This is a genomic window from Emcibacter sp. SYSU 3D8 (assembly GCF_039655875.1).
In the GTDB taxonomy this organism is placed as follows: Bacteria; Pseudomonadota; Alphaproteobacteria; order SMXS01; family SMXS01; genus RI-34.
In genome coordinates this window covers 115,106-172,006 of record NZ_JBBYXK010000004.1, presented here as the reverse complement: position 1 = coordinate 172,006, position 56,901 = coordinate 115,106, and the positions used below count along the sequence as shown (strand labels likewise).

Annotated in this window: 51 protein-coding genes and 1 other RNA gene (2 of these 52 only partly in view); 19 read left to right on the top strand and 33 right to left on the bottom strand. The window is 65.0% G+C overall.

What is annotated here, in order from left to right; genetic code table 11:
• From WJU21_RS14760 to WJU21_RS14735, 6 genes are all read right to left on the bottom strand, one after another.
• Positions 1 to 1,280, bottom strand: partial view of a nickel-dependent hydrogenase large subunit gene (locus tag WJU21_RS14760; RefSeq protein ID WP_346324216.1) — the 5' portion only. Its footprint begins 229 nt before the window's first position; only the first 1,280 of its 1,509 coding nucleotides appear in the window; it begins with the start codon at positions 1,278 to 1,280; its stop codon lies beyond the left edge, outside the window.
• A 14-nt stretch (positions 1,281 to 1,294) separates the two neighbouring features.
• Entirely contained in the window at positions 1,295 to 2,743 is a 1,449-nt protein-coding gene (locus WJU21_RS14755) for a hydrogenase 4 subunit F (protein ID WP_346324215.1), read from the bottom strand.
• A complete protein-coding gene (locus WJU21_RS14750; protein ID WP_346324214.1) occupies positions 2,740 to 3,402 on the bottom strand; it encodes a hydrogenase-4 component E in 663 nt (220 codons plus the stop codon). The genes WJU21_RS14755 and WJU21_RS14750 overlap by 4 nt, the downstream gene beginning before the upstream one ends.
• A complete protein-coding gene (locus tag WJU21_RS14745) occupies positions 3,403 to 4,356 on the bottom strand; it encodes an NADH-quinone oxidoreductase subunit H (RefSeq protein ID WP_346324213.1) in 954 nt (317 codons plus the stop codon).
• The gene (gene hyfB, locus WJU21_RS14740; protein ID WP_346324212.1) at positions 4,350 to 6,356 is read right to left on the bottom strand and encodes a hydrogenase 4 subunit B; all 2,007 of its coding nucleotides are present in this window, start codon (positions 6,354 to 6,356) and stop codon (positions 4,350 to 4,352) included. Before hyfB ends, WJU21_RS14745 begins: the two co-directional genes overlap by 7 nt.
• A gap of 78 nt (positions 6,357 to 6,434) precedes the next feature.
• Positions 6,435 to 6,686, bottom strand: coding sequence for a helix-turn-helix transcriptional regulator (locus tag WJU21_RS14735; RefSeq protein ID WP_346324211.1), 252 nt, complete (start codon positions 6,684 to 6,686; stop codon positions 6,435 to 6,437).
• 207 nt (positions 6,687 to 6,893) lie between these two features.
• On the opposite strand from WJU21_RS14735, the gene WJU21_RS14730 reads away from it, so the two are divergent.
• Together WJU21_RS14730 and WJU21_RS14725 are read left to right on the top strand one after the other, a co-directional pair.
• Positions 6,894 to 8,708, top strand: a complete 1,815-nt coding sequence (locus WJU21_RS14730; protein ID WP_346324210.1) for a monovalent cation:proton antiporter-2 (CPA2) family protein — start codon at positions 6,894 to 6,896, stop codon at positions 8,706 to 8,708.
• A gap of 89 nt (positions 8,709 to 8,797) precedes the next feature.
• On the top strand, positions 8,798 to 9,505 hold the full coding sequence (locus tag WJU21_RS14725) for a hypothetical protein (protein ID WP_346324209.1): 708 nt from the start codon (positions 8,798 to 8,800) through the stop codon (positions 9,503 to 9,505).
• A 16-nt stretch (positions 9,506 to 9,521) separates the two neighbouring features.
• On the opposite strand, the gene WJU21_RS14720 is transcribed toward WJU21_RS14725, so the two are convergent.
• The 3 genes from WJU21_RS14720 to WJU21_RS14710 all read right to left on the bottom strand — a co-directional run bounded on the left by WJU21_RS14720 (position 9,522) and on the right by WJU21_RS14710 (position 12,155).
• The gene (locus tag WJU21_RS14720; RefSeq protein WP_346324208.1) at positions 9,522 to 10,412 is read right to left on the bottom strand and encodes an alpha/beta fold hydrolase; all 891 of its coding nucleotides are present in this window, start codon (positions 10,410 to 10,412) and stop codon (positions 9,522 to 9,524) included.
• Between the two features lie 104 nt (positions 10,413 to 10,516).
• Positions 10,517 to 11,047 carry a calcium sensor EFh gene (locus tag WJU21_RS14715; RefSeq protein ID WP_346324207.1) on the bottom strand — a complete coding sequence of 177 codons (531 nt, stop codon included), beginning with the start codon at positions 11,045 to 11,047 and terminating at the stop codon, positions 10,517 to 10,519.
• Positions 11,048 to 11,120: 73 nt separating this feature from the next.
• Positions 11,121 to 12,155, bottom strand: coding sequence for an NADP-dependent oxidoreductase (locus tag WJU21_RS14710; RefSeq protein WP_346324206.1), 1,035 nt, complete (start codon positions 12,153 to 12,155; stop codon positions 11,121 to 11,123).
• 421 nt (positions 12,156 to 12,576) lie between these two features.
• Between WJU21_RS14710 and WJU21_RS14705 the strand changes: the two genes are divergently transcribed.
• Together WJU21_RS14705 and WJU21_RS14700 are read left to right on the top strand one after the other, a co-directional pair.
• Positions 12,577 to 13,647 carry a histidine kinase dimerization/phosphoacceptor domain -containing protein gene (locus tag WJU21_RS14705; protein ID WP_346324205.1) on the top strand — a complete coding sequence of 357 codons (1,071 nt, stop codon included), beginning with the start codon at positions 12,577 to 12,579 and terminating at the stop codon, positions 13,645 to 13,647.
• 9 nt (positions 13,648 to 13,656) lie between these two features.
• Positions 13,657 to 15,204: a response regulator gene (locus tag WJU21_RS14700; protein WP_346324204.1), complete on the top strand. Its 1,548-nt coding sequence runs from the start codon at positions 13,657 to 13,659 to the stop codon at positions 15,202 to 15,204.
• Between the two features lie 8 nt (positions 15,205 to 15,212).
• On the opposite strand, the gene WJU21_RS14695 is transcribed toward WJU21_RS14700, so the two are convergent.
• Together WJU21_RS14695 and WJU21_RS14690 are read right to left on the bottom strand one after the other, a co-directional pair.
• The gene (locus WJU21_RS14695) at positions 15,213 to 16,250 is read right to left on the bottom strand and encodes an NADP-dependent oxidoreductase (RefSeq protein ID WP_346324203.1); all 1,038 of its coding nucleotides are present in this window, start codon (positions 16,248 to 16,250) and stop codon (positions 15,213 to 15,215) included.
• Complete coding sequence (locus tag WJU21_RS14690) at positions 16,247 to 17,401, bottom strand: acyl-CoA dehydrogenase family protein (RefSeq protein WP_346324202.1); 1,155 nt, start codon at positions 17,399 to 17,401, stop codon at positions 16,247 to 16,249. Before WJU21_RS14690 ends, WJU21_RS14695 begins: the two co-directional genes overlap by 4 nt.
• A gap of 145 nt (positions 17,402 to 17,546) precedes the next feature.
• On the opposite strand from WJU21_RS14690, the gene WJU21_RS14685 reads away from it, so the two are divergent.
• Positions 17,547 to 18,812, top strand: a complete 1,266-nt coding sequence (locus WJU21_RS14685; protein WP_346324201.1) for an MgtC/SapB family protein — start codon at positions 17,547 to 17,549, stop codon at positions 18,810 to 18,812.
• Between the two features lie 3 nt (positions 18,813 to 18,815).
• Here WJU21_RS14685 and WJU21_RS14680 read toward each other — a convergent pair whose 3' ends face one another.
• Complete coding sequence (locus WJU21_RS14680) at positions 18,816 to 20,315, bottom strand: CYTH and CHAD domain-containing protein (RefSeq protein ID WP_346324200.1); 1,500 nt, start codon at positions 20,313 to 20,315, stop codon at positions 18,816 to 18,818.
• Positions 20,316 to 20,317: 2 nt separating this feature from the next.
• A complete protein-coding gene (gene ppk2 / locus WJU21_RS14675; protein ID WP_346324199.1) occupies positions 20,318 to 21,109 on the bottom strand; it encodes a polyphosphate kinase 2 in 792 nt (263 codons plus the stop codon).
• 97 nt (positions 21,110 to 21,206) lie between these two features.
• Here ppk2 and WJU21_RS14670 point away from each other — a divergent pair, with 97 nt between their 5' ends.
• Complete coding sequence (locus tag WJU21_RS14670; RefSeq protein ID WP_346324198.1) at positions 21,207 to 22,217, top strand: NADP-dependent oxidoreductase; 1,011 nt, start codon at positions 21,207 to 21,209, stop codon at positions 22,215 to 22,217.
• 52 nt (positions 22,218 to 22,269) lie between these two features.
• Positions 22,270 to 24,849, top strand: a complete 2,580-nt coding sequence (locus WJU21_RS14665; protein WP_346324197.1) for a tetratricopeptide repeat protein — start codon at positions 22,270 to 22,272, stop codon at positions 24,847 to 24,849.
• A 507-nt stretch (positions 24,850 to 25,356) separates the two neighbouring features.
• Here WJU21_RS14665 and WJU21_RS14660 read toward each other — a convergent pair.
• The 4 genes from WJU21_RS14660 to WJU21_RS14645 are packed head-to-tail and all read right to left on the bottom strand — an operon-like array spanning position 25,357 to position 28,219.
• A complete protein-coding gene (locus WJU21_RS14660; protein ID WP_346324196.1) occupies positions 25,357 to 25,677 on the bottom strand; it encodes a helix-turn-helix transcriptional regulator in 321 nt (106 codons plus the stop codon).
• Complete coding sequence (locus tag WJU21_RS14655) at positions 25,674 to 26,015, bottom strand: type II toxin-antitoxin system RelE/ParE family toxin (protein WP_346324195.1); 342 nt, start codon at positions 26,013 to 26,015, stop codon at positions 25,674 to 25,676. Before WJU21_RS14655 ends, WJU21_RS14660 begins: the two co-directional genes overlap by 4 nt.
• A gap of 51 nt (positions 26,016 to 26,066) precedes the next feature.
• Entirely contained in the window at positions 26,067 to 26,876 is an 810-nt protein-coding gene (locus WJU21_RS14650; protein WP_346324194.1) for an enoyl-CoA hydratase/isomerase family protein, read from the bottom strand.
• A complete protein-coding gene (locus WJU21_RS14645) occupies positions 26,876 to 28,219 on the bottom strand; it encodes an aromatic ring-hydroxylating dioxygenase subunit alpha (protein WP_346324193.1) in 1,344 nt (447 codons plus the stop codon). The genes WJU21_RS14650 and WJU21_RS14645 overlap by 1 nt, the downstream gene beginning before the upstream one ends.
• A 54-nt stretch (positions 28,220 to 28,273) precedes the next feature.
• Between WJU21_RS14645 and WJU21_RS14640 the strand changes: the two genes are divergently transcribed.
• Together WJU21_RS14640 and WJU21_RS14635 are read left to right on the top strand one after the other, a co-directional pair.
• The gene (locus WJU21_RS14640) at positions 28,274 to 28,669 is read left to right on the top strand and encodes an EthD domain-containing protein (RefSeq protein ID WP_346324192.1); all 396 of its coding nucleotides are present in this window, start codon (positions 28,274 to 28,276) and stop codon (positions 28,667 to 28,669) included.
• Entirely contained in the window at positions 28,659 to 29,507 is an 849-nt protein-coding gene (locus tag WJU21_RS14635; protein ID WP_346324191.1) for a phytanoyl-CoA dioxygenase family protein, read from the top strand. The genes WJU21_RS14640 and WJU21_RS14635 overlap by 11 nt, the downstream gene beginning before the upstream one ends.
• A gap of 50 nt (positions 29,508 to 29,557) precedes the next feature.
• Here WJU21_RS14635 and WJU21_RS14630 read toward each other — a convergent pair whose 3' ends face one another.
• Together WJU21_RS14630 and WJU21_RS14625 are read right to left on the bottom strand one after the other, a co-directional pair.
• Complete coding sequence (locus tag WJU21_RS14630) at positions 29,558 to 30,172, bottom strand: LysE family translocator (RefSeq protein ID WP_346324190.1); 615 nt, start codon at positions 30,170 to 30,172, stop codon at positions 29,558 to 29,560.
• A gap of 4 nt (positions 30,173 to 30,176) precedes the next feature.
• A complete protein-coding gene (locus tag WJU21_RS14625) occupies positions 30,177 to 30,635 on the bottom strand; it encodes a heme-binding protein (RefSeq protein WP_346324189.1) in 459 nt (152 codons plus the stop codon).
• 115 nt (positions 30,636 to 30,750) lie between these two features.
• On the opposite strand from WJU21_RS14625, the gene WJU21_RS14620 reads away from it, so the two are divergent.
• A complete protein-coding gene (locus WJU21_RS14620) occupies positions 30,751 to 33,111 on the top strand; it encodes a S8 family peptidase (protein ID WP_346324188.1) in 2,361 nt (786 codons plus the stop codon).
• Between the two features lie 78 nt (positions 33,112 to 33,189).
• On the opposite strand, the gene WJU21_RS14615 is transcribed toward WJU21_RS14620, so the two are convergent.
• From WJU21_RS14615 to hflK, 4 genes are all read right to left on the bottom strand, one after another.
• Complete coding sequence (locus WJU21_RS14615) at positions 33,190 to 34,644, bottom strand: DegQ family serine endoprotease (protein ID WP_346324187.1); 1,455 nt, start codon at positions 34,642 to 34,644, stop codon at positions 33,190 to 33,192.
• Positions 34,645 to 34,852: 208 nt separating this feature from the next.
• A complete protein-coding gene (locus WJU21_RS14610) occupies positions 34,853 to 35,041 on the bottom strand; it encodes a DUF2065 domain-containing protein (protein ID WP_346324186.1) in 189 nt (62 codons plus the stop codon).
• Positions 35,042 to 35,050: 9 nt separating this feature from the next.
• Positions 35,051 to 35,920: a protease modulator HflC gene (gene hflC, locus WJU21_RS14605; RefSeq protein ID WP_346324185.1), complete on the bottom strand. Its 870-nt coding sequence runs from the start codon at positions 35,918 to 35,920 to the stop codon at positions 35,051 to 35,053.
• Positions 35,917 to 37,026, bottom strand: a complete 1,110-nt coding sequence (hflK, locus tag WJU21_RS14600) for an FtsH protease activity modulator HflK (protein WP_346324184.1) — start codon at positions 37,024 to 37,026, stop codon at positions 35,917 to 35,919. The genes hflC and hflK overlap by 4 nt, the downstream gene beginning before the upstream one ends.
• A gap of 153 nt (positions 37,027 to 37,179) precedes the next feature.
• Here hflK and WJU21_RS14595 point away from each other — a divergent pair, with 153 nt between their 5' ends.
• A complete protein-coding gene (locus WJU21_RS14595) occupies positions 37,180 to 38,271 on the top strand; it encodes an Mrp/NBP35 family ATP-binding protein (RefSeq protein WP_346324183.1) in 1,092 nt (363 codons plus the stop codon).
• Here the strand turns inward: WJU21_RS14595 and WJU21_RS14590 are convergent, their stop codons facing one another.
• Positions 38,272 to 38,769: a dihydrofolate reductase gene (locus tag WJU21_RS14590; RefSeq protein WP_346324182.1), complete on the bottom strand. Its 498-nt coding sequence runs from the start codon at positions 38,767 to 38,769 to the stop codon at positions 38,272 to 38,274. It abuts the gene before it with no gap.
• Complete coding sequence (locus WJU21_RS14585) at positions 38,766 to 39,560, bottom strand: thymidylate synthase (RefSeq protein ID WP_346324181.1); 795 nt, start codon at positions 39,558 to 39,560, stop codon at positions 38,766 to 38,768. The genes WJU21_RS14590 and WJU21_RS14585 overlap by 4 nt, the downstream gene beginning before the upstream one ends.
• Before the next feature lie 72 nt (positions 39,561 to 39,632).
• Between WJU21_RS14585 and ssrA the strand changes: the two genes are divergently transcribed.
• Positions 39,633 to 39,958, top strand: a transfer-messenger RNA (tmRNA) gene (gene ssrA, locus WJU21_RS14580).
• A gap of 10 nt (positions 39,959 to 39,968) precedes the next feature.
• On the opposite strand, the gene WJU21_RS14575 is transcribed toward ssrA, so the two are convergent.
• From WJU21_RS14575 to WJU21_RS14560, 4 genes are all read right to left on the bottom strand, one after another.
• Positions 39,969 to 40,481, bottom strand: coding sequence for a hypothetical protein (locus WJU21_RS14575; protein ID WP_346324180.1), 513 nt, complete (start codon positions 40,479 to 40,481; stop codon positions 39,969 to 39,971).
• Positions 40,481 to 40,954: a hypothetical protein gene (locus WJU21_RS14570; RefSeq protein WP_346324179.1), complete on the bottom strand. Its 474-nt coding sequence runs from the start codon at positions 40,952 to 40,954 to the stop codon at positions 40,481 to 40,483. Before WJU21_RS14570 ends, WJU21_RS14575 begins: the two co-directional genes overlap by 1 nt.
• Positions 40,955 to 41,032: 78 nt before the next feature.
• Positions 41,033 to 41,683: a cation transporter gene (locus tag WJU21_RS14565; protein ID WP_346324178.1), complete on the bottom strand. Its 651-nt coding sequence runs from the start codon at positions 41,681 to 41,683 to the stop codon at positions 41,033 to 41,035.
• A complete protein-coding gene (locus WJU21_RS14560) occupies positions 41,680 to 41,994 on the bottom strand; it encodes a metalloregulator ArsR/SmtB family transcription factor (protein WP_346324177.1) in 315 nt (104 codons plus the stop codon). The genes WJU21_RS14565 and WJU21_RS14560 overlap by 4 nt, the downstream gene beginning before the upstream one ends.
• Positions 41,995 to 42,132: 138 nt before the next feature.
• Here WJU21_RS14560 and WJU21_RS14555 point away from each other — a divergent pair, with 138 nt between their 5' ends.
• From WJU21_RS14555 to WJU21_RS14540, 4 genes are all read left to right on the top strand, one after another.
• Positions 42,133 to 42,633 (top strand): ClpXP protease specificity-enhancing factor SspB, encoded by a 501-nt coding sequence (locus WJU21_RS14555; RefSeq protein ID WP_346324176.1) that lies wholly within the window; start codon positions 42,133 to 42,135, stop codon positions 42,631 to 42,633.
• 127 nt (positions 42,634 to 42,760) lie between these two features.
• Complete coding sequence (locus WJU21_RS14550; protein WP_346324175.1) at positions 42,761 to 44,371, top strand: fumarate hydratase; 1,611 nt, start codon at positions 42,761 to 42,763, stop codon at positions 44,369 to 44,371.
• Positions 44,372 to 44,404: 33 nt separating this feature from the next.
• A complete protein-coding gene (gene fumC, locus WJU21_RS14545; RefSeq protein WP_346324174.1) occupies positions 44,405 to 45,805 on the top strand; it encodes a class II fumarate hydratase in 1,401 nt (466 codons plus the stop codon).
• Positions 45,802 to 46,026, top strand: coding sequence for a ribbon-helix-helix domain-containing protein (locus tag WJU21_RS14540; RefSeq protein WP_346324173.1), 225 nt, complete (start codon positions 45,802 to 45,804; stop codon positions 46,024 to 46,026). The genes fumC and WJU21_RS14540 overlap by 4 nt, the downstream gene beginning before the upstream one ends.
• A gap of 34 nt (positions 46,027 to 46,060) precedes the next feature.
• Here the strand turns inward: WJU21_RS14540 and WJU21_RS14535 are convergent, their stop codons facing one another.
• Positions 46,061 to 47,860: an AsmA family protein gene (locus tag WJU21_RS14535; protein WP_346324172.1), complete on the bottom strand. Its 1,800-nt coding sequence runs from the start codon at positions 47,858 to 47,860 to the stop codon at positions 46,061 to 46,063.
• 116 nt (positions 47,861 to 47,976) lie between these two features.
• Here WJU21_RS14535 and WJU21_RS14530 point away from each other — a divergent pair, with 116 nt between their 5' ends.
• Together WJU21_RS14530 and WJU21_RS14525 are read left to right on the top strand one after the other, a co-directional pair.
• Positions 47,977 to 50,328 (top strand): UvrD-helicase domain-containing protein, encoded by a 2,352-nt coding sequence (locus WJU21_RS14530; protein WP_346324171.1) that lies wholly within the window; start codon positions 47,977 to 47,979, stop codon positions 50,326 to 50,328.
• Positions 50,325 to 51,215 carry a 50S ribosomal protein L11 methyltransferase gene (locus WJU21_RS14525; protein WP_346324170.1) on the top strand — a complete coding sequence of 297 codons (891 nt, stop codon included), beginning with the start codon at positions 50,325 to 50,327 and terminating at the stop codon, positions 51,213 to 51,215. Before WJU21_RS14530 ends, WJU21_RS14525 begins: the two co-directional genes overlap by 4 nt.
• Positions 51,216 to 51,368: 153 nt before the next feature.
• Here WJU21_RS14525 and WJU21_RS14520 read toward each other — a convergent pair whose 3' ends face one another.
• Positions 51,369 to 53,327: an FAD-dependent oxidoreductase gene (locus WJU21_RS14520; RefSeq protein WP_346324169.1), complete on the bottom strand. Its 1,959-nt coding sequence runs from the start codon at positions 53,325 to 53,327 to the stop codon at positions 51,369 to 51,371.
• Positions 53,328 to 53,771: 444 nt separating this feature from the next.
• Between WJU21_RS14520 and WJU21_RS14515 the strand changes: the two genes are divergently transcribed.
• A complete protein-coding gene (locus WJU21_RS14515) occupies positions 53,772 to 54,146 on the top strand; it encodes a hypothetical protein (RefSeq protein WP_346324168.1) in 375 nt (124 codons plus the stop codon).
• 33 nt (positions 54,147 to 54,179) lie between these two features.
• On the opposite strand, the gene ligA is transcribed toward WJU21_RS14515, so the two are convergent.
• Positions 54,180 to 56,240 (bottom strand): NAD-dependent DNA ligase LigA, encoded by a 2,061-nt coding sequence (gene ligA, locus WJU21_RS14510; RefSeq protein ID WP_346324455.1) that lies wholly within the window; start codon positions 56,238 to 56,240, stop codon positions 54,180 to 54,182.
• A 21-nt stretch (positions 56,241 to 56,261) separates the two neighbouring features.
• On the bottom strand, positions 56,262 to 56,901 hold the 3' end of the coding sequence (recN, locus tag WJU21_RS14505; RefSeq protein WP_346324167.1) for a DNA repair protein RecN. The gene runs 1,034 nt beyond the window's last position; the window shows 640 of its 1,674 coding nt (coding positions 1,035–1,674); the start codon falls outside the window, past its right edge; its stop codon occupies positions 56,262 to 56,264.

Sequence of the window (56,901 nt, the reverse complement as noted above, 5' to 3'; positions counted from 1 at the left end):
CCGGTGCAGATGTCGCCCGCCGGCATCGCCGCCAGTATCTGGTCGATCAGCGCGAGGCTCTGCTCCACTTCCCGGATGCGGATCCAGACGCGGGCATTGACGTCGCCTTCAACCAGCAGCGGCACCTCGAACCGCAGCTGGCCGTACGGCGCGTATGGGATCATGCGCCTGGCGTCGAACAGCCGGCCGGACGCCCGGCCCACGAAGCCCCCCGCCGCGAAGCGTTGCGCCAGCGCGGGATCCAGCGTGCCGGCGCCCACGGTGCGATCCTGCAGCGAGGCCGTATTGTCGTAGATTTTCACCAGCGCCGGAAAACGCCGCCGGATCTCGGCCATCAATGCGTCAATCACGGCCACGCCCGGATCGTCCAGATCGACCGCCATGCCGCCCGGCACGATGCAATCCCGCATGAGCCGGTGGCCGAAACAGGTATCGGCGGCGCGCAGGACGCGCTCGCGCAACACCCCGCAATGGGCGTGCATGAAGGCGAATGCAGCGTCGTTGCAGATGGCGCCGATGTCGCCCAGATGGTTGGCCAGCCGCTCCATCTCGGCCATCAGCGCCCGCAGCCAGTGGGCACGGGCAGGAACGTCGACGTCCACCGCCACCTCGGCGGCGCGCGCGAAGGCCAGGGCATAGCAAACCGTGCTGTCGCCGGAAACCCGGCCGGCCAATCTGGCCGCCCGGCCGATATCCGCGCCGCGCATCAACCCTTCGATGCCCCGATGCACATAGCCAAGCCGTTCTTCCAGTCGCACCACCGTCTCGCCATTGGCGGTAAACCGGAAATGACCCGGCTCGATGATGCCCGCATGGACCGGTCCCACGGGAATCCGGTGCAGGCTTTCGCCTTCCGCGGCCAGGAACGCGTAACCGGCGCTTTCTCCGGCAGGCTCGGTCACCTCGCCAAGCGGATGGCGCACTCCCCAGACGCCGTGATCCATCCATGGCCGGGTATCCACCGCACCGTCGGCGATCAACCCGAACAGATCCTGGATGGTCCGCTCCAGCCGGATCGCGGGCGCGTGGACGCTGCCTACCGAGGGAAAGCGCCCCTTGGGACAATCCAGGCTGATCACGGCGACACTGGTTGTCCGTTCCTCGAACAGGGTCATGTGAACCGCGGCGGCCTCGGCGGAAAGATCGAGCAGGCTCCAATGCCCGTCGGCCAGGCCCTGCGCCGCCAGCTTCCAGAGACGGGCCGAGACCATGACGCGGGGCCAGGGTCGGTGGGCCGGGACCGGCACGCCCTGGGAAAGAATATCGCTCAACACCGCCACGGCCCGACTCCCCCCTAACCCAGCTGAAGCGCGACATGCTGGAACCACGCAACCAGCGGCGGCGGCAGATAGATGCCGGCAACGCAAACCAATGCGAGGTGACCGAACATGGGCACATAGGAGGCTTCCACCGGCGCCCTGCTGCCTGTCGGCTCGCCGAACGCAAAGCCCTGCACCCGCAGCAGCAGAGCCCCGAACGCAACCAGCAGCCCTAAAACCAGCAACAGGGCAAGCATCGGCTCGCGCGCGAAGGTCGACGTCACCAGCAGGAACTCGCTGAGAAAGATGCCCAGCGGCGGCATCCCCGCGATGGCGACGACGCCCAGCACCAGGCCCCATCCGAGCAGCGGATGGGTTTCCGTCAGCCCGCGGATTTCCGCGATCCGCTGTGTCCCCTTCACCTGGGAAATGTGTCCGACCGCGAAAAAGATCGCCGACTTGGTCAGGCTGTGCATGGTCATGTGGAGCAGCCCGGCGAAATTGGCGAGCGGGCCGCCCATGCCGAACGCAAACACGATGATGCCCATATGCTCGATGGACGAATAGGCGAACAGCCGCTTGATGTCGCGTCGCCGGTACAGCATGAAGCCCGCGAACAGCAGCGACGTCAGGCCCATGATCGCCATCAGCGGTCCCGGTGCGATCGCTGAATCATTGGCGGCAAGCAGCATCTTGAACCGCAGCACCGCATAGAGCGCCACGTTCAGCAGCAGGCCCGAAAGCACGGCCGAAATCGGCGTGGGGCCTTCGGAATGCGCATCGGGCAGCCAGGCGTGCAGCGGCGCAAGCCCAACCTTCGTGCCGTAGCCCAGCAACAGGAACACGAACGCCACGTTCAGCAGCGCCGGATCGAAGTCGGCGACCCGCTGGATCAGCACTGTCCACACCATGCCCTGCAGCCCCTCGCCCACCACCGGCTGGGCCGCGACGTAAACCAGGATGGTGCCGAACAGGGCGAAGGCGATGCCGACGCTGCCGAGGATGAAATACTTCCAGGCAGCCTCAAGCGCCTCATGGGTGCGGTAGATGCCGACCATCAGCACGGTTGTCAGGGTCGCCAGTTCGATCGCCACCCACATCAGGCCGAGATTGTTGGCGACCAGCGCCATGTTCATGCCGAACATCATCGCCTGATACATGGCGTGGTAGAATCGCAGATAGGCTGGCGTCAGCCGGCCAATCTCCAGTTCATGGGCGATGTAGCTGGCGCTGAACACACTGGTGGTGAAGGCGACAAAGCAGTTGAGCAGGATGAAGACGATATTCAGATCGTCGACCAGGAAATAGCTGCCCGTCTCCGGCTTATGGATCAGCATGGACAACGCGGCCAGCAGGGTCACGAACGAGGCCAGCACGTTGAGCCGGGCCGAAATCCTGTAATTCGGCAGCAATGCCAGCACCCCGGCAGACACTGCCGGCACCAGCAACACCAGGGCGACGGCGTCGATGTGGAGTCCGGTCATCGCTGCTCGCCCCGGACATTGTCCAGGGCCTCCAGGTCCACCGTGTCGAAACGCTCGCGGATGCGAAACAGGAAGATGCCGATCACGATGAACGCGATCAGTACCGAAAACGCCACGCTGATCTCGACCACAAGCGGCATGCCCCGGGCGCCCGTTGCGGCCAGGATCAGTCCGTTCTCCAACGACATGAAGCCGATCACCTGGCCGATGGCATTGCGCCGCGTCACCATGATGAGCAGCCCGAGCAGCAGCACGGACAGGGCAAAGGCAAGATCCTCGCGGGCCAGCGGGTCCACCATCGACGTGACCCGCAACATGACCACCAGCGACAACGCCACCAGAGCCATGCCGACCAGCATGGTCAGGCCGACCCCGACCACGTTTTCGATCTCGCGGTTCAGGCCGAGTCGATAGATGATCCGTCGCAGGGCTACGGGTATGGCAATGGCCTTGAAGGCCAGCGCGATCGCGGCGGTGACATAAAGGTGCGGCGCGTCCTGCGCATGGGCCTGCCAGCTTACCGACAGCGACAGCAGGATGGCATGCAGGGCATAGGTATTGACCAGTGCCAGCAGCCGGTCCTGATACAGCAGCATGAAGCTGACCAGCACCAGGCCGCCAGCCAGCAGATGAGCGATATCGAACGTTATCCCGTGCATTCAGATGCTCCGCGACACGAACAGCAGCAGGGTGCCGAGCAGCCCGAGCATCAGCGCGGCGCCGAGGAAGCCGGAGACCCGGAATACGCGCATCTTGGCGAAGGATGTCTCGAAGACTGCGAGGACGAAGCCGGCGACAACCAGCTTGGCCGCATAGGTTGCGCCGCCGAGAAGGTAGGCCGCAGCCCCCTCGCCTGACGATGCAAGCCCCCACGGCACGAACACGCAGGCAATCAGCGAAATGTAGAGCAGCAGCTTCAGCGACGACGCCAGTTCGATCACCGCCAGATGCCGGCCCGAATATTCCAGCACCATGGCCTCGTGAACCATGGTGAGTTCCAGGTGGGTGGCAGGATTGTCGATCGGAATGCGGGCGTTTTCCGCGATCGTCACCATCATCAGGGCGATCATCGCCAGGCCGAGCGAGACGCGCAGGCCCACATGGGTATTGAGGACGAAATCGGCGACGCTCGACAATTGGGTCGATCCCGCCACCAGTGCCAGAACGAACACGATCATGATCATGGCCGGTTCGGCGAGCATGGCGATCATGCTCTCGCGGCTGGCGCCGATGCCGCCGAACGCGGTGCCCACGTCCATGCCCGCGAGCGCCAGGAAGAAGCGGGCACTGCCCAGCAGCGCCACGATGGCGATCAGGTCCGCGGTCCAGGAGAACATCAGCCCCGTGGCGAAGGTGGGCACGAGCGATGCGGCCACCCAGGTCGCGGACAGGACGATATAGGGGATGACCCGGAACAGCCACGAGGCGTTCTCGGCCATCACCACCTCCTTGCGGCACAGCCGGAGCAGGTCGCGGTAAGGCTGGAAAATCGAGGGCCCGCGCCGAAGCTGGAGCCGGGCCTTCACCTTGCGGATGAAACCAGTCAACAGGGGAGCCAGCACCAGCACCAGCAGCATCTGGGCGCCCTGCACGATGAAATCGGCGATCACCATATGGCCAGAACCAGCAAAAGGATGACAAGGGACAGGAACACCAGGGTGAGGTATCGCCGGATGGTCAGGAATTGCAGTTGATTGAGACGGCCTGCGACCGCGCCCACGATCGCGGCGATGGGCAGGAAAAGCCACTCCCAGATCAGGTCGCGGGACTCCAGGGTGAAGCGCGCCGGCGTCATGTCGCCGGGCTGCGGCATGACGACGATTTCACGCGCATCGAACACCAGCGTCCCCATGACCCGCCTGATCGGCTGGGCGAAGCTGCCGGCGGTGTACTGGGCGGCGGGACTGGGATCGGGCCTGCCGCAATCCCAGGCCGGTGCGCGCCGCGTGGCGCGCGAGGCAAGCCGATGAATGGCGAACGCCGCCAGCCAGCCTGACACCAAGACGAAACAGAAGACCAGCAGGCCATTGTAGGATCCCTTGCCGGCCGCTACCGGAACAAGGGATAGCCAGGGCTCCTGCGACTGGCTCGGCATGCGGGCGCCGACCAACCCGCTGACAACCGGCGCCAGGCCATCGATGACGAATCCGGGCAGGATCCCGACCAGCAGGCACAGCAGCGCCAGCACCGCCATCGCCGCCAGCGACCAGCGGTCCACTTCATGCGCCTGCGCGGCCGCCTCGCTGCGCGGCCGGCCGAGAAACCCGATCCCGAAGGCGCGCACGAAGCAGGCGGCGGCGAGCGCCGCCGCGAGCGCCAGCAAGGCCGCAATGGCGGGCACCATGATCTTCAATCCCCATTGCGGCAATTGCGGGCTTTCAAGGACCGCCTGCAAGGTGAGCCACTCGGACACGAAGCCGTTCAGTGGCGGCAGCGCCGATATCGCCGCGCATCCCACCAGGAACAATCCGGCGGTTACCGGCATGCGGTGTATCAACCCGCCGAGACGATCAAGGTCGCGCTCGCCGGTCGCCGCCAGCACCGAGCCGGCGCCCATGAACAGCAGGCTTTTGAACAGGGTATGATTGAGCGCGTGGAACAGCGCGGCTGTGAATGCCAGCGCCGCTGCGGCGTGCAGGCCGTTCGACTGGAACGCAAGCGCGAGACCCAATCCGACGAAGATGAAGCCGATATTCTCGATGGTGCTGTAGGCCAGCACGCGCTTCAGGTCGCGTTCCATCAGGGCATAAAGCAGGCCGAGCGCCGTGGTGATGCCGCCTGCCGCAAGGACCAGCATGCCCCACCACCAGACCGGCTGCCCAAGCAGATCGAAGGTGATCCGCACAAAGGCATAGACGGCCACCTTGGTCATCACGCCACTCATCAGGGCCGAAACGTGGCTGGGCGCGGCGGGATGGGCGAGCGGCAGCCACACATGCAGCGGCACCAGGCCGGCCTTCGAGCCCGCGCCGACCAGGGCGAGCACCAGCACCAGCGAGGCGGACAGGAACTGGGCATGGCCGGCGCGCATGACGTCGAACGCATAGCCGCCGGCGGGACCCGCCAGCAGGCCGAAGGCGAGCAGCAGGGCCATGGTCCCGAAGCTGGCCATCAGGATGTAGACGTAGCCGGCGCGCGCATTGCCGGCGACCCGGTGCTGCGCCATCACCAACGCCCAGGACGTCAGCGACATGAATTCCCAGGAGACCAGAAACGTGAAGGCGTCGTCGGCGATGACGACGAGGTTCATGGCGCCAAGGAAGGCGGGATAGAACGGCAACGTCCGGTGCGGCGCGTGATCGTGGCGGCCATAGCCAAGACCATAGAGGCTGGCCGCGGCGCCGCCGAGATTGATCAGGCCCATGAACAGCGCCGACAGGCCATCGCTGCGGAAATGCGCCCCGATCCATGGCAGTCCGATCTGCAGCGTCACGTCGAGCGCTGGTCCCGCGCCCAAAAGTTGCATGATGGCCAAGGCAAGCAGCCCGAGGGTCAGAACCAGGCACGCGCCGTAAATGGTGACTCCAGCAGATTTCCAGTGCACCAGCGCCACTGCGGCGGGAGCCAGCGACAGCAACCCCGCGACACACCAGAGAATGATGTTGCCGGACACTCGTCTACCCCGCGGCCATACCGGACCGGCAACAAGCCCGATCCGCGGCGCCAGATGGACGAAGGCCGCCAAACATGGCTATCCCCCACTCTTGAAGCGGATACCCCGCCCGCCGCCGGCGCTGACCGCGCCCTCGTCGATGAGTTCGAGACCGGCGACGCCCAGCGCGCCGACCAGTTTCATCAGGGAATCGACATTGCCGCGGATGACGCCGTCGCTCGATTCCATACGCTGGATGGTCGGCACCGACAGACTCGCCAGATCGGCGAGTTGCTGCTGGCTCAACCCGAGCAGGGCGCGGGCCGCCCGCAATTGCGGGGCAGTTATCATGTTCTATACATCATTAAGCATACTCTGGATGTGACATATGGAATTTATATCCCCCTTCGCCATGCATCAACCATCATGCGCTGCGGGCCTGACATGCGCCGGCCGATGCACCAGAAGACGGGCCGCCTCGCAAAACCTTGCGCGGCAAATCCATTCGGTTCGTGTCACCATGTCGCCGCCTGAAATTTCCGAGGCGATGAGAATCTGATGACTGACAGCGTGCTTGTTGAAATCGCCCTGTTCCTGGCCGCCTCGGTGTTCGCCGCACCTATCGCGCGCAAACTGGGCATTGGATCGGTGCTCGGTTACCTGTTTGCCGGCATCGTCATCGGTCCATTCGGGCTGGGCCTGATCTATTCGGTCTATCAGGTCGAGACCATCCTGCATTTCGCCGAGTTCGGTGTGGTGCTGCTGCTGTTCATCATCGGCCTGGAGTTGCGGCCCAAGAGGCTGTGGACCATGCGGATCCCGGTCTTCGGCCTGGGATCGGCGCAGGTGGCGCTGACCGGCGCCGCGCTGGCGGGGCTTGGCGTCCTTGCCGGCCTGCCGTTTCTGACGGCATTGCTGATCGGCCTGACCCTGGCGCTGTCCTCGACGGCCTTCGCCCTGCAGGTGCTGGAGGAGCAGAAGGAACTGAGCGCCCGCCACGGCCGCACCGCCTTCTCGATCCTGCTGTTCCAGGACCTGGCCGCGATCCCGTTGATCGCGTTGCTGCCGCTGTTTGCGCTCGGCGGCGCAGACACGGTCGGCATGTCGACGCTGGATGCGCTCAAGGCCATCGGTTTCATCGCCGTGGTGGTGGTCGGCGGCAGGCTGCTGCTGAACCGGGTATTTCCCCTGATCGCGCGATCCGGCGTGCGCGAGGCCATGACCGCGGCAGCGCTGCTAACCGTGGTGACAGCGGCCCTGCTGATGGAGTTGGGCGGCCTGACCGCGGGCCTGGGCGCGTTCATCGCCGGCGCGCTGCTGGCCGAATCCGATTACCGCCATGAATTGCAAGCCGACATCGCGCCGTTCGAGGGCCTGCTGCTGGGCCTGTTCTTCACCGCCATCGGCATGTCGCTGAACCTGGCGCTTTTCCTGCAGAAGCCGCTGCTGATCCTCGGCCTCGTGCTGCTGCTGCTCGCCGTCAAGGCGCTGGTCCTTTATGGTCTTGGACGCTTCAGCGGCCTGGGTGACCGGCCCTCGCGGCGGCTCGCGCTGGCCATCTCGCAGGGCGGCGAATTTGCTTTCGTCATCCTGACGGCAGCGACCGCCGGGCAGATCATGCCCGCTGAAACCGCGAGCCTGCTGAGCGTGGTTGTCACCCTGTCGATGATGGCGACGCCGCTGCTTCTCAAGCTCGACTCGCTGCTTTCGTCGGCGCAGGAGGCGGCAAGGACGGATTTCGACGACATGCCCGAGCGCGAGCCCGGCTTCGTGGTGATCGCGGGCCTGGGCCGGTTCGGCCAGATCGTTGCCCGTGTGTTGCGGGCGCGCGGCATTCCGTTCACGGCGCTCGATGTCAGTTCGGAGCAGGTCGATTTCGTGCGACGGTTCGGCAACGAGATCTATTATGGCGATGCCTCGCGTCCCGACATCCTGCATGCCGCGCGCGTCGGCGATGCGAAGGCCTTCGTGCTGGCCATCGACGACACCGAGGCCGCGCTCCGAACCGCCCAGATCGTCCGCAGCAGCTTTCCGCATGTGCCGGTATTCGCCCGCGCCCGCGATCGCAACCATGCCCATGCGCTGATGGAACTGGGCGTAACCAGCCTGCGCCGCGAGACCTTCCACTCGGCGCTCAAGCTGACCGAAGACATCCTGCTTGGCCTCGGCCTGTCCCGCGACCGCGCGGAGCGGACGATCGACACCTTCCGCCGCCACGACGAGGAGCGCCTGGCCAACGATTTCGCCCTGGCCGGCGACGAGGAGCGCCTGCGCCAGCGCGCCCGTCTGGCCGCCGTGGAACTGGAACGCCTGTTCACCCAGGACGCCGCCGAACTGGACAAGGGCGAGGCCGAGAAGAAGGCCGCCGAATAGGCGCCGACGCCGCGCGGAACACCCTGCTGCAGGCGGCGTTAGCGCAGCGACAGCCGGCGGATTGCCGGCGCTGATCCCGGGAGACATTGATGTTGCGCAAGCTCGCTGCCCTGATCGTACTGGGTTTCGTCGCCGCGCCAGCGGCCCATGCCGAGGCACCGCGCCTCTACATGGCGCCCGTCGAGGGTATTTTTTCGTTCACGCCCGGACAGCTTGATCTGGCCGGACCATCGGATGTGGGGCCGGTGCTGCGCGCAGGGCCGGCGGACGCGGGCCGGCTGGAGACCTTTCTCGATGCCAACGACGTCACAACCCTGCTGATCGTGCGCGGCAACCGTGTGCTGCGCGAAGTATCGCAGGACGAGGACCTCTATGACGCCAACGGCGTCATCCGGCTGGTCGAGAGCGGCGTGCCCATGGACGAGATCGACGCGCTGCAGGCGCCGGACCGCATCGATATATGGGCGGTCGGCACCTCCATCGACCTCACGGACAGGATCGAGGCCGTTGCAGAAGGCGAGAACATGCGGGGGGCCGGCGCGATCATGCTGAAGCTGACACCCGAAGGCCGCGCCATGGTAACGGCGCTGACCGCCGACAATTCGGGCCGCCAGATCGCCACCCTGCTGGAGCGAAACATCCTGGCCTCGCCAGTGGTGCAGGGGCCGATCGCCAGCGATTCTCTGGCTGTCTCCTTCGCCTCGCCCGAGGACCCTGCGCGCGAGCAATGGGTGATGGAGACACTGCGCGCCCTGGCGCAGGGTCAGGGCCAGGCGTTGCCCGCACCGGGGCAGTAAGCAGCGGCCGCCTGGTTCAGGCCTCAGCCGCCTTTGCATGCCGCCCGATCAGGGTCGCCAAGCGCATGTTGAGTTGCGGCGGCAGGTTGTGCCCCATGCCTTCGATCACCTCGAGAGCGGCGCCGGGAATGAGCCGGGCCGTGTCGTGGCCATGCTCGACCGGAAGCAGCGGATCCTCGCTGCCGTGCAACACCAGGGTCGGTGCCGTGACCCCCGGCAACAGGGCCTCGCGGCCACCCGAGGACAGGATGGCCGCGTAATGCCGGGGCATGCCTTCTGGATAGAATGACCGATCGTAGGTTCTCTCGGAGAAGGCGCGCAGATGTTCTTCGGGAACCGGATAGGCCGGGCTGCCGATGACGCCCGCAAGCATGACCGAATGATCGACGACCGACTTCCTGTCCGTCCCAGCCGGGCGCGTCAGCAGCTTTTCCATGGCCTCGGGCTTGCCCGGCGGCAGGCCGTAGCGGCCACTGGTCGACATGATCGAGGTGAGAGACGCCACCCTTGAGGCATGATGGATAGCGACGAGTTGGGCGATCATGCCGCCCATGCTGGCGCCTACCACATGCGCCCTGCCGATGCCCAGCGCATCGAGCATGCCGACGGCATCGGCCGCCATGTCGCCAAGTAGGTACGGCACCGGCAACGGCTTGCCCGCCATCAGGCCGGCGATGATCTCCTGCACGCCGGGAACCGCCGCGCCGTCGAACTTCTGCGACAGGCCGATATCGCGGTTATCGAACCGGATGACGCGAAAGCCCTGGTCCGCCAGCATGTCGCAGAACATGTCGGGCCACAGCACCATCTGGGCGCCCAGGCCCATGATCAGCAGGATGGCGGGATCGTCCTTCCTGCCCCGTTCGTCATATTCGAGGGAAAGGCCGTTGGCGGTGATCCGGGGCATGGGCTGATACTCCATTAGCTCGCCGCGAGCATGACATGCGCGGCCGGCAAAAGGAAAGGGCGCCCGGCCATGCCGGACGCCCTTCGGTATCCCGGTGCCGCCCGTTATTCGGAAGGCGCCGTGTCGGAATCGTCATCATCATCCGGACCGCCGGGGCCGCCATAACCACCGTGCGGGCCCTTGCCGCGACGGTGCATCTCGTCGGCCGTGATCTTGCCGTCGTTGTTCTTGTCCATCCGGTCGAACTTCCCGGCGCTGGCGAATTCGTCCTTCGTCACCTTGCCGTCATTGTTGGCGTCCAGATGATCGTACATGCGCTTTTCGCGGTTGGCTTTGCGCTCGGCCATCTTCTTCTCGTGGAAAGCCTTCAACTCGTCCTGGGTGACGTTGCCGTCCTTGTTGGCGTCGGCCACCGTAAAGTCAGCGGCGCGCTTGGCTTCGTATTCCGCCTTGCTGACCGACCCGTCCTTGTCCGTATCCAGCTTCTCGAGCATGCGGCCGTGACCGCCACCGTGGCCGCCACCGTGGCCGCGGCCTTCATGGGAACCCGCAAAGGCCGTGCCGACACCGGCGATAGCACCCGTCGTCAGGGCCATGCCGGCCACCAGCGCGGTAATCAGGGCTTTGTTAGCCATCTGTATCTCTCCGTATTGCCTGAACTTGACAGGGGCTTTAACGCACGCACGCGGAAAACCCTTCGCTGGCCTGTCACTGGCCCGGATCGTCGGCGACCTTCACCAGCTGCTTGCCGATGTTGCGGCCCAGGAACTGGCCAAGCGCCGCGTCCGGGTAGGCATCGAATCCCTCGGCAACATCAAGGACTTCCTTGATTTTCCCTGCCTTCAGCAAGGCACCCAGGCGTTTCACGCCTTCGTCAAAGCGGGCGATATAGTCGAAAAAGAAAAAGCCGGCCATGGTGACGCCGCGCATGGCCAGCGCCATGTGGTTCTGCAGGCCGGGGCCCGGCGCGTTGTAGGTTGCAATACCGCCGCAGATCACGATGCGTCCGCCATGGGCCATGTTGGCCAGCGCCGCGTCGAGGATCGCGCCGCCCACATTGTCGAAGAACACATCGATGCCCTCGGGGCACAGCGCCGCCATGCGGGTCATGACGTCCTCGGACTTGTAGTCGATGGCGGCGTCGAAGCCGAGATCATCGGTCAGCATCGTGCATTTCTTCGCGCCGCCCGCAATGCCGATCACCTGGGCGCCGGACAGTTTCGCGAGTTGCCCCGCCACGCTGCCGATAGCGCCCGCCGCGCCGGACACCACCACCGTGTCGCCCGGCAACACATGACCGATGTCGCTCATGCCGAAATAGGCGCAAAGGCCATTCATCCCCAGGGTCGCGAGGCCCGAGGCCAGCGGAAAGCCTTCCGGAATCCGCTGCAGCGCCGTGCCGGTGCGGTCCATGGGTCCAGTGGCCACATAGTCGGCGAACTCCATGAAGCCGGTCACCGCGTCGCCCGGCTTGAAGTCGGGGTGACGCGACTGCACCACCCGACCGGCGACGCCGCCGCACATGGGCGCGCCGACGGGTATCGCCTTGAAACGTTCCTCCATGCCCTTGACCCAGGCATGATTCATGGGATCGCAGGAGAAATAGACACTGCGCACCAGCATCTCGCCGTCGCCGATCTCGGGCACGGTGGTCTCGCAATATTCGAACTGGTCCCGCGTCAGGCCCAGCCCGTTGCCGCCCGCCGCATCCGCGACGACCCATTGCCGGTTCACGTTCGTCATCTTCGTCTCCCCTGTCTGGAAGAGGACCGTACTACATTGTACGCGCGTCTAAAAACCCTCACGTGGCTGGCTTTTGCATCAACGGATCGTCGCTGGTCCCGACGATCCGGTTGATTGCCTGGACAGTGATTTCAAGGCCGCCAAATATATTCCGGCTCCAGACAGGAGCGCGACCGGGCCTTGCACCCTCATTTTTATTTGCGTTTTCATCGTTACTTATACTTTCACTTGCACTTGCACTTGCACTTGCACTTGCAAATACGTCATCAAGACACAATCATCTTTCATGGATTTAATCATTTTCGGATGGTTGCCGCCGATATTCGGGTGTACGCTATTAAACAAAGAGATCTACGATTTCGATCGCATATATCCTTGGGATAATGGGGAGTTACCAGCGCATTGCGGGTAAGGTTTTGTGATGAACGAGGACGTTTTCCAACCTGACACTGGCAAGCATGCACGGACAGAGGCCGCACTTCGGCTGAGCGAGAAATGGTTGCGTCGGGTCATAGACGCTTCTCCCACGGCCATGGTCATGATCAATCCCGCCGGCCTCATGGAACTCGTCAACGCCCAGGCCGAGATCGTCTTCGGGTACAGCCGTGACGAGATGCTGGGCCAGCCGGTCGAGATGCTGGTTCCGGAACGCTTCGGCACCGCGCATCCGGCGCTGCGCAACATGTTCTTCGAGAATCCCCTGTCCCGCCCCATGGGCGCCGACCGCGACCTCTACGCCGTCCGCAAGGACCGCAGCGAGTTTCCCGTCGAGATCGGCCTGAACCCGATCGAAACCGATAGCGGCACCCTGGTCCTGTCGGCGATCGTCGATATCACCGACCGCAAGCAACGCCAGGGCCGCATCGAGGCGGCGCTGCGGGAAAAGGACGTGCTGCTCCGGGAAATTCACCACAGGGTGAAGAACAACCTTCAGGTGATCGACAGCCTGCTGGGCCTGCAATCGGCGATGATCAGCGATCCGATAGTCCAGGAAATCCTTCGGGAAGGCCAGAACCGGGTACGGTCGATGGCGCTGATCCACCAGACCCTCTACCAGTCCAACGACTTCGCCGAGGTGGATTTCGGCCACTTCCTGGAGTCCCTCGTACGGACTCTCGCCAGTTCCTACGGCGTCGACGCCGACCGAATTGCGCTGACAGTGGACGCCGAGACCATAACGCTGCCTATTGACACAGCGATCCCCTGCGGCCTGGCAGTGAACGAAATGGTGTCAAACGCACTCAAGCACGCCTTCCCCAACCAGGCGCAGGGCCAGATCACGATCACCCTGCGGATGGAACAGCCAGGCACCATGGTCGCGGTCACCGTGGCCGACAACGGCGTGGGCCTTCCCGACACGTTCGATATTTCCACGACCCCGACGCTGGGTCTTCAACTCGTCAGCCTGCTGACCGATCAGCTGGCGGGATCGTTCAGCATGCGCAGGTCTCCGGCGACGGAGTTTCTCGTAAAATTTCCCCTAACCAAGTGAGGCCGCCCGATGACACCCTCCCGAATCATGGTGGTGGAAGACGAGCGGATCGTCGCCCTGCACATTCGCCAGCAACTTGAAAAACTGGGATACGAAGTCCCGGCCGTGGTTGCTTCAGGCGAACAGGCGCTCCAGTCCATAGACAGGGACCGGCCCGATCTGATCCTGATGGACATCCGTATCGACGGAAGCATCGACGGGATCGAGACAGCGTCGCGGGTGCCGCCCGAGCACAAGATTCCCGTTGTCTATCTCACGGCATACTCGGAGGAGGCCACGCTCACACGGGCGAAGACAACGGCGCCTTACGGCTATCTGCTGAAGCCGTTCTCCGAGCGGGAGTTGCACGCCACCATCCAGATGGCCCTGGAGCGAAACAAGGCGGAGAAAGCTCGGGAAACCCAGGAGGAGCAGCTTCATCAGTCCCAAAAACTGGAAGCGATCGGTCAACTCGCCGGCGGCGTCGCGCACGACTTCAACAATCTGCTGGCGGTCATCCAGGGCAATCTCGAACTGATGCAGGAGCGCGCACCGAGTCCGGAAATGAGCGAGATGATCCGCGATGCGCTGAAGGCCGCTGGCCGGGGAACCAGCCTGACCCAGCAATTGCTTTCCTATTCCCGGCGCCAGCCGCTGATGCCGCAAATCCTGGAAATCCCGAACCTGGTGACCGAACTCACCAGCCTGCTTCGCCGGCTGCTCGGAGAAACTATCGAGATTCAGACGCGGCTTCCGGACGGGATGTGGAAGATCCGAGCCGACCAGAACCAGCTGGAAAGCGCCCTGATCAATCTGGCCGTGAACGCCCGGGACGCCATGCCGGATGGCGGCACCCTGTCTATCGAGGGGACCAACACCGAAATCGACGGACCACGTCCAGAGCTAACCGGAGACGTCACGCAGGGGCGTTACACATCCATCGCCGTGTCGGATACCGGAACGGGCATGCCCGACGATGTGGCGGAAAGGGCGCTGGAGCCGTTTTACACCACCAAGCCGCAAGGCAAGGGAACCGGCCTCGGCCTCAGCCAGGTGTTCGGCTTCGTCAGGCAATCCGGTGGCGCGATGCATATCACTAGCGCCTTGGGCATTGGAACCAGGGTGGACTTGCTGTTTCCCGCCGTGGATGGGCCGGTTTCGGCGTTGAAGCCCCGTCTAAGCCTGCTGGATTTGCCGATGGCGCAGGCCGGAGAATGCATACTTTTGGTCGAAGACGACGAGATGGTTCGCAGCCTCGTCAGCCGCATCCTCACCTCACTGGGGTATCAGGCCATCGAAGCAGAGGAAGGCCATGAAGCGTGCCAGATCATCGAGAGCACCCGCAGAATCGATCTGATGATCACAGACCTCGTCCTGCCCAAAGGCATGAACGGCGCGGTGCTGGCACGGAACGCCCGGGAACGCCGACCAGACGTCAAGGTGCTCTTCATGTCAGGGTACGCCGCCGATACCATTCAGCAGGCCGAGGACATGTCGGATACCTTCGAGTTGATCCAGAAGCCGTTCACCAAGGTGGCGCTGGCGAACAAGATCCGGGCCATCCTGCACGGCAACTAGTCCGACGGCTAATTCTGCAGATCGTCGCCAATCTTCACGATCTGCTTGCCCATGTTGGCGCCGCTGAACAGGCCGATCAGGGCCTTGGGCGCCATATCGAAGCCCTCGGCGATGTCGACCGTCTCCTTCAGCTTGCCCTCGGCGATCCACTGGCTCATGCGGACCACGCCTTCCGGCCAGCGCGGCATGTAGTCGACGACGAGAAAGCCTTCCATGCGGGCGCGCTTCATGACCAGCTGCATGTAGTTCGCCGGGCCGGGAATGATCTTCGTGTAGCCGGCGATGCCGCCGCACAGGGCGACGCGGGCATTCATCGCCAGATTGGCCAGGCCCGCCTCCATCACCGCGCCGCCGACATTGTCGAAGAACACGTTGACACCGGCCGGCGCCAGCGCGGCGATCCGGTCGAGCACATTCTCGGTCTTGTAGTCGACACAGGCATCGAAACCCAGGGTCTTGACCACCCAGTCGCACTTCTTCGGACCGCCCGCCGTGCCGATCACCCGGCATCCGGCCAGCTTGGCCAACTGACCGACCAGCGAGCCCACCGCACCCGCCGCGCCCGACACCAGGACCGTATCGCCCGGCACCGGCCGGCCGATGTCGAACAGGCCGAAATAGGCAGTGAGGCCGGTCGTGCCCAGCGCGCCCAGCACCGATTGCGGCGCCGCGCCCTTCGGCGGCTTGTTGACGGGCACGCCGTTGCGGTCGACGCCGTTGGAGACGTAGTAGTCCTGCCACCCGAACACGCCGTAGACCAGATCGCCCACCGGATAGTCCGAATTGTTGGATTCGACCACGCGGCCGACCGCGCGGCCGAGCATCACGTCGCCCATGCCCATGGCCGGCATGTAGTCGGCGAGCTGGCGCATCCAGCCCTGCATGGCCGGATCGATCGACAGATACAGCGACCGGACCAGGAACTGGCCGGGGCCGATTTCGGGCCGCGGCGATTCGGCATATTTGAAATGATCCTCGATGACGACCGGGTTGGTTTCCTCGGGCCGGCCGTTCAGCAGCCACTGGCGATTGACGTCGTTCTTCATTTCCGGAATTCCTTGATCAGGTTGCGCGCGATCAACAGCTGCTGAATCTGCGAAGTGCCCTCGTAGATGCGGAAAATGCGCACGTCGCGGTAGAATCGCTCCACCGCATATTCGGACATATAGCCGGCGCCGCCGTGGATCTGCACCGCCCGGTCGGCAACCCGGCCGACCATCTCGGAGGCAAAATATTTGCAGGCGGCGATGTCGCCCACATTGCGGTTGCCGGCGTCATAATTGCGCGCGGCGTCGAGCACCATGCACTGGGCCGCATAGGACTCGGTGCGGCTGTCGGCCAGCATGGCCTGGATCAGCTGGAAATCGGCGATGGCTTGGCCGAACTGCTTGCGGTCGATAGCGTAGCGGACCGATTCCTCGACCAGCCGCTGCGACACGCCGACGCACAGCGCCGAGATGTGCAGGCGGCCGCGGTCCAGCGTCTTCATGGCGGTCTTGAAGCCCTGCCCCGGCACGCCGCCGATCAGGTTTGCGGCGGGAACCCGGCAGTCCTCGAAGATCACGTCGTACACATTGGCGCCGGCCTGGCCCATTTTCCTGTTGGGCTTGCCGACGGTGAGGCCGGGGCTGTTCTTCTCGACGATGAACGCCGACACGCCGCCCGCGCCCTTGTTCGACGGATCGGTGCGCGCCATCAGGGTAAAGATCGAGGCGTCGGCCGCGTTGGTGATATACCGCTTGGTGCCGTTCACCACGTAATCATCGCCGTCGAGGATCGCGGTGGTGCGGATGCTGGCCGCGTCGGAGCCGGCGTCAGGCTCGGTCAGTGCGAATGACGCGACATATTCGCCGGCCGCCACCTTGGGCAGGAAGCGGGCCTTCTGCTCGGGCGTGCCGTCAATGACGATGCCCTGCGAGCCGATGCCGTTGTTGGTACCGATCTTCGAGCGGAATGCGGGCGAGGCCCGGCCCAGTTCCATGATGATGTAGGCCTCTTCCTCGGTGGTCAGGCCCAGGCCGCCATATTCCTCGGGCACGGTCATGCCGTAGAGGCCCATCTCGCGCATTTCCTTGAGGATCTCCGCCGGCACGGCGTTGTCCTCGACAACCCTCTCCTCGGCAGGGATCAGACGTTCGTTGACGAAGCGGCGGATGGTGTCGCGCAGCTGGTTGAAGACTTCCTGGTCGCGGATCATGGCATCTTCCCGGTTTCTTGCTGGGGCCTTGAATGGTTGCGGACGCTTATAATCGGTTCCTCTGACGGCGCAAACCCGGCACCGTTCGTGAAATCATCGCGTTGACCGAATAACATAGCGCCAGCGCCCCCGGAGGTTGCCGACCATGCCCGACTATTCGCCGCTTATCGAACTGGCCATCGCGCTGGGAATTGGACTGATGATCGGTGTGGAACGCGGCTGGACCCAGCGCGACAAGCCGGACTCCGGGCGCATGGCCGGGCTGCGCACCTTCACGGTAACCGGGCTGTTCGGCGGTGTCGCCGCGGCGCTGGCCACCACCTATGGAGTCTGGATAATTGTCGCCATGGGTGCGCTCGTCGGACTGATCGTCGCGGCGGCGTTGGTGCGCATCCCCTTTGAAGCCGGCAATCACGGCATCACCACCGAGATCGCGCTGATCCTGACCTTCGCGCTGGGGGCGCTGGCCGGATCGGGCAGGGAAGAAATCGCCGTGCCCGCCGCCGTCGTCGTGACAATGCTGCTGGCGTTCAAGCCGCCGCTGCACCGATGGGTGGAAAACCTCGAGCAGCCCGAGATTTATGGCGCGGTGCGCCTGCTGGTCATGTCGCTGGTGGTGCTGCCCATACTGCCCAACGAAGGCTTTGGCCCGTGGGCAGCCCTCAATCCCTACGTGATCTGGCTGATGGTCGTGTTGATCTCCGCGCTGTCCTTTGCCGGCTACATGGCGGTGAAATATGCCGGGGCACGCTGGGGCCTGATCGTGACCGGACTGATGGGCGGGCTGGCGTCTTCAACCGCCGTGGCGGTTACCATGGCGCGGCTGGGCAAGGGCGGCGGCGCGGTGCAACCCTCGGCTGCCACTGCCGCCGTCGCCAGTTCGACGGTGGTCTATGTGCGGCTGCTGGTGGTCTCGGCAGCCTTCGCGCCGGTGCTGGCCTGGAAGCTGGCGCCGGTGCTGGGCGCCATGGCGCTGACCGGCGCGGTATGCGTCGCCATCATGTGGCCGCGCGAAACCGCCGCCGGCGGCGGGGGACAGCAGGCCATGGACGACATGAAGCCGTTCAGCCTGGCCACGCCACTCCGCTTCGCCGCCATCCTTGCCGTGGTCATGGTCGCCTCGGCCGGCCTGCAAACATGGCTTGGCGATGCCGGCCTGCTGCTGGTGTCCGCCGTTGCCGGGCTGACCGACGTTGATGCACCGTCCTTGACCGCGGCTGAAAGGGTGGCCGGCGGCATGGAGGCGTCGGTCGGCGCGCTCGCCATTCTCGCCGCCGTGGCGGTCAACATCGTCACCAAGTTCGTCATCGTCGCCTCGATCGGCGGCGCGTCGATGGCCAGACGGGTCGCGCCAGGACTGCTGCTGGCGCTGCCCGTGGGTGTCGCCGTCTGGTGGTTTGTCGCCCATTAGCCGCTAATCGCGCCAGAACGGATCGGCGCCGCACAGGTTGTCCCAGGCCATGGACAGCGCCTTGTCCGAGACATGGCCGCGCTGCTGGTGGAACGTCACCAGGGTGGCGGCGCCCGATGCCAGCGTCTCGTCGCCTTTGGTCAAGTCCATCAGATGACCGCAAAGGTGCTTCGCCACGGTAAGGTCATTGAGCTTGCCGAGCAGCTCGAGCATGGCGGTGAGCGCATCGCGGAACTTCCTGACGTCCTTGCGCGGATAAAGGCTCCGGAAAAACTCGCCCGCGTAGCGGAGCTTCTTGAGCGCGATACGCAGTTCGTGCTTGGCCTCCGAATCGAGATCGTCGAAACCGTCGCCCGCGTCCATCGCCCGGTGATAGAGCCGGTCGAGCAGATGCCCCGCATGATCGGTCATGGGCCGTTGCATGGCTTCGATCTGGTCGCCGCACAGACCGACCCGCCAGCCGGACCGCTCGACCCATCCCGCAAGCCGCAGCGCGAACACGGTATAGGCCGGCGATGTCATGGCGACCCGCGCCTGGGTATATCCGTCGTCGCGCATCCGCAGCGCCTCGTCGTAGAGCGCGCGCAGGCCGCGGTGTTCGGGCCACAATTCCATGACGGGCGGCAGCGTCTCGAGCAGGAACACGTCCCAGTCGCGCGCCGGCCCCAGACAATTGGCCGCCCATTTCGACTGGTCGCGGAACTCCTTGAAGGGCGGCTCGGGAATGAAGTCGCGGAAGAATTGGATCGCCGAGCGCAACCGGCGCAGCGCCACCCGCATCTGGTGCACGCCCTCCGCGTCGCGGCCGTCGAACGCCGACGCCTGGTTGGCCAGCCACTGGCGGATGCAGGCCAGCAGGCTCTCGCGCATGCCATCCTCGAGGGAGACATGATCGGGGAACTCCAGCTTGTCCGCCTTGGCCGACGACGGCGTTGCGTTGTCGGCGAGCCTGTAGCCGCGCGCCGACTTGGAATCCAGGGACAGCTGCAGCGGCAGCATCTCGGCAAGCCGGGCGCCAAGATCGAGAACATCCGCCGTGCTGCCCTCGATCAGCTCCAGTTCCGCCTCGTTGACCGGCAGCACGCGCCCGCCGGCGCGAATGATGCCGGTGTCGAGCGCCAGCTCGATACGGCTCGGATCGGACCGCCAGGCGGGAAAGCAGACGATCATCTTGTTGCGCTCGATCTCGGTCACGAAGACTTCCGCCAGTGCGTCGCAGGCGCCATCCATTTCCGGGGCGAAGGATGCGACCGGCTTCTCCCACTCGCCGCGGGCGAAGCCGCCGTCCGCCTCGGTCTTGACTGTCTGAACGAAGCCGCCGCCGACGCGGCGCACGCGCAGCGACATCCCGCTTTTCAGGAGCTTTCGGCAGGGCGTGTCGTAATAGCGGCTCTCCAGCCGCTTGACCGCCGGCTCCCGGACGACCGACGCCACTTCCGCCACCGCCCGCATCACGTTGGACAGTTCGCCGGGCCGGGCCAGAAGCTTGACTTCGATTTCCATTTTCAGGGCGCTATCAGGCCGCTTTCCACATAGGCAGGGTCGTAGCTGAACACGACAGAGGGATTGGGCCGGATGACCTTAGGCTTCTTTCCCTCGTAATCGAAGCGCGCCAACAGGTCGGAAATCAGGTTGATCCGCGCCGTCTTCTTGTGGTCGGCCTTGACGATGTTCCACGGCGACGCCGGGGTGTGGGTACGCGCCAGCATGTCGTTGCGCGCCTCGCTGTATTCCGTCCACAGCTTGTTGGCCACGGCGTCGATCGGACTGATCTTCCACTGTTTCAGGGGATCCCGCCGCCGCTCCTTCATCCGATGCTTCTGCTCGGCCTTGGAGATGTCCATGTAGTACTTGATCAGCACCACGCCGGAGCGGATCAGCATCTGCTCGAAAAAGCCGACCGTATCACAGAACTCCTCGAGTTCGTCGTCGGTGCAGAAGCCCATGACCCGCTCGACACCGGCACGATTGTACCAGGAGCGGTTGAACAGGACGAACTCTTCGGCTGCCGGCAGATGCGGCACCCAGCGCTGGAAATACCAGACGGATTTTTCTCGCTCGGTGGGCTTGCCGAGCGCGACGACCCGGGTCTCGCGCGGGCTGAGATGTTCGACGACACGTTTGATGACGCCATCCTTGCCGGCCGCGTCGCGCCCTTCGACAATCACCAGCAGTTTGAGGTCGTTGGCGATATTGTGGCGCTGAAGCTTGACCAGTTCGATCTGGAGTTCCTGCAGGCGTTCCTTGTACTCGTCATCGCTGACGAGATGCATTTCGTCCCTGACCGCCTTTGGCATGCGCTGCTGGTCCTTTGTGATGGGGATGATGGTATGGTCGGCCGACCGCAGTATGTCATAGAAACATGCACGGACAATAATCCGCCGGAGACAGACCATGACCATGAATCGCCAGTGGACGCTGAAGCGCCGCCCGCAGGGCGTGCCCCGGGACGACGACTTCGAGCTTGTCGAAGGCCAGGTTCCCGAGCCCGGCGAGGGTGAATTCGTCACCCGCAACCTGATCCTGTCGGTCGACCCGGCCCAGCGCGGCTGGATGGATGAAGGCGGCAACTATTTCCCGCCGATCCCGCTGGGCGCGCCGGTCAGCGCGGGAGTCATCGGCGAAGTGATCGCCTCCCGCAATCCTGATTTCGCCATCGGCGAGCGGCTCTATGCGGTCGGCTCGTGGTCGGAATACTCGCTGCTCGGCTCGGGCTTCGTGTTCCGTAAGCTGCCGGCCGGCGGCGATATTCCGTTGGCCAAGTACAACAGCCTGCTCGGCGGCATGGGCTGCAGCGCGTTGATCGCCCTGCGCGATATCGGCAAACCCAGGGCGGGCGAGACCCTGTTCATCTCGGGCGCTGCCGGCAACATGGGCACCCTGGCCGGCCAGATCGGCAAGATCTTCGGTTGCCGGGTCGTCGGCTCGGCCGGCACCGAGGAGAAATGCCGCTATCTGGAGAATGAGCTGAGCTTCGACGCCACGCTGAACTACCGCACCGCCGGCGACCTGTCCGCCGCCCTGAAGGGGGTGTGCCCGGAAGGCATCGACATCTATTACGACAATGTGGGCGGCCCCATGCTCGAGGCCGTGCTCGACAATATCAAGTTGCATGCCCGCATCGTCATGAACGGCTCCATTGCCGAATACAACGACACCGAGCCGCGCCCCGGTCCGCGCAACCTTTGGAACCTGCTGGTCAAGCGCGCCTTCATCGAGGGCTTTCTGCTGCCCGACTTCGCCGACAAGATCGACGACGCACTTGTGCTGCTCGAGGAGTGGTACCGCGAGGGCAGGCTGGACGCCCGCGAGGATGTACGCACCGACTTCGCACACATGCCGGCTGTCTTCCGCGCGCTGTTCGACGGCTCGAATACCGGCAAGCTGATGGTTAGTCTTGAATGACCTCGGCAGCCCCATGATGCCGGAGCGCCCCGTTCGCCTGGCAGCCCGGACTTTGGCAGCCGGGTTCGCGGCCCTGCTTCTGGCCTGCAGCGCGGCATTCGCTGCCGCGCCTGCCCATCACACCGACGACCCGGCACGTCCCCAGTGCGGCCCAGCCGGCATCGGCTGCGAGCAGGCTCCGGCCGGGGACCCCGAGGACGGCGTGCGCGAATGGATGGCGGTCAGCACCGCGTTCCAGGCCTACGACTACGCGATGACCCTGAAGGCCATCGACGCTCTGGCGGCACGGCAGCCGTTCAATGGCGACGTGGCGTTCATGCGCGGCTATGCGCTGATGCGTCAGCACAAGGACGCCGAGGCCATCGCCGCCTTCGATCGGGCCCTGTCGCTGGACCCGCAGAACACGGTGGCGCTGGCCCATCGCGGCCTGGTGCGCGCCGGCATGGGCGACACGGCCCAGGGCCTCGCGGACCTGGATGCAGCGCTCGCCATCGTCGGCGAGAATCCGGCAGCATTGGCCTACAAGGGCCTGATCCTGCTACGCGCCGGCAAGGAGAGCGAGGGCCTGACCCTGCTCGACAACGCCGCCGCGGCGGCGCCGGATTTCGTCTGGCTGCGGCTGGTCAAGGCGACCGCCCTCGCCGAACTGGGGCGGCTGGACGTGGCGCTGGCCGACGCCGACAAGGCTCTTGAGGCCGCGCCTGACGACCCGTCACCCTATGGGGTGCGTGCGCGCATCCGGCTGGACCGCCGCGATCCGGCGGGCGCCATGGCCGACGTGGACAAGGCGCTGTCACTGGGCGGGCAGGACCCGTTCCTGCTGGTCATGCGCGGCCGTGCCAAGATGGCGTCGGGCGACGCCGAAGGCGCCATCGCCGACCTGGCGTTGCTGAACCGCGAATATCCCGGCGCCGATCCGGCCATGAAGCCGGAGCTGCCATCGCTGTTCGGCGACGGGCCGGGCGATCCCCTGCCCCGGCTGATGCTCGCGGTGATGAAAATCGAGAAGGGCGACCCCAAGGGAGCCCGCGCCATCGCCGAGCAGGTGCTGATGACGACGCCCTGGGCACGGCCGGCGGTGCTGATGGTCCGCGCCTATGCCTCGCAGACCCTGGGCGACTATCCGCTGGCGCTGGCCGATCTGGACGAACTCGAGTCCAGTCTCGGCAAGACCGCCGAGAGCCAGTATATCCGCGCCAAGGTGCTGTGGGGCAGCGGCCAGCGCGACAGCGCGCTTGCCACCATCGACAGCGCCATCGGCCTGTCGCCCGACGATGACATGCTCCTGAAGACCCGCGCGACCTTCCGGTATGAATCCGGCGACCTGGCCGGCGCGCTGCCCGATTTCGTCAGCCTGCGCGCCTCGGAGGAATATGGCGACTGGGCCTGGCAGATGCAGTTTCTCACCCTGCATTTTGTCGATCGCAACGCCGAGGCGGGCGAGCAGGCGCTGGCCTATCTGCGCAGCGGCAAACCGGTGGACGATGAACTGCTGCGCACCGTCGCCAACCTGATCTGGCAATTGCAGGCCGGCGACACCTGGCTGCTGGCCGATGACCTGCTGGCTGTCGCCGCAGTACCGTCGCAGGGCGAGGATTTCGACCTGTTCCTGAGGGCGCGCTCGCTGGCGCATGCCGGGAACACCGCCGAGGCCGAAGCGCTGCTGCCGCGGATCGGCGCCCATGACGTGTTGTTCACCGCCAGCAGCGATGCCGTTTATGCGCCGCTCTGGGACGCGCCAGTCCTGCGCGCGGCGCTGGCGGATCCTGCCGTCTACCGCCGCTCGTTCGAGGCGGCGTGGAACCATCACCGCCGCCAGCCGGAAAACCTGTTCGCGGCGATCTATGCCATGAGCGTGCTGGCGCAGATGGGCTGCGGCGAGCCGGCCGCCGACGCGGCCCGGCGCCTGATCCCGTCGCTGCCGCGCTATGCGGCACAGGCACAATTCGGCGTGCCGGTGTTCGAGACCATCGCCAGCGAGGCGCTGCAACGCGGCGATGCCGAGGCCGCGCTGGCCGCATGGGACGACGGCATCGCCAGGCTGGGCGCCGACAACCCTTACGCCTTGTCACTGGTGCTGAACGGCGCGTTCCTGATGCTGGGGAACGGCGCCTGGGACGAGGCACTGGCGCGTGTGGCCCGGGTCGAGGCGATCAGCCCGAGCTACGATTATGCCATCGTCATGGCCCATTACGTTCGCGCCATGGCCTATGATGCGCTGGACCGTCCCCGCGAGCGCGACGCATCGATCGACTATGCCGCGGCGCATGCGGCGGACAATCCCATCGCCGCCGTGCTGGGTGTGGGCATGCTGCGCGGTCCGGACGCCGCGGCCAGGCTGGTTGAATCGCTGCAAGAGCCAAGTGCCGCCCGCCTGCTGCTCGACAGCCTGCATATCCGGCCACAGCCGCCGGCGACCTCCGACATCGAGCGCCGCGAACAGGCCCTGCTCGACCGACTGCGCGCCGACCCGCGCGTGATCGCCGCGCTGAAGCCCGCGGGCCGGATCCTGACATTGCCGGAGAGCAAGACCTGTCCGCTATCCAGCCAGGAACTGGCCGAGTGGCCGTTCCAGTATCCGTTCGAGAATGGGGCGGTGACGGGCGAGGCGAGAAGTTCGAACGAGCCCTAGGTTCGATAAACGCACATCGTCACAATCGAGACTATTTCAACGGAATGACGTGCCGGATGCGCTCGGCTTCGCCTTCAGAGCGCTGATGTATCGGGATCGTGTGTGCAGAGCTATCCCAACGGGCACGCAAAGCAGGAACACCAATGCCATCAGCGCGCCAATAAGAAGCCAATCACCTTTGGCCAGAGCGTATATGACAGGCAGAAAAAGCGCGAAGACCAGTGCTTGCCCATACAGACACAGTAACAAGAAGGCCATAAAACTCAGTTCAGAAATCAACGTCCGACCGCAGTTCGTGCAAGTCGTAATGCAACGGCGGTTTAGACACCGGAATGTTCCAAAGGACTGTCCACCCGCTCCGCAGGATGGGCAAGCAGCACGAAACCACTGCTCGACCGTCATGGCGCGGAGTTTCCGGCGGCAGGTTTGCGGTTCCGGTGATCGTGCACTTGACTACCCCATCTCCCATGCCCGCGCACTTGGCGTCGGCCTTCGTTCCCGCTTATATCACGCGAGTTCCAGCTTGATCTCGCGCCCGAGCGCCTCGGCCGCGCGCGCTAGCGTCGAGAGCATCACTTCGTCATTGGTGGGATCGAGCAGCCGATCGAGCTGGCTACGGGAGGTTTCCATGCGCGCCGCAAGTTCGGTCTTGGTGACACCCTGCGACTTCATCTCCTGGCCAATCTGCCACGCAAGCACACGCTTCAAGGCGGTCGATTTCACCGCTTCGTAGTCGCCGGTCTCTTTCATGAACGCATCAAAACTCGATCCGATGCGCCCGCGCGCGGGTTCGGGCTGGGCTTTCATCGCCGGTTTCGCCTTGCTCATCGTTCGATCTCCTTCTTGCGCTTGCGGGCCATATCGAGATCAACCTTCGGTGTTTTCTGCGTGGTCTTCATAAAACCGTGCAACAGCACCATGCGCCCCTCGAGTATGGCGAAGATGACGCGCGCGATGCGTCCGCCCTCAAGGCTCGTGCGCACTTCCCACAGCCCCTCGCCCAATGGCCGGCAGGTGGGCATGCCGATCGGCCAGCCGTGCTCGACGGTGGCGATAGCACGCCTGTCTGCTGGGTCCATCTCCTTCAGCCAGTCGCGCACCGGTTCGGCGTCCGACGCACTCGCATAGAAGCGCACTTCGATGATCTTCGGCCGTCGCGCCACCAAGATTCTCCGCTATGCACCTTATACGGTACGGAAATTCAAGGCCCGATAGGGTTACCCCTCAATCTCCCCTAGCCAATACGTCTCCCTGATCCCTGCGCCGGCGTCGAATTTCGCCTGCACCTCTTCCATTCTGGCGAGGGCGGCGGGCTTGCCGGAAAATTCCTGGAAAATCCTCTGGTCGTTCTTGATGGCCTCGGTGAGCGGGTTCTCTTCCGCCTGGGCCAGCATGCGCTTCATGCCGGCGAGGGCGTCGGGCGGGTGGCCGGCGAGGCGCGTGGCCCAGGCCAGCACGGCCTCGAGCGCCGTGCCTTGTGGCACCACCTTATTGATGCCGCCCAGTTCGTAGAGGCGTTGCGCACTGATCGCGCCGCCGTCCAGCACCATTTCCGCCGCAACCGTGCGGCCGATCAGGCGGACCAGGCGGCTGGCGCCGCCGATGCCGGTGCCGACGCCGATGCGCACTTCCGGCTGGCTGAAATATACCTGCTCCTCGGCGACGCGCAGGTCGCAGGCCCAGCCGATCTCGCAGCCGCCGCCCGACGTATCGCCCGAGATGGCGGCAATGGACACGACCGGCGACTTCGAAAGTTCGTTGATGCAACCGAACCAGCCGTCGGCCGGGCCCGACACCTCCTTGCCCTGGAACATGTTCAGCATGTCGCGCAGCCAGGCATGCTCGAACCAGTGGCCGGGCACGCCGGACGCCAGCACGGTCACCCGCGCGCCGTCCTCGCGGGCCTTCACCAGCGTCTGCCAAAGCTCGTGGATGCCGGCCCAGGACCCGTGATTGTTGATCGCCGGATTGGTCATGGTGACCAGTGCGACCCCGTCGGCCGGCCATTCGAGCGTCACCACGCCCATCAGCGGCGGCCTTCCACGTAGTCGGCCACCACGTTGTGGAACAGCCGCACCCGCAGCTCCTGGTCGCACAGCACCATGCCCTTGAAGCCGTCGGAGCTGAGTCCCTTCTGCACCGCGCCCAGATTGGCGCCGTCCTGCTCCAGCACCTTGGAGATGATCGGGTTGAGGTCCATGTCGAGCACGTCGCGGTAATAGCGCGGCAGCTTGTCCCGGGGAATCACCCGGTGGGTGTATTCGGGCTTGGGCGCGTCGGGCGGCAAATGTCCCATGATGATCAGATCGTAATAACAGAGGTTCGGGTCGGTGGGATGGGGCCGGTAGCGGAAGCCGGTGATCGACTCCGAGGTGACGTTCCACGAGACGTTCGGGAAGAACGTGTAGTGATAGACGTCGGACAATTGCGCGTCATGCATGTTGCGGTAGGGCAGATAGGTCATGACGTCCTGCACCGCGCGCTTCTGCCGCTGGATTTCCAGCCGCACGTCCTTCGGCGTCCAGCCCGGCTCGGGCTCCATCCCGCGCATGCCCATATAGGTGCGCAACTCGGGACCGGGCTTTTCCTGGTCATGGTAGCGCGGATCGGCGGTGCCGTATTCGTTGACCATGCGGCTGTGGATGCCGAGCAGTTCGACGACGGCGATGCCGTTCGACCATTGCATCATCTGCGGGTGCAGCGACTGGAAGTGGTAGCTTTCGTTGAAGGCGTCGCAAGCGGCCTTCCAGTTGCACGGCCATTCGAAGGTCTTGTAGTCGACGATGTCCCACTTGCCGATCTCGTAGGTGTCGAGGTGGGCAGGGAGCGGATCGAGGAATTCCAGCAGCGATTCGCCGCCCGGCTCCATCCTGAAGAACACCCAGCCGCCCCAGCAATCGGTCTCCACCGGCTCCATGCCCAGGGCATGGGCAGGCACGCCGTTACGGAATTGCGGATAGGTTTCTACGTCGGGGATGTGCTGGAGCACGCCCTCGATATTCCACTGCCAGCCGTGATAACCGCAATGGAAGCTGTCGACATGGCCGCAGCCTTCGCCGTTCAGCATCAGCTGGTTCCCGCGATGCTGGCAGACATTGTAGAAACCGCGGATGCGCTGGTCGTGGCCGCGCACGAACACGAAGCTTTCCTTGCCCAGCGTGTAGGTGAAGGTGTCGCCCGGCTCGGGCAGGTCGCTTTCGCGGCACGCCATGTTCCAGACCCGGCGCCACATGCGCGTCCATTCCAGGTCCATCCATTCGCGGGAATGAAAGCGTTCGCCGGATATGCGCTCGCTGCCCAGATCGGGCAGCGGCCTGGCCGCATCGACGGGCGGCGTGTGCCGCACGGCCTCCTCGGGCTTCGTAGCCATTCAGACGTCTCCCCGATATACTTCGACAGCATAAAAAACGGGGTGGAAGTTTCAATGATTAAGCTGACCTTCTGTCTGCGCCGGCTGCCGCGCCTGACGCATGAGGAATTCCACGACTATTGGCTGAACCATCACGGGCCGTTGGTGCGCAGCGTGATGAAGGACATCCGGGTCAAGCGCTACGTGCAGACCCACTCGCTGGGCGACCCCGCATTGTCGGCCGGCCTGCAGGCCGCGCGCCGCGCGCCCGAGCCTTATGACGGTATCGCCGAGTTGTACTGGGAATCGCGCGAGGAACTGGCGGCGGTGGGCGCCGACCCGCTGGCCCAGAAGGCCGGCGCCATGCTGCTGGCCGACGAACGGAACTTCATCGACCTGCCGAATTCGCCGCTCTGGTACAACGAGGAGCACGAGATCATCAGCCGGGAAGAGGTTCGCAATGCGGGCTGACGGCGATTACGGGCGCGATCCGTTCGGCAAATCCGTCCAGGACGCCGAATATGGCGACCGCATCTCGCGCCCCGAAGACCGCGAGCGGCTGGCGCCGCAGATCAGGCAACTGGCCGAGCAGGGCTATGTGGTCATCCCCGATGCCCTGACGCCGGAGCAGCTGGACGCGATCCGGTCCGGCCTCGACGATGTCAACAACGGCACCGGCTTTGCCCGCAGCGCCTTCCTGGGCGAGAAGACCCAGCGCCCCTATGGCCTGCTGGGCAAGTCCCGCGCGGTCTGGCCGCTGGCCGCGCATCCGGACGTGGTCGCCATCTGCGAGGCGCATATGGAGGACCAGATCCAGCTGTCGAGCCTGACGGCCGCTACACTGCATCCGGGACAGCCCGCGCAGACGCTGCACCGGGACGACGGCTTCTACAATCTGCCCGACCCGCACGCGCCGCTTTCGGTGTCGACCATCTGGGCGCTGGACGACTTCACCGCCGAGAATGGCGGCACCCTGGTGGTCCCCGGCTCGCACGCGCCCGCGGCGCTGGCGGAACCGGCAGCCAGGGCGATCAATGTGGAGATGCCGGCAGGATCGGTGATGCTGTGGACCGGCGCCCTGTGGCATGGCGGCGGCGCCAATGTCAGCGCCAACGTCATCCGGCGCGGCGTGATCATCCTCTATTGCCGCGCCTGGCTGCGGCAGCAGGAAAACCAATATCTGGCGGTGCCCCGCGACATCGTCCGCGACATGCCCCGCGTGCTGCAGCGCCTGGCCGGCTGGTGGGTCGTGGGCGCCGCAATGGGCTTCGTCGAAGGCCGCAGCCCGCTCAGACTGCTGGATCATTGAGACGCCCCACCACCCTCGTCATGCACGCGCACTAGAATGACGAGGGAATTTTATGGTTTCCGTGCCAATGCCAGCCCAAAGCCAGCTCCAATTAGAAACCCGCCGGAGATGCGATTGCGCAGCCTGCTACCTGCCGTGACAAGCCGATGCGTCCGCGACGCCAGTAGTGCCCAACCGCTATCAACCAAGAGCGCGATGGCAAGATAAGTCGCCGTCAGCAGCAGCATCTGCGCCATCGGATCCGCTTCCCGCGACACGAACTGCGGCAGGAAGGCACCGTAGAACAGCAGGGTTTTGGGGTTGGTCAACGAAACCAGGAAGCCTCGCGGCCAGATCGTACGTAGCGCGCGAGGCAGCGGCGTAATCCCACCCAGATCGGCGGGGGATGCGCGCCAAGCCTTGACCCCCAGCCAGATGAGGTAGGCCACGCCCAGCCATCGCAGACATTCGAACCAGCTGGCGAGCGTGGCGAGTAGTGCACCGGTGCCGAGCAACGTCAGAACAAGTTGCACCACCATCGCCGACGCGGTCCCCGCCACGGTCAGCAGCCCGTATCGCGCGCCATGGGCTACGCTATTGGCGACGATCAGCGCCACATTAGGTCCCGGGATCAGCATCAGGATCAGGGTAGCCGCAGCAAATCCCAGATAGATCTCGAGCGGCACAGGCCTACCCCAGATATTTCTTCACGGCCTCGATACCGGCCTGGGCGGCGGCTTCATCGTCCTCGGCGGCGGCGCCCGAGACGCCGATGCCGCCCAGCAGCTGGCCGGCTTTCGACCGGACCGGGAAGCCGCCCGGCGTGATGGTAAAATGCTCGACCTGTCCGATACCGAGCGGCCGCGCCGGATCGCCATAATCCAGATTGCCGATGAACCGGGTCGAACTGCCGAGCAGGCCGGCGGTCTGCGCCTTCAGCCGCGAATAGCGCGCGCCGCCCTCGACCACCCCGGTCTGACGATGAAAAAGCAGTAGATTGCCGCCATCGTCGACGATGGCGATACCAAGCGGCGGCAGCCCCTTGGCCGCGGCGAAGTCCTCGACGCCCTCGGCCATCAGCCTGGCGATCTCCAACGTAAGAACCTGTTTCGACGCCAGCGCAGGCGCTTTCGATTTCGACTTGGCCATGATTTCCCCGTTTTCCGTGTCGCGGCAACATTATCCGGCATCGCGATCATTGCAAAGCGCCTGACCATCGGGGACGATGGCCGGAATGTCTTCAGGTCGCGAGGGGGCGGCTGCCGTGATCGAATTTCGCAAGTTCCGTATGGGTTTGATGGTTCCCGTGGTCGCCGGGCTGGTGGCCTGCGGCGGCAGTGGCGGCCCCGTGAGTACCCCGCCAACCCCGACCCCGACGCCCACACCAACCCCGACACCGACACCAACCCCGACACCTGCCCCGACACCGACGCCCACGCCGACGCCGGCTCCAACGCCGACGCCGACTCCGACGCCCACACCAACGCCAACGCCGACCAGCGCGTTCGACACCAACGAGTACCGGCTCAATTATGGGCTTGGCAGCATCAACGCCCTCGCCGCCTATGACGATGGCCTCGACGGCAATGGCATCGTGGTCGGGGTCGTCGACAGCGGCATCGACCCGTCGCATCCCGAATTCGATGCCAACCTGTCGCCGCTGAGCGCAGACATCGTCGGCGCCCGCGACACGCTGCTGCCGGACTCGATGCACGGCACCCAGGTGTCCGGCCTGATCGCCGCCGAGCGGAACGGCGCCGGCATTCACGGCGTCGCGTTCGACGCCACCCTGCTGATGGTGCGCGCCGACACGCCCGGCAGCTGCAATCCAGGCTGCAGCTTCAGCGATTTCAACCTTGCCGCAGCCATCAATTACGCCGTGGCCAACGGCGCCAGGGTGCTCAACTTCTCCCAGGCCGGTAACCGCGCGCCCACCGGCTCACTCCTGGCGGCCCTGCAGAATGCCGCCGACGCGGGCGTGATCATGGTGTTCGCCGCCGGCAATGATGGCGGCACCCTTCCCGAGGCATCGAGCCGGTTCGCCGCCAGCGCCGACGCCAAGGGACTGGGCATCATCGCCGGCGCCAGCACCATCGGCGACGGCATCGCCTCGTTCAGCAACCGCGCCGGCACGACCCAGGACGTGTTCCTTGTCGCGCCGGGCAACAATGTCCGCACCACCGATACGGGCAGCACGACGACCATCGTCAGCGGCACGTCGTTTTCGGCGCCCATCATCGCCGGCGCCGCCGCCCTGCTGCTGGAAAAATTCCCGAATCTGAGCGGCGCCGACGTGGTGCGGATTCTGATCGAGACCGCCGATGACCTTGGCATTGCCGGCATCGACGCCACCTACGGCGCGGGTCTGGTGGATCTGGCGGCGGCGTTGGCGCCCCAAGGCACGTTGTCGCTGCCCACCTTCAGCGGCGGCATTTCAGCCAGCAGCAGCACCGTGGTGCTGGGCGCGGCCTTTGGTGACGCCGTCGTCGGCGACCAGGCTGCTGCGTCCATGCTGCGCTCGGGCATCATCACCGACAAATACGACCGGACCTACGTGGTCGACCTGACCGGCCGGTTCACCCGGATGCCGGACAGCCGCTTCGACCTGGCCTCGTTCGCCCGCAGCAGCGTCTATCGCCGGGGCACCAGCGGCTTCGTGCCGGGCATCGGCGCGTTCCAGATGTCCTTCACCGACGAATGGGGCGCGCTCGACAAGCGTCAGCTGTTCCCCAATCTGTCCCAGGACCACGGCTACGAGAACCTGTCGTTCAGCTTCGTCCATGCGCTTGACGCCAACACGTCGGTGGGCGTCACCCACGGCGCGGCTTTCGCCAACACCTTCGATGCGGCGCCGGAGGCCGGCATGCTGCGCTCGATCGACGGCGGCGGAGCCTATATGCGCTTCGCCCAGGACGGCACCGGACTGACCCTGCTGCACCAGATCGATCCCCGCACCACCATCGGCTTCGCCGCCGCCGCGTCGCATCTTGAACCGTTCGACGGCGCCGAGCGGATCAGCCGCGAGATGGCGGCCGTGCAGGTCAATCGCGCCGTCGGCGACAGCCTCGTCCTGGGCGCCCAGCTCGGCACCCTGCGCGAGCGCGGCAGCATGCTCGACACCGTCGCCACCGGCGCTTTCGACGGCATCGAGGGCGCCACCACCCGCTTCGTAACCCTCAGCGCCGCCTACCGGCTGGGCACGCTGACACTGGTGGCCAACGCCAGCCGGGGCTGGACCGGCGTGTCGGAGCACGGCAGCGCGCTGCTGCATTCCTATTCCGGGATCGAGACCTCGTCCTACAGCGTCGGCGCGGTCTGGCAGACGCCGCTTGCCGGGCACATGCTGGGCTTCGCGATCTCCCAGCCGCTGCGGGTCGAAAGCGGGCGCGCCACACTGGACGTGGCGACCGGCCGCGATTTCATCAACGACAGCATCCTCTATGACAGCCGCAGCCTGAACCTGGCGCCGACCGGACGCGAAATCGACCTGGAACTGAGCCACGGCTTCTGGAACGGCGGTCCGTTCAGCGTGCAGACCAACCTGATCTACCGCATGAACCCCAACCACTTCGCCACGGCGGCCGACGCGCTGCTGCTGATGCTGCATGCGGACATGCGCTTCTAGCCCAGGCTGAAACAGCAAGGGCGGCCCGTCACCGGACCGCCCTCGACTGCCGTCAGGATTGCGCCTCGCGGCGCTTCCCTACTTCTTGTCCTTGTCCGGATTCGCCTTGAGGGCGACGAACAGGAAGTTATCGCCGCGGCGGACCCGCAACAGGATGGTGGTGCGACCGGACTTCTTGCCGGCATCGATCGCCGCCTTCGCTTCGGCCGGAGTCTTGATCTCCCTGTCACCGATCCGGGCAATGATATCGCCGCGCTTGATATCCTTTTGCGCCGCCTCGCTCATCCGGTCGACCTTGGTGACGACCACGCCGGTCGCCTTCTCCGGAAGCTGCATCTGCTTGCGGGTCTCGTCGTTGATGGCCGCCATGGTCAGGCCCAGGGCATCGACCGTGCCGGAGACGGCAGGCGTGGTGCTTTTCTGGCCCGGCACGTCGGCGACTGGCGCCTCTTCATCGGCCTTCATCTGGCCAACCTGGACGGCAAGCGCCTTCTTCGCGCCGTCGCGCCAGACGACGAGCTGCGTCTTGCGGCCCGCCTCGGCATCGGCCACCGCACGCAACAGGGCGCGGGTATCGGCGATCTCCTTGCCATCGAATTCGACAATCACGTCGCCGCTCTTGACGCCTGCCTTGTCGGCCGGGTCGCCCTCGACAACATTGGTGACCATCGCGCCCTTGGGCGTCTTCATGCCGATGCTGTCGGCAATGGCCTGATCGACCTGCTGGATGCCGACGCCAAGCCAGCCACGCTGCACCTGGCCATGCTTGCGCAGGTCTTCCACGACGCGCTGCACCAGCCGCGCCGGGATCGAGAAGCCGATGCCCACATTGCCGCCGGTACGGGAATAGATGACGCTGTTCACGCCGATCACCTTGCCGTCCATGGTGAACAGCGGGCCTCCCGAATTGCCCTGGTTGATGGCCGCGTCGGTCTGGATGAAATCGTCATAGGGACCGGCATTGATGTCACGGTCGATGGCCGAGACGATGCCCGAGGTGACGGTGCCGCCAAGACCATAGGGGTTGCCGACCGCGATCACCCATTCGCCGACCCGCAACGCGTCGGAATCGCCGAACTGGACCGCCTGCAACGGCTTGACCGGCTTGACCTTGAGCACCGCGATGTCGGTACGCCGGTCACGCCCGAGCACTTCGGCATCCATCTCGGTGCCATCGTTGAGGATCACCACGACCTTGTCGGCGTTGTCGACCACATGGTTGTTGGTGATGACCAGTCCCGAGGCGTCGATGATGAAGCCCGAGCCCATGGCGTGGGCCTCCTGCGGAGGAATTTTTCGATTCTCGAAGAACTCCCGGAAAAAGTCGGGGATGCCCGGCGGCAATTGCTGCTCGCTGCCGTCATCGCTTTCGGCGGCGTTGGTGCCGCCCACTTCCTGGGTGGTCGAGATGTTGACAACCGAGGGCATCACCTGCTCGACGAGATCGGCGAAACCGTCGGGCGCCGGCTTGGCGGCAGCCGGCGCGGCTGCCATGAACACGGCGATAGCCGCGATCTGAATTCCCTTGAACATGCTGGTATTCCGGAACCGAACGTCCGGCATATGGTCTGCTAGGCTCACTAAGCCGCTCCTTATCAGTGGACCTGGCGAGAGGGGAACCTCAACGGGCATTGGCCTCCGCCGAGCTGCGCCCGCCGGTCGGGGGGCAAGGGAGAAATTAAGCGCCATGGCCGGCGCTTTCAAGAAACGGCGTTCCGAGGACGCCGAATGGACCTGCACATTAGCTGCGCGCCACCAGCACGACAACCAGTCCGACCACGGCTGCGGCGAGGCCTGTCATGCGGATGGTCTGCTCGGGCTGGCGCAGCGCCGTCTCGAGCATCCGCCGCATGGCGCCCGGCGCAAGCGCGTAGAGGATACCCTCCAGCACCAGCATCAGGCCGACCGCAACCCAGAGGTCCTGGAACATCAGACCGCGCTAGCGGGGATTGACGTCGCGGAAATACTTGAAGAACTCGCTGTCGGGCGAAAGGATTATCGTGTCTTCCTTCCCGACGGTGTCGCGATACGCCTGCATGGAGCGGTAGAACTCGAAGAAGTTCACATCCTTGCCGAACGACTGCGCGAAAATCTTCACCGCTTCGCCGTCGCCTTCACCGCGCAGGATCTGGGACTGCTTGTTGGCTTCGGCGACGATCACGGCCTTTTCTCGATCCGCGTCGGCGCGGATGCGCTGGGCTTCTTCGAGACCGCTGGCGCGCCGTCCGGCAGCCTGCTGATTATATTCCTTCTGCATGCGCGAGTAGATTGCCGCGCTGATCTCGGGCGGCAGATCGGCACGCTTGAGCCGGACATCGACGATGTCAACGCCAAGCCGCTTGGCATCCTCGCCGACCAGATCGCGAATCCGGTTCATCAGTTCGCTGCGCTGACCGGTCAGCAAGGTGCTGAACGCCTCGCTGCCAAGGACGCGCCGCAGATTGGACACCACCGTGGTGGTGATGCGGGCACGTGCCGTGCTCTCGTCGCCCTGCACCGTCTTGTAGAACTGCAGCGGATCCTGAATCTTGAAGCGGACCATGGCATCGACCACAAGCCGTTTCTCGTCGGAGGCGATGACTTCCTGCGGCGGCAAATCGAGCGCCAGGATGCGCTTGTCCGTGTAGATCACGTCCTCGATCAGCGGCACCTTCAGATGCAGGCCCGGTTCCTGGACAGCACGGTTAAAGCTCGAGAGCCGCAGCACGATGGCCTGCTGGGTGACGCTGACGGTGTACACCGACGTGAACACCAGGAAGAGGATAACGCCACCCGCTACGATGGCCGGTACAGCCCATTTCCGGTTCATTGCGGCGTCCCCGTCGTCGGCGTCTGGCGTTTCTGGACTTCAGGCAGCGGCAGGTAGGGCACCACGCCGCCCTTGTTGTCGATGATGACCTTGTTCACGTTGCGCAGAACCTGCTCCATGGTCTCGATATACATCCGCTTCTTGGTGACATCGGAAGACTGACGATACTCGTCGTACACCGAGGTAAAACGCGCCGCCTCACCCTGCGACCGGGCCACGACCTCGGCCTTGTAGGCTTCGGCCTGCTGGACGATCTGGGCCGCCTGGCCGCGTGCGGCGGGGATCACCTCCGCCCGGTATTTCTGGGCCTCGTTGATCTTGGCCTCCCGGTCGGCGCCGGCGGCCTGCACGTCGCGGAAATCGTCGATGACCTCGGCGGGCGTGTCGGCCTTGCGAAGCTTCACGTCGGTGATCAGCACGCCGGCGTCGTAGGAGGTCAGCGTCTGCTGCATCAACTCCTGGGTTTCCTGCTCCACTTCGAGCCGCCCCTTGGTCAGCGCGGATTCAAGCGGGCGTTGGCCGATGACTTCGCGCATGGCGCTCTCGGCGACACCCTTAACGGTATCTTCCTGATCCTGGATATTGAACAGGTACTTGCCGGCATTGTCGATGCGCCAGAACACCTCGAAATCGACGTCGATGATGTTCTCGTCGCCGGTCAGCATAAGGCTTTCGGTGAGCCGGTTGGTTTCCGTCACAGCGCCGCGCACCGCGGGAGACGAGGCGAAACCGATCTCCAGCCGCCGCACTTCCTGCACGCGCAGCTTGATCACTTTGCCGATGGGTGCGGGCGGCGCCCAGTGCCAACCTTCGCCCTTGGGAACCCCGTCCCAGGCGCCGAAAATCAATACCGTGCCCTGCTGGCCCGGTTTGATGAGGTAGGAACCGCTGAAAATCCAGAACACGAACAGCAGGCCAAGGCCGATGGCAATGCCCCGCGCGCCGCCGAAACTGCCGCCGCCGCCTGGAAACAGCGTCTTCATGCGGTCCTGTCCGCGCCGAAGCAGTTCATCGAGATTGGGAGGCGTCGGTCCGGTCGGGCGCGGCCCCTGGCCCCAGGGCCCCCTGCCGCCATTGCCGCCACCGGAATTGTTCTGCCAAGGCATCGGCGGATTGTCCTTTGTCAGGTGGTTGGTCCCCTGCAAACCGGGGACGCGTGATGCCCCTCTATATAGGAAGGGTGCCTCGGTAGACCAGAACCTCTTATCAACTTGTTCCCAACGTTCTATATCAGACGGCCTTTCCGGAGAGAGCCAAGCATGCCCAACGTCAGCGATTCCGACATCATCAAGGCCTTGTCCAGCGTGGTCGATCCGGCCAGCGGCCGCGACGTGGTCAGCGACGGCAGGATCCAGGGCATCCATGTCCAGGACGGCCGGGTGCGCTTCGCGCTCGCGGTCCGGCCGGGCGAAGGACCCGAGAAGGAACCGCTGCGCCAGGCCACCGAGAAGGCCGTTGCCGCCCTGCCGGGTGTGACCGGCGTCACCGCCGTGCTGACCGCCGAGCGCGGCGAAGAACGTCAGAAGCCCGCGCCGCTCGATGCGCCGCAAAAGGGCGACGGCATCGGCAAGGTAAAGGCCATCGTCGCCGTGGCCAGCGGCAAGGGCGGCGTCGGCAAGTCGACCACCGCGGTCAACCTGGCGCTGGGCCTGAAGGCGCTGGGCCTGAAGGTGGGCCTGCTCGACACCGACATCTACGGCCCGTCGGTGCCCCGCCTGATGGGGCTTTCAGGCAAGCCGAAGACCGACGGCAAGGTGCTGCTGCCGATGGAGAATTACGGCATCAAATGCATGTCCATGGGGTTCATGGTCGACGAGCAGACGGCGATGATCTGGCGCGGCCCCATGGTGGTCAGCGCCATCAGCCAGATGCTGGGCGACGTGGCCTGGGGCGAACTCGACGTGCTGGTCCTCGACCTGCCGCCGGGCACCGGCGACGCCCAGTTGACCATCGCGCAGCGGGTGCCGCTGACCGGCGCGGTGATCGTCTCGACGCCGCAGGACCTGGCGCTGCTCGACGCCCGCCGCGGCCTCGCCATGTTCGAGAAGGTGAAGGTGCCGACCCTGGGCATCATCGAGAACATGAGCACGTTCGTGTGCCCGGAATGCGGCCACGAATCCCACATCTTCGGCCATGGCGGCGCCCGCGCCGAGGCGGAGACGCTGGGCGTCGACTTCCTGGGAGAAATTCCGCTGCACATGGCGATTCGCGAAACCTCGGACGCCGGCACCCCCATCATGGTCAAGGACCCGAGCGGCCCGCACGCGAAAGCCTATCTGGAGATCGCCAGCAAGATCGCCGCCAAGATCGGCGCCGGCGCACGGCGCGGGCCGACGATCTCGTTCTCGTAGCTAGCGCCGCTCCAGCACCACGAAATCATAGGCGGGCCCGCCTTCGGGCGGCGTTCCCGGCGTGCGCGATACCTCCCGCCAGTGGTCGTTCAGCACCGGAAAGAACGTGTCGCCGTCGAAGTCGGCGTGGATTTCGGTGAGGTAGACACGGTCGGCCAGCGGCAGCGCCTGTTCGTAGATGTTGCCGCCGCCGATCACCATGATCTCGTCGGTCTCGTTGCCGGCGGCGATGGCGCGGGCCAGCGTCAGCGCCTCGTGGAAATCGTGGGTCACGGTAATGCCTTCGCCGTTCACCTCGCCGGTTCGGGTCACGATGATGTTGGCGCGGCCCGGCAGCGGTCGGCCGATGGATTCGTAGGTCTTGCGGCCCATGATCATCGGTTTGCCCATGGTGACGGCCTTGAAATATTTCTGCTCGCCCGGCAGCCGCCACGGCATGCCTCCCGCCTTGCCGATGACCCGGTTCCTGGCCATGGCGACCACCAGCGAGACCGTCATACGGCGACCGGCGCGGCGATGTGCCCCTGGGCCTGGTAATTCTCGATGAGGATGTCGTCATAGGTAAAGGCGAACAGGTCGGTGACCGCCGGGTTCAGCTTCAGCGTCGGCAGCGGCAGTTGCTCGCGCCTGAGCTGCCTGTCGGCCTGCTCAAGATGGTTCAGGTAGAGATGCGCGTCGCCGAAGGTGTGGATGAACTCGCCCGGCTGCAGCCGGCACACCTGCGCCATCATCTCGGTCAGCAGCGCATAGGAGGCGATGTTGAACGGCACGCCCAGGAAGATGTCGGCGCTGCGCTGGTACAGCTGGCACGACAGCTTGCCGCCGGCCACATAGAACTGGAACAGGCAGTGGCAGGGCGGCAGCGCCATGTCGTCCACATCGGCCACGTTCCAGGCGCTGACGATGTGACGGCGGCTGTCGGGCTTCAATTTGATCTGCTCGATCACATTGGCGATCTGGTCGACGTGCCGGCCGTCCGGCCTGGGCCAGCTGCGCCACTGGTGGCCGTAGACCGGTCCCAGGTCGCCGTTCTCGTCGGCCCAGTCGTCCCAGATACTGACGCCGTTCGCCTTCAGGTAGCGGATGTTGGTATCGCCCGACAGGAACCACAGCAGCTCGTGCACGATCGATTTGAGGTGCAGCTTCTTGGTGGTGGTGAGCGGAAAGCCCTCGGCCAGGTCGAAGCGCATCTGGTGCCCGAACACGCTCTTCGTGCCGGTCCCCGTACGATCGGTCTTGACCACGCCGTGGTCGCGGACATGGCGCATCAGATCAAGATATTGTTTCACCTGCCGCTCCCGCACACTGTCGCTGGAGAGTATATCCGATTCGGATTCTTCAGTCCCGGCAGGATGCGTGTTGTCCTTTAAAATCCCGATGCATGCGCCTATATAAGTCCTGTCGGGGCAACCCGACTATGGCGATAAACGGCTTGTGGAATAATCGTTGCGGACCCGGGGGCGGTACCCGGCGCCTCCACCATCACTCCTCCCTTCGGGGCTGGGTTCATGGGGGCGAAACAGGATCGACGCGCGTGGTAAAGACAAGTTTTTTGCTCGGTATGGTACCCGCCGTTATCGGGCCAATCTCAGAAATGCCAACGATAATGAGGCATTCGCAGTAGCTGCCTAATAAGCATGCTTAAGCGCGGTTCGGCGGGGCACCGGGCAACAGAAGCCCCGTCACTCACATCATCTTCATGCGTAGTCGCCCCGGTACAGGCCGGTCATCACGCCGGTCGCGGCGAGAGAAACCTCCTGCGCCCGGGTCGCGGCGCGGATGATTTCCCGGATGGCAAGGAAATCCACATTGCGGCTCTCTCGCGCCTCGTCGACCAGGTCACGTATGGGCATGAGGAACTCGACGGTAGCGATATAGATGTCGCGGTCGCTGAAAGCCCTCACGGACATGCCTAGACGTTCGGCGGCATCGACCAGCGGCACAAGCTCCGGCTCGCCAAAGGCCGGCGTATCGGTCAGATCGGTGGGCTCGGGCGACGCGACATCCGCCGCCGCCTGATACGCCCTGATGCTCTCGCCGAGCAATTCCCCCATACGTCCCAGCCTGCCAGGTACATTCTGAACGACATCGACCTCGAGCTCGGCCACCAGGCCGTAGAGCGTCTCCAGCGTCTGTGCGAACAATTGACCGCCGGTCCGGGCGTATCCGTCAACCGCCGGGTCGTTGGTTTTATTGGAGAAGTACGGCATCACTTCCCTCCTGGAATGGTTGCCAGTTCATCCCGGAATTCCCTGGGATAGTTGGCCTTGTGGCCTTGCCAATATGCTTGTGCTGCAGACTGGGTCAGCGCGCTCTCGATATCCAGCCTGACGGGCGCCCACATTTCGTCGGTGAAGACGTCGAGCCGTTTTTGCTCGAACAGCGCGTAATACAGATTGAACCTCTCGCCCTCAGACACGGACGCCTGCAGTTCACGCGCATCCTTCAACGCGGTGTAGATCGCCTGGGCGCGCGACTGATTCTTGGCCTGCCGCAGCTGATCGACGCCAATCAGCAATCCAATGGCGCCGACGATCGTGCCGACCATGGAAATCAGGCTGGTGACATTCTGAATTGTATGGTTTTCGGCCGCGATCCCGGCACCGAAACTGACACCGCTCGCCATCGCGACGAACAGATACACGTTGCAACCCACCGAGCCGATCAGCAACGCCGCCAGCACCAGAATTGCCCTGCTCATATCCCCACCCTCGCAGAACCTTCCTGACCGCGCTCTCTAGAGCGGTCATGCATCCACCCATTACTCCGCCGGGTGCGCCCGCAGCCGGTTCCGGCGCAACTCGCCGGTGGCCTGCCGGACGACCAGCCACGCGCTGTGCAGGCTGAGAGCCGCCATCAGGAAACCGACGGCCAGATCCGGCCAGTTGCTGTGCGTCAGATATACCAGGCCGGCCGCGCCGATCACCGCCACGTTGGCGATGGCATCGTTCCGGCTGCACAGCCAGACGGACTGGCGATTGGCATCGCCTGTCCGGTGCCGATAGAGCAGCACAGCCGAGCCCAGATTGGCGGCCAGCGCCATGGTGCCGACGATGCCCATCACCGGCGCCTCGGGCACGCCGCCCGCCATCGCCATATAGGCGGAATATCCCAGCACATAGACTCCGAACACCGCCATGGCGGCGCCCTTCAACAGGGCCGCGCCGGCGCGCCAGGTGACGGCCTTGCCCAGCACAAACAGGGCGATGAGGTAATTGGCCGCATCGCCCAGGAAATCCAGCGCGTCGGCCTGCAGCGATACCGATCCTGCGATGGCGCCGGCCACGGCCTCGACACAGAACATCGCCGCGTTGACCCCGAACACGACCCAAAGCACCTTGCGATAGACGTCGTCCAGATCGTGGTCGTGGCCGTGACCGCTGTCGTGGCCGCCTCCGCAGCAGGCGCTCATGCCGCGCTCCTGCCGGTGTCGAGGCCGGCTTCCTCGGCCGCATGTTCCATCATGTCGGCGACGATGCAGCGGATGTGATGATCCTCGGCCTCGTAGAACACCTGCTTGCCGCGGCGTTCGGAGCGCACCAGCCGCGCCGCGCGCAGCAGCCGCAGGTGATGGCTCACCAGCGACGGCGACAGGGTCAGCTTCAAAGCGATCTCGCCCACCGGCACCGGCCCGTCCAGGCACAGCATCAGGATCGCGAGGCGTGACGGGTCGCCCATCAGCTTGAAGGTATCGGCCACTTGGGGAATCAGGTCGTCGGACACGGGAAACCTATACAATTGAATACCTGTTCATATATTGCTCTGTCCGTCGGGGAAGTCAATGCGTCGCCGGTCGCATATTTGATGATCCCGCATCGGCGCGCGATTGACTCCTGACGGCGCGGCCTTAGTCTTTAGGACATGACTTCCGGGCAAAAAACCTCCGATGGCGGCGCCATCGATTATGACGCATTGATCCGTTCGGCGCTGATTGGCGTCGTGCGCGACCTGCTGTCTGAAACGGTCGAACATGGATTGGTCGGCGACCACCATTTCTACCTGGCGTTCAGCACCACCCATCCTGGTGTGGCCATGCCCAGCCATCTGCGGGCGCAGCATCCGAAGGACATGACCATCGTACTGCAGAACCAGTTCTGGGATCTGTCGGTCGAGCACGATCGGTTCATGGTCAGCCTGAGCTTCAACGGCAAGATGGAGAAGCTGGTAATCCCGTTCGACGCGCTCGTCGGCTTCCTCGACCCCAGCGTGCAGTTCGCCCTGCAGTTCCGGGAGGTCAATCCCGGCAAACCGGCGGCCGGCACCGTCGAGAGCGACAGTGCCGACGACGGCGATCCAGCGGTCGAGTCCGGCACCGACAGCGGCAACAACGTGATTGCCCTCGATATCTTCCGCAAACAATAATCCGCCCGCTGCCTCCCGAGTCGGCGGTATCCTTGACAGCCGGATGGAGCAGCGCCGGTCGTGAGACCGTCCCCCGTGGACCAGATCGCCGGCGCATCGCCACCAGAAATGCGAGCCGAGAACGCCGATGAACGCTTTCCAATTCCAGGACATGTTTCCGCTGGGCGAAGACACCACGCCCTACAAGAGACTGACCACCGATTTCGTGGGACGTGAGAAGGTCGGGGGGCAATCGGTCCTGACCGTGGACGGCGACGGCCTGGCCCTGCTGGCGCGCGATGCCATGCGCGACATCGCCCACCTGCTGCGTCCGGGCCACCTGGCCCAGCTGCGGATGATCCTCGACGACCCGGAGGCATCGGACAACGACCGGTTCGTGGCGCTGGAGCTGCTGAAGAACGCCAATGTGGCCGCCGGCATGGTATTGCCGAGCTGCCAGGACACCGGCACCGCCATCGTCGTCGGCAAGAAGGGCCAGTATGTCTGGACCAGCGAGAACGACGAGGCAGCGCTGTCGCGCGGCGTGCTCGACACCTACACCAACACCAATCTGCGCTATTCGCAGATGGCGCCGCTGAAGATGTTCGAGGAGGTCAACACCAAGAACAACCTGCCGGCGCAGATCGACATCTATGCCACGCCAGGCGACGCCTACAAGTTCCTGTTCATGGCCAAGGGCGGCGGCTCGGCCAACAAGACCTTCCTCTACCAGGGCACGCCCACCTTGCTGCGCGAGGACAAGCTGCTGCCGTTCATCGACGAGAAGATCCGGACGCTGGGCACGTCCGCCTGCCCGCCCTATCACCTTGCCGTGGTCATCGGCGGCCTGTCGGCGGAAATGACGCTGAAGACGGTGAAGCTGGCGTCGGCCCGCGACCTGGACAATCTGCCAACCGAGGGCGGCCCGTCCGGCCACGCGTTCCGCGACATCGAGATGGAAGCCAAGATCCACGCGCTGACCGCCAAGACCGGCATCGGCGCCCAGTTCGGCGGCAAGTATTTCTGCCACGATGTCCGCGTGATCCGCCTGCCCCGCCACGGCGCCTCCGTGCCGATCGGCATCGGCGTCTCCTGCTCGGCCGACCGGCAGGCCAAGGGCAAGATCACCGACGGCGGCATCTATCTGGAGCAGCTCGAGACCGAGCCCGCCCATTATCTGCCCGAGCCCGGCGAGACCGATCTGCACAGCGATGTGGTGCAGGTCGATCTCAACCAGCCCATGGAAGAAATCCTGCGGACCCTCAACCGGTTTCCGGTCAAGACCCGCCTGTCGCTGACCGGCTCCATCGTGGTCGCCCGCGACCTGGCCCACGCCGCGATCCTGAAGAAGATCGAGGCCGGCGAGCCCATGCCGCAATACATGAAGGATCACATCGTCTACTACGCCGGTCCGGCCAAGACACCCGATGGCTATGCCAGCGGCTCGTTCGGGCCGACCACGGCTGGCCGCATGGACAGCTATGTCCAGACCTTCCAGGCGCTGGGCGGCAGCATGGTCATGCTGGCCAAGGGCAACCGCAGCAAACAGGTAACCTCCAGTTGCGCCCAGCACGGCGGATTTTACCTGGGCTCGATCGGCGGCCCCGCGGCCATCCTGGCGCAGAACAACATCCGCAAGGTCGAGGTGCTGGACTTCGAGGACTTCGGCATGGAGGCTGTATGGAAGATCGACGTGGAGAACTTCCCGGCGTTCATCGTCGTTGACAACAAGGGTAACGATTTTTTCGCTAATATCTGACGCGCGGCATCTCTCTGCGCAGAAGGAGAGACGGTGACCGTCACCCGCATCGAAAAGGACAGCTTCGGCGACATTGCCGTGCCGGCCGACCGCTATTGGGGCGCCCAGACCCAGCGGTCGCTGGAGAATTTCCCCATCGGCGGCGAGCGGATGCCGGCTGGCATCGTCCATGCGCTGGGGCTGATCAAGCAAGCCGCCGCCATGGTCAATCGCCGCCACGGCCTCGACCCGACGCTGGCCGAGGCCATCGCTGCCGCGGCTGCCGAGGTTTCGAGCGGCGCGCTTGATGACCACTTTCCGCTGGTGGTGTGGCAGACCGGCTCGGGCACCCAGTCCAACATGAACGCCAACGAGGTGATCGCCAACCGGGCCAGCGAGATGCTGGGCGGCGAGCGCGGCATGGAACGGCTGGTGCACCCCAACGATCACGTCAACAAGTCGCAATCGTCCAACGACACCTTCCCTACCGCCATGCACGTGGCCGCCTCGCGGGCGCTGCATGACCGGCTGATCCCGGTGCTGGAGCAGCTGGAAGCGGCATTGGATGCCAAGAGCCGGGGCTGGGCCGACATCGTCAAGATCGGCCGCACCCACACCCAGGACGCCACGCCGCTTGCCCTTGGCCAGGAATTCTCGGGCTATCGGCACCAGATCGGCACGGCGCTGACGCGTATCAGGCATTGCCTGCCCGAGTTGTACGAACTGGCCCAGGGCGGCACCGCCGTGGGCACCGGCCTCAATGCGCCGCCAGGTTTCGACGAGGAGATCGTCGCGCAGATCGCCGCGCTGTCGGCACTGCCGTTCCGCGTCTCGCCCAACAAGTTCGCCGGCATCGCCGCCCATGACGTGTTCGTGGGCCTGTCGGGCATGCTGACGGCGCTGGCGGCGGCGCTGACCAAGATCGGCAACGATATCAGGCTGCTCGGCTCCGGCCCGCGTGCGGGCCTGGGCGAATTGTCGCTACCGGAGAACGAGCCCGGCTCGTCGATCATGCCCGGCAAGGTCAATCCCACCCAGGTGGAGGCGCTGACCATGGTCTGCGCCCAGGTGATCGGCAACGGCACGGCCGTGACCGTGGCCGACGCTCAGGGACATTTCGAGCTCAACGCGTTCAAGCCGGTGATCGCCTACAACATATTGCAGTCGATCGATCTTCTCGCCGATTCCTGCGACAGCTTCCGTATCCGCTGCCTCGACGGAATCGAGCCGAACCGGGCGCGAATCGCCGAACTTGTCGACAAGTCGCTGATGCTGGTGACGGCCCTCGCCCCCGAAATCGGCTACGACAAGGCTGCGGAAATCGCCAAATACGCACACAAGAATGGTCTGACCTTGAAACAAGCAGCCCTCGACATGCGTTATGTCGACGAACCGACGTTCGACCGCATCGTGCGCGCCGAGCGGATGCTTGGACCATCGGAGGACGACTTTTGAGCGGACCAGTCAAACGTTCCATCACCATCGCGGGGCATCGGACCAGCGTGTCGCTGGAGCCCGTCTTCTGGACGCTTCTGACCGAGGCGGCCGAAGCGGAAGGGAAGAGCATCGGCGGCCTCGTGACGTCGATCGACGAGGGACGCGCAGCCAACCTGTCGAGCGCAATCCGGACCTGGCTGGTCGAGCGGCTTCGCTCGCAGGTCGCCCGGGCAGCGTGAACCCGCCCCGGCGGCCCGCCGCGGCCGTCGACCGTCAGTAGCGTTCATCTGGATAATAGTAGCGCTCGTCGCGCGGCGCGGGCGCATCGCCGCGACCGGCGGAATAGCCCCGATCGGGCGGATCATCATAGCCTCGGTCATCCGGATAGGGGTCGTCGGGATAGAAGTCCTCACCGGCATACCGGTCGTCCGACGGGCCGTCATATTCAGGCGCATCGTCGCGGTAGGCGGGCGCGTCATATAGCCGGGCATCGCGATCTCGCGGATTGCGCTCCAGCCTGTAGGGCGGCCGTTCGCGGCCCCGGCGCTTGTCCAGCTTGTCGAGCAGCCGGTTCACCACCCGCTTGGTCTTCTGGCGCCGTTCTCCGGGGGCGAGTTCGTCGTGGCGAGGCTCGTCGTCTCCCAGAACGTCGCGGATCACCGTCTTCACGAACTGCTTGCCGACGAACTTGCCCATGGCGGTGAGCTGGTTCTTCTGCTGCGGCGAATCGAGCGGCCCGTGCAATCGCATGCCGACAGGCGGTGTCTTCGCATGCTGCGCGCCGGTCAGCTTCAGCGAAAGATCGAGATCGACCGACCAGCGCGGCAAATCGACACTGCCTGTCACCCTGGCGCTGGAGCCATCAAGCCGGGCGTCGAATTTCTGCACATTGGCAACGCCGTCGCGAATCGCCAGAGTGCCGCCAAGCGTCTCGTATTTCGTCTGCCCGCCGGCCAGCGCCGTGTCGGCCAGGTCGATGAAGTCGCTGTACCGGGTGAGCAGTGCCAGTTCGCTGTTGAGCTGCGCCGCGTCAAAACCGCGCAGCACGCCATCGTTCGCCTCGAGCAGCACCGTCCCCGACAGGCTGCGCACCATGGCGTCCTGGCTGCCGCCCGCGGCGGACAAATTGGCCGTCATCGCAAATTTCCCGCTGGCGAAGGGCGTATCGGCCCACTCGCTGAGCGCCTGGTCCACCGACGCGTCCTGCAGCGTGACATCGAGCCTCAGCGCCGGGATATCGCGCGCGTCGACGGAACCCTGCACCGTCGCCGCGCCGCCAAACAGACCGGCGCCGGCCTTGTCGATCCGCAGCTGGCCATTGTCCAGCACGGCGCTCAGGGACGGCTTGGCGAAGGTATAGCGGCGGTAGCGGATTTCGTCGGCCCGGATGTCGATCCGGCCATCGGCGCCGCGCAGGGCGCTGATGTCGATCGGCGCCTGGGACCATCGCTTGCCGCCCTGCCGCGCCTTCTCGGGACCGCTGTCGCGGGGGCCGAGAAACGGATCGAGGTCGATCTTGCCCGCAACGAGGCTGGCGCCGAGCACCGGCCGGTCGCCGGTGCCGTCATAGGACAGGTCGCCGTTGAACATCATCTGCGCGTCGCCCTTGCGGTAGAGGATAGTCGCTTCCTTCGCCGTGAACGCATCGAACAGGACCTTGCGGTTCTTGCCCGGCTTCTTCACCGGTGTGAACTGCCAGCTCCGGCGGCCGTCGGCGAGAACGTCGAGATAGATTTTCGGCTGATTGAGTTCGATGCCGGTCACCCGCAGCTTGCGCGACAGCAGCGATCCCCGGTCCACCTTGAACACCGCGCGGCGCACCCGGATCACGTCCGCCGAGGGCGCGCCATCGATGTTGGCGACGCGCACCTCGTCCGCGGTGATCCGGGGCGACGGGAACAGGTGCATGGTCACGTCGCCGTCGATGAAGGCCTGCCGGCCGGTGCGCGCCTCGATCTGGGCGATCAGCGCGCTCCGATAGTCGATGGCGCTAGGCAGGCGCGGCACGACGATCAGGCCCGCGGCGACCACCCCCCACACCACAGCAATGACGATCAGTACCTTTTTCAGCACGCTCCGCGGCTCCCGCTACCCATCTGAATCCCGGCACCTGTGCCTATATGTAGGGTTTCCATGCCGTTTGGAAAACTACTGACCCGCGGAAGCGGCATGCTATAACCCCGAGGACCATGTCAGACCCCTTCGATCTCGACGATTTTCCGGTCGAACCGGAACCCGCGAACCGCCCCGGATTCGGCGCGGAACCGCCCTATCTGCGCGGCCTGAACGAGCCGCAGCGGCTGGCGGTGACCACGCTCGACGGCCCTGTGCTGCTGCTGGCGGGCGCCGGCACCGGCAAGACCACGGCGCTGACCACCCGGCTGGCCCACATCATCAACAGCGGCAAGGCCTGGCCCGGACAGGTGCTGGCGGTGACCTTCACCAACAGGGCCTCGCGCGAGATGCAGCACCGGGTGGCCGAACTGATCGGCCAGGCGGTCGAGGGCATGCCGTGGCTGGGCACGTTCCACGCGGTCGCCGCCCGCATCCTGCGCCGCCACGCCGAACTGGTGGGCTTGCGCTCGAACTTCACCATCCTCGATACCGACGACCAGATCCGGTTGATCAAGCAGCTGCTGCAGGCCGAGAACATCGACGACAAGCGCTGGCCGGCCCGGGTATTCGCCAGCCTGGTCGACGGCTGGAAGAACCGCGCCCTGGGACCGGACAAGATTCCCAACGAGGACATCTATTCGTTCGACGGCAAGGGCGGCCTGCTCTACCGGCAATACCAGGAGCGGCTGAAAACGCTGAACGCCTGCGATTTCGGCGATCTGCTGCTGCACAACGTCACCATCTTCACCCAGCACCCCGACGTGCTGGGCGACTATCACCGGCGCTTCAAATACATCCTGGTCGACGAATACCAGGACACCAACGTGGCCCAGTATCTGTGGCTGCGGCTGCTGGCTCAAAAGCACCACAACATCTGCTGCGTCGGCGACGACGACCAGAGCATCTATGGCTGGCGCGGCGCCGAGGTGGGCAACATCCTGCGCTTCGAGAAGGACTTTCCCGGCGCCAGGATCATCCGGCTGGAACAGAATTACCGGTCGACGCCGCATATTCTGGGCGCGGCATCGGGCCTGATCGCCGCCAATGCCGGCCGCCTGGGCAAGACCTTGTGGACCGAGGTCGACTCCGGCGAAAAGGTCAAGGTCACCGGCGTCTGGGACAGCGAGGAAGAGGCCAGGACCGTCGGCGACACCATCGAGGACCTGCACCGCAAGGGCATGCACTACAACCATATGGCGGTGCTGGTGCGCGCCGGCTTCCAGACCCGCGAGTTCGAGGAACGCTTCATGACTATCGGCGTCCCGTACCGGGTGCTGGGCGGCCTGAAGTTCTACGAGCGGCAGGAAATCAGGGACGCCCTCGCCTATCTGCGGGTGGTCTACCAGCCCGACGACGACCTGGCGTTCGAGCGCATCGTCAACGTGCCCAAGCGCGGCCTGGGCGACGTGACGATCCGCGCCATCCACGATCTCCAGCGGGCGCAGGGCGTGCCGATGATCGTCGCGGCCGGCATGCTGGCCGAAAGCGAGGACCAGCGCGCCAAGGCCCGCGCCGCGCTGCGCGACCTGGTCGAGAACTTTGCCCGCTGGCGCAAGCTGCTCGACAGCATTCCGCATGTGGAGCTGGCCGAGATGATCCTGGACGAGTCCGGCTACACCGAAATGTGGCAGCGCGATCGGTCGTTCGAGGCGCCGGGCCGGCTGGACAACCTTCAGGAACTGGTCCGCGCCATGGAGCCGTTCGAGAATATGGGCGGCTATCTGGAGCATGTCTCGCTGGCGACCAGCGTCGACGAGATGGCCGATGACGACAAGGTCAATGTCATGACCCTCCACGCCGCCAAGGGCCTGGAGTTCCGCGCCGTGTTCCTGCCGGGCTGGGAGGAAGGCCTGTTCCCCAGTCAGCGGACGCTGGACGAAAGCGGCAATGCCGGGCTGGAGGAAGAGCGGCGGCTTGCCTATGTGGGCATCACCCGCGCCCGCGAGCGCGCCTTCATCAGCGCCGCGGCCAACCGGCGCATCTACAACCAGTACCAGTCGTCGCTGCCGTCGCGGTTCATCGAGGAATTGCCCGAGACCCATGTGGAGCGCGATGCGGCGCCCGGCCTCTATCAGGGCAACCGGTTCGACTATCAGGGCTACAACGCCTATGGTGGCGGCGTCTCACGCTCGAGTGGGATGGGCGCGAGCGGCGCAGGCGGCGGATTCTCCGGAGGCGGCGACTACCGGTCGCTGGGCGAACGGCGAGCCGCATCCCAGCGGGCGCAGACCACGATCATCGCCAAGGCCGACAAGATCATGGTGAGCGAGACCGCGCCGTCGCACTTTGCCGTCGGCGAGCGGGTGTTCCACCAGAAGTTCGGCTATGGCAGCGTCATCGACGTGGAAGGCAACAAACTGGAAATCGAATTCGAGAAGGCGGGCATCAAGCGGGTGCTCGATTCCTTCGTGGAGCCCGCCCCATGACCGACATCGTTTCCTGGCAGGTGCATGTGGAGGTGCCGAGATCGGCCGTGCCTGTCGTCGAGGGCTATTTCGGGACGCTGGGCGCCGACGAGGCCTCTGCCGTCATCATGAGCTTCGAGATCAAGGGCGACCAGCTCTGGGGCGTCGACGTGGTTGTCGACGAGCCGGTGAGTGGCGCGTTTCTGAGCCGGGGGCTGAACAAGGCGCTCGCCGAACAGGGCGCCGACGCGGTCAAGCTGACCGTGACCGAACTGGCGCCGGTCGACTGGGTGGCCGAGTCCCTCAAGCACCACCAGCCGGTGAGCGCCGGACGCTTTTATGTTTATGGCAGCCACCATCCCGAGCCGGCGCTGGACCGCTACGCCATCCTGATCGACGCCGGCATGGCCTTCGGCACCGGCCAGCACGAGACCACGGCGGGCTGTCTGCGCGCCATCGACGCGCTCGCCCGCACCGGCACCGTCCGGAACCCGCTCGACGTGGGCTCGGGCAGCGGCATTCTCGCCATGGCCATGGCGAAGGCCTGGCCGTGCCGGGTGCTGGCCAGCGACATTGACCCCGAAGCGGTGAAGGTCGCCATCGACAATGCCCGCGACAACGGCGTGGGCGGGCGCATCGACGTGTTGACGGCGGTCGGCCTGCATCACCCCGCGATCCGCGAGCGCGCCCCATTCGACCTGATCACCGCCAATATCCTGGCCAAGCCGCTGGTGCAGCTGGCCGCCGACCTGACCGCCGCGCTGGCGCCGGGCGGCACGCTGGTGCTGTCAGGCTTCCTGCGGCAGCAGGAGGCAGGCGTGTTCGCCGCCTACCGCCACCGCGGCATGCGGCTGCTGCGCCGGTTCCCGGTGGGCGAATGGGTGACACTGGTGTTGGGGAAGGCGTAGCTGCGTGCTTGGCTGGTGAGGGTGGAGTGCGGACAGTTCTAATCGGACGGCTGGTTGTGGCCGCTGACAGACCGTCAGCTTTCGAGCAAGGCCGCTCAAAAGCTGACGATGGGTTTGAAATCCAACAACAAGGCTAGATCGACTGCACGCCTATCATATCGTACGCCCCGCCCGATCGCCTTCCCTGAAGGCCAACATGGCACTGCGGGGCGCCACGGCATCGCCTACAACCTTCGTCGGTGCATACTTGCTTAGCGCCTCGCACAGGCCATCCTTGGGCTTAGGCGGTGTCCCCGCAACGACGAAGTCGAAGAACTCCTCAAGCTCCTCGCCGGATACGTGGTTTTTAAGATGCACGCGGCCTTGGCTGATCTTCGTAAGACTGGTCGAAGGCAACTGCCTGATACCGAGTTCAGGGATCACAACGCGGCTGAAATCGTCTGCGTGCGACGCGCCGAGGTTATGACCGAACACCGGTGCGGGCATCGCAACCGTTACCTTGGCACCTCGCCTCGCGAGCGATTCCAGCACGAGTGCGGTCTCGTAGTTTCCGCGTAGATCGACCATCAGCGCGGTCGTTCCCTTCAACTCGAACTTCGTGCCCTCGAACAGGCCGGCTGCCGCATCATCCGACGACAGCACCTGAATAGACCCGTCCGTCGGCACCGGCAACTCGTCGGTTGTGTAGGCGCCCGCCGCGAGGATGATCGCATCGGGTTTGAACTGCCTGACGAAGTCCTCGTCCACCACGGTCTGCATCAGGATCCTTACATCGAGCCCCGCCAACTCTTCCTCGATCCACGCAACGGCACTCAGCAGGTTCTTCGAGTCTCCGGCTGTCTCGACCAGATTGAGACGTCCGCCCAGTCGCGACCCCGCTTCCGCCAACGTCACCATGTGGCCGCGCTTCGAGGCGATCTCGGCGGCCTTCATGCCAGCCGGTCCGCCGCCGATGACAAGCACGCGCTTGGTCTGGGCGATAGGGACGTCGAGCTTCTTGAAGCGATTCTCTTCGCCCACCTCGGGGTTCTGGAAGCAGGTGATGCCGAACGATGCGCGGTCGAAACATCCCTGGTTCGAGCCGGTACAAGTCCGCACACGGTGCGCCTGCCCGCCAGCCACCTTGTTGACCAGATCCGGATCGGCAATCTGTGCCCGTGTCATGCCGACCATGTCGCAGTCGCCGGCTTGCAGGGCCTGCTCGGCCAGGTCGGGGGTCGGAATCTTGCTCACGCCGATGAGCGGCACGGCACCGCCGATCGCCTCGCGCAGGTTCCGCGTCAGCGGCAGGTACTCACCGAACTTGTGGCGGAATGAGCCGATGGCCCTCGCGTAGTGTGAGCCGCCCGCGCCTTCGGAATGGTTGAGATAGTCGAACAGGCCGGTGCCGATAACCTGGGAGGCAATATGGCACAGCCGTGCATGGCCGACGCCGCCATCCTCCGGCCTGATGAAGTCATCCGCCGAGATGCGAAACCCCATGACCTTGTCACGTCCGATGGTGTCGCGCACCCGAGCGGCCAGCGTCTTCACGAAGTACAGGTCTTCGCCCCACTTGTCGTCACGCTGGTTGGCGAACGGGCTGAAAGACTGCTGGATGAGATAGCCGTGAGTGCCATGGAGTTCCACGCCGTCCATGCCGTTCTCAGTGGCAACCTTGGCAGCCAGGCAGAATGCGTCGATGACCTCCTCGATCTCGTCGCTGGTCATCTTGTGCGTCACCTCGCCCTCGAGGGTCGTGGTGCCGGAGAAGCTCCATAGTGGATGGTAGTCGTCGTGCTGGTCTGACTTGGCCTGCGCGCCGAAGTGAAACAGCTGCGAGATGCACTTGGCACCGTGTTTGTGCAGGCGAGCCGATATCTGACGGAACTTCGGCGCCATGGTCTCCGCGTCGAAGACGAAATGGTATGGGATCTGGCTCGACTCATGCACATGCATGGCCGTGAAGATGATCATGCCGGCGCCGCCCTGGGCCCGTCGCTCCTGGTACGCCATATAACGCTCCCCGCTGGAGATCGGGTTGAAGAACTCCAGAAAGGCGGCATGGGCCGTGGACACGACGCGGTTCTTGACCTCGATAGGGCCGATCTGAATCGGCGTCAGCAGCTTCATGATTTTTCCCCTTTGCTCCCGACGGCGAGTTGCTCTCGTCCGTCCGTCCAACGCCCGTTATACAACATACGTTTTACAATAAAAAGCGGTTTGTTCAATCGACCAGTATGCGCGCCTGACAGAGCTTCCGATCCGTAGTCTACGACTGCTAGGCACTAAATGTTGGTCTGGTCCGGGCGGTTGACTTGTCAGTACCGCCGGCCACAGGGCGATACAACCGCCTCGCTTACCGACTATGACGGCAAAGAGATGGAGTGGCTTTTTCCGAGAATGGAGCATCTTCTGGATCTCGATGCCTCGAATACCGGCAAGTTCATCGTCTCTAAGAACACCGTGAACAATGCCTGTCACTCGCGCCGTTCAAGCGCATTCTTGAGCACCTGAATGGCCTATTCCCGCCCCAAGTGTTAAAAGACGTGCTCCGGCCATTGAGGACTTCGCGGCATGAAGAAATTGTATTCTGCCATTCTCGTTGCGAATTTGATGATTGAAGGCGTCGGTGCATCCGTGCTGTTCGCGGCGCCGCAAATCCTCGTCGACACGGGAAACAGCAGCGCGATGTTGTGGGCTTGGAATTACGGGTTCGTGGCGCTTGCCGTCGGCAGCGCGGTTTTCTGGACCTGGTCCCACCGGGACAGCTTCGCGGCCGCAGGCGCCGTTCTGGGCATCCTGTTCAGCTTTCACCTGGCCATCGCCGTCGCGCTGACGATCGCGGACACGCTCTTTGCCGACGTTGTCGTGCACGGTGTGTTCGCGGTGCTGTGCCTCTACCTCTACACCCAGCGGCCGAAATGGTGCCTGAGGCCGCAGGCGGCGTGAGCCTTTGAGCCGTGGCGCGGCCGGCCGCCGCGCCTACAGCCCCGCCATCTCGATCCAGCCGTCCTCGTCGATCACCGCCACGCCCAGCGCCTGCGCCTGCGCCAGTTTCGAGCCGGCGCCGGGGCCGGCGATCACCAGATCCGTTTTCTTCGACACCGAACCGGCCACCTTGGCGCCCATCGCCTGGGCGCGGGCCTTGGCCTCGTCGCGGGTCATTTTCTCCAGCGTGCCGGTGAACACCAGCGTCTTGCCCGCGATGGGCGAGTCGGTCCGGGGCGGATCGAAGTCGCTGACCCGGATTTCCTCCAGCAGGTCGTGCACCACCTGCAGGTTCAGTGCCTCGCCGAAGAAGTCGAGCAACGCCTGGGCAACCTTCGGGCCGATGCCGTCCACGTTGAGCAGGTCGCGCCAGGCTTCGCTTTCGGGATCCTGCGCCGCGCTCACCGCCTCCAGCAATGCGTCGATGGATAGGTAGTGCCGCGCGAGGATGCGCGCATTCTCCTGGCCGATATGCCGGATGCCCAGCGCGTAAAGGAACCGGTCGAGGCCGATGGTGCGGCGCGCATCGATGGCCGCGAACAGGTTGGCGACCGACGTCTTGCCCCAGCCTTCGGTTACGTCCAGCCGCTTCAGCGACGTCTTTTCCGTCTCGGCCAGACGGAAGATATCGGCGGGTGATTGAATGCGCCCGTCGCGCCAGAAGGCGGCGATCTGCTTTTCGCCCAGGCCCTCGATGTCGAAGGCGTCGCGCGACACGAAGTGCCGCAACCGCTCGACGCGCTGCGCCTCGCAGATCAGCCCGCCGGTGCAGCGCCGCACCACCTCGCCCTCCTCGCGCTCGGCATGAGAGCCGCAGACCGGACAGGTGGTGGGGAACACATAGGCCTCGGCGCCCTTGGGCCGCTTCTCCGGCACCACGGCGACCACCTGCGGGATCACGTCTCCCGCGCGCTGGATGATGACCGTGTCGCCTTCGCGGATGTCCTTGCGCCTGATCTCGTCCTCGTTGTGCAAGGTCGCGTTCTGCACCACGACGCCGCCGACGGTGACCGGCTCGAGCTTGGCGACGGGCGTCAGGGCGCCGGTTCGACCGACCTGTATGTCTATCTTCTGGACTGTTGTCTGCGCCTGCTCGGCGGCGAATTTGTGGGCGACGGCCCAGCGCGGCGCGCGGCTGACCATGCCGAGGCGTTCCTGCCAGTCCAGCCGGTCGACCTTATAGACAACGCCGTCTATGTCATAGGTCAGCGACGCCCGAATCTCGCCGATCCGGCGATAGGCCTCCAGCGCCGTCTCCACCGAGTCGCAGACCTTGAGCTCCGGATTGACCTGGAAGCCCCAGGACGCGATGCGCGCCATCATGCCGCTCTGACGGTCGGCGGGAACCGCCGCCGCCTCGCCCCAGCCCCACGCGAAGAAGCGCAGCCGGCGCGAACGGGTGATATCCGGATCGAGCTGGCGCAGCGAGCCCGCGGCCGAATTGCGCGGATTGGCGTAGCGCGCCTTGCCGGCCGCATCCTGCGCCTCGTTGAGTTTCAGGAAATCGGGCTTGGTCATGTAGACCTCGCCGCGCACCTCGAGCACGTCGGGCCAGCCCTCGCCTTTCAGGGCATTGGGAATATCGGCGATGGTGCGGACATTGGCGGTGACATCCTCGCCCTCCTGGCCGTCGCCGCGCGTGGCGGCCAGCACCAGCTTGCCCTTTTCATAGCGCACCGAGCAGGACAGGCCGTCGATCTTGGGTTCGGCGAGGATGTCCACCGCCGCGTCGGCGGACAGGCCCAGGAAGCGCCGGACCCGGTCGATGAAGTCCTGCACATCCTGGTCATCGAACGCATTGTTCAGCGACAACATGGGCAGGGCATGCCGGATCTTGGAGAACCCCGCCGACGGCGCCGCGCCCACCTTCTGGCTGGGGCTGTCGGGCGTCGCCAGTTCCGGATAGGCCGCCTCGATGGACAGCAGCCGCTTGCGCAGGGCGTCATAATCGGCGTCGGACAGCACCGGCGCGTCCCTGGTGTAATAGAGCTCGTCGTTCCGGCGGATTTCGGCTGCCAATCGCGCGTGCTCGGCGCCTGCTTCCTCCAGGGTCATGTCGTCAACCGGCTGATCCACCTAACCCTCCGCTCCTTCCAGCAGGCGCGTCGCCGCCGCGCGCGCCTCGTCGGTGATGCTCGCACCCGACAGCATGCGGGCAATTTCCTCGCGACGCTCATCGGAGGCCAGCGCCTCGACCCGCGTCAGGGTCACGCCGCCTTCGACGGTCTTGCCGACTCGCAGATGGACGCCACCGCGTGCCGCCACCTGTGGCGAATGGGTGACAACCAGCACCTGTGCGCCGTCGCTCAACCGGGCCAGGCGCTCGCCCACGGCGGCGGCCACCGCGCCGCCCACGCCCTGGTCGATCTCGTCGAAGATCAGCGTCGTCGGGCTGTCAGCCTCGGCCAGCACCACCTTGAGCGCGAGGGCAAAGCGCGACAACTCGCCGCCGGACGCGATCTTCGACAGCGGACCCGCAGCGGAGCCCGGATTGGTCGCCACCTCGAACTGCACCTCGTCGGCGCCGTGGCTGGCCCAGCGCTCACGCGGGAGCCGCGCTACCGCCGTGCGGAAGGTGGCGCGCTCGAGCTTCAGCGGCGGCAACTCCACCATCACGGCGGCATCGAGCCGGGCGGCCGCCGCCGCACGCGCATCGCCCAGCGCCTCGGCCCGGGCGGCATAATCTGTCTCGGCCAGGTGCAACGCCTGTTCCATG

Coding starts and splice junctions, on each gene's coding strand:
- WJU21_RS14690 (WP_346324202.1), bottom strand. CDS start 17,401: ATGATCCGCGACCAGGAAGTCTTCAACCAGCTGCGCGACACCATCCGC.
- ppk2 (WP_346324199.1), bottom strand. CDS start 21,109: ATGCCAAAGGCGGTCAGGGACGAAATGCATCTCGTCAGCGATGACGAG.
- hflK (WP_346324184.1), bottom strand. CDS start 37,026: ATGCCTTGGCAGAACAATTCCGGTGGCGGCAATGGCGGCAGGGGGCCC.
- WJU21_RS14625 (WP_346324189.1), bottom strand. CDS start 30,635: ATGGCCAAGTCGAAATCGAAAGCGCCTGCGCTGGCGTCGAAACAGGTT.
- WJU21_RS14515 (WP_346324168.1), top strand. CDS start 53,772: ATGAAGAAATTGTATTCTGCCATTCTCGTTGCGAATTTGATGATTGAA.
- WJU21_RS14710 (WP_346324206.1), bottom strand. CDS start 12,155: ATGACGAACGTGAACCGGCAATGGGTCGTCGCGGATGCGGCGGGCGGC.
- WJU21_RS14650 (WP_346324194.1), bottom strand. CDS start 26,876: ATGGGCGTGGTGACGCTCGAATGGCCGGCCGACGGGGTCGCACTGGTC.
- WJU21_RS14595 (WP_346324183.1), top strand. CDS start 37,180: ATGCCCAACGTCAGCGATTCCGACATCATCAAGGCCTTGTCCAGCGTG.
- WJU21_RS14735 (WP_346324211.1), bottom strand. CDS start 6,686: ATGATAACTGCCCCGCAATTGCGGGCGGCCCGCGCCCTGCTCGGGTTG.
- WJU21_RS14525 (WP_346324170.1), top strand. CDS start 50,325: ATGACCGACATCGTTTCCTGGCAGGTGCATGTGGAGGTGCCGAGATCG.
- WJU21_RS14615 (WP_346324187.1), bottom strand. CDS start 34,644: ATGTTCAAGGGAATTCAGATCGCGGCTATCGCCGTGTTCATGGCAGCC.
- WJU21_RS14705 (WP_346324205.1), top strand. CDS start 12,577: ATGAACGAGGACGTTTTCCAACCTGACACTGGCAAGCATGCACGGACA.
- WJU21_RS14575 (WP_346324180.1), bottom strand. CDS start 40,481: ATGCCGTACTTCTCCAATAAAACCAACGACCCGGCGGTTGACGGATAC.
- WJU21_RS14550 (WP_346324175.1), top strand. CDS start 42,761: ATGAACGCTTTCCAATTCCAGGACATGTTTCCGCTGGGCGAAGACACC.
- ligA (WP_346324455.1), bottom strand. CDS start 56,240: ATGACCCTGGAGGAAGCAGGCGCCGAGCACGCGCGATTGGCAGCCGAA.
- WJU21_RS14555 (WP_346324176.1), top strand. CDS start 42,133: ATGACTTCCGGGCAAAAAACCTCCGATGGCGGCGCCATCGATTATGAC.
- WJU21_RS14640 (WP_346324192.1), top strand. CDS start 28,274: ATGATTAAGCTGACCTTCTGTCTGCGCCGGCTGCCGCGCCTGACGCAT.
- WJU21_RS14610 (WP_346324186.1), bottom strand. CDS start 35,041: ATGTTCCAGGACCTCTGGGTTGCGGTCGGCCTGATGCTGGTGCTGGAG.
- WJU21_RS14725 (WP_346324209.1), top strand. CDS start 8,798: ATGTTGCGCAAGCTCGCTGCCCTGATCGTACTGGGTTTCGTCGCCGCG.
- WJU21_RS14645 (WP_346324193.1), bottom strand. CDS start 28,219: ATGGCTACGAAGCCCGAGGAGGCCGTGCGGCACACGCCGCCCGTCGAT.
- hflC (WP_346324185.1), bottom strand. CDS start 35,920: ATGAACCGGAAATGGGCTGTACCGGCCATCGTAGCGGGTGGCGTTATC.
- WJU21_RS14660 (WP_346324196.1), bottom strand. CDS start 25,677: ATGAGCAAGGCGAAACCGGCGATGAAAGCCCAGCCCGAACCCGCGCGC.
- WJU21_RS14715 (WP_346324207.1), bottom strand. CDS start 11,047: ATGGCTAACAAAGCCCTGATTACCGCGCTGGTGGCCGGCATGGCCCTG.
- WJU21_RS14750 (WP_346324214.1), bottom strand. CDS start 3,402: ATGCACGGGATAACGTTCGATATCGCTCATCTGCTGGCTGGCGGCCTG.
- WJU21_RS14590 (WP_346324182.1), bottom strand. CDS start 38,769: ATGACGGTCTCGCTGGTGGTCGCCATGGCCAGGAACCGGGTCATCGGC.
- WJU21_RS14695 (WP_346324203.1), bottom strand. CDS start 16,250: ATGAAGAACGACGTCAATCGCCAGTGGCTGCTGAACGGCCGGCCCGAG.
- WJU21_RS14755 (WP_346324215.1), bottom strand. CDS start 2,743: ATGACCGGACTCCACATCGACGCCGTCGCCCTGGTGTTGCTGGTGCCG.
- WJU21_RS14700 (WP_346324204.1), top strand. CDS start 13,657: ATGACACCCTCCCGAATCATGGTGGTGGAAGACGAGCGGATCGTCGCC.
- WJU21_RS14565 (WP_346324178.1), bottom strand. CDS start 41,683: ATGAGCGCCTGCTGCGGAGGCGGCCACGACAGCGGTCACGGCCACGAC.
- WJU21_RS14745 (WP_346324213.1), bottom strand. CDS start 4,356: ATGGTGATCGCCGATTTCATCGTGCAGGGCGCCCAGATGCTGCTGGTG.
- WJU21_RS14685 (WP_346324201.1), top strand. CDS start 17,547: ATGCCCGACTATTCGCCGCTTATCGAACTGGCCATCGCGCTGGGAATT.
- WJU21_RS14530 (WP_346324171.1), top strand. CDS start 47,977: ATGTCAGACCCCTTCGATCTCGACGATTTTCCGGTCGAACCGGAACCC.
- WJU21_RS14635 (WP_346324191.1), top strand. CDS start 28,659: ATGCGGGCTGACGGCGATTACGGGCGCGATCCGTTCGGCAAATCCGTC.
- WJU21_RS14720 (WP_346324208.1), bottom strand. CDS start 10,412: ATGCCCCGGATCACCGCCAACGGCCTTTCCCTCGAATATGACGAACGG.
- WJU21_RS14670 (WP_346324198.1), top strand. CDS start 21,207: ATGACCATGAATCGCCAGTGGACGCTGAAGCGCCGCCCGCAGGGCGTG.
- WJU21_RS14730 (WP_346324210.1), top strand. CDS start 6,894: ATGACTGACAGCGTGCTTGTTGAAATCGCCCTGTTCCTGGCCGCCTCG.
- WJU21_RS14680 (WP_346324200.1), bottom strand. CDS start 20,315: ATGGAAATCGAAGTCAAGCTTCTGGCCCGGCCCGGCGAACTGTCCAAC.
- WJU21_RS14520 (WP_346324169.1), bottom strand. CDS start 53,327: ATGAAGCTGCTGACGCCGATTCAGATCGGCCCTATCGAGGTCAAGAAC.